General features: G+C 71.7%; 40 protein-coding genes, 6 tRNA genes, 1 pseudogene and 1 riboswitch (1 of these 48 running past the window's edge). Of the genes and pseudogenes, 25 read left to right on the top strand and 22 right to left on the bottom strand.

All coding sequences use genetic code 11. The features are described from left to right. From ACIQVL_RS48110 to purM, 4 genes are all read left to right on the top strand, one after another. Positions 1 to 220, top strand: partial view of a sterol carrier family protein gene (locus ACIQVL_RS48110; RefSeq protein ID WP_403478799.1) — the end only. The gene continues 578 nt to the left of window position 1, outside the view; 220 of the gene's 798 nt are visible here — the last part of the coding sequence; the start codon falls outside the window, past its left edge; its stop codon occupies positions 218 to 220. Between the two features lie 150 nt (positions 221 to 370). Then, entirely contained in the window at positions 371 to 718 is a 348-nt protein-coding gene (locus tag ACIQVL_RS48105; protein ID WP_403478798.1) for an META domain-containing protein, read from the top strand. Between the two features lie 243 nt (positions 719 to 961). Further along, positions 962 to 2,491, top strand: coding sequence for an amidophosphoribosyltransferase (purF, locus tag ACIQVL_RS48100; protein WP_403444011.1), 1,530 nt, complete (start codon positions 962 to 964; stop codon positions 2,489 to 2,491). A gap of 34 nt (positions 2,492 to 2,525) precedes the next feature. Continuing rightward, on the top strand, positions 2,526 to 3,596 hold the full coding sequence (gene purM, locus ACIQVL_RS48095; protein ID WP_403444008.1) for a phosphoribosylformylglycinamidine cyclo-ligase: 1,071 nt from the start codon (positions 2,526 to 2,528) through the stop codon (positions 3,594 to 3,596). An 81-nt stretch (positions 3,597 to 3,677) separates the two neighbouring features. Here purM and ACIQVL_RS48090 read toward each other — a convergent pair whose 3' ends face one another. After that, a complete protein-coding gene (locus tag ACIQVL_RS48090) occupies positions 3,678 to 3,941 on the bottom strand; it encodes a DUF3073 domain-containing protein (protein WP_403478797.1) in 264 nt (87 codons plus the stop codon). Between the two features lie 300 nt (positions 3,942 to 4,241). Further along, a complete protein-coding gene (locus tag ACIQVL_RS48085; RefSeq protein WP_403478796.1) occupies positions 4,242 to 5,333 on the bottom strand; it encodes a Leu/Phe/Val dehydrogenase in 1,092 nt (363 codons plus the stop codon). Between the two features lie 253 nt (positions 5,334 to 5,586). Between ACIQVL_RS48085 and ACIQVL_RS48080 the strand changes: the two genes are divergently transcribed. Together ACIQVL_RS48080 and bldC are read left to right on the top strand one after the other, a co-directional pair. Continuing rightward, on the top strand, positions 5,587 to 6,429 hold the full coding sequence (locus tag ACIQVL_RS48080; RefSeq protein ID WP_403444001.1) for a hypothetical protein: 843 nt from the start codon (positions 5,587 to 5,589) through the stop codon (positions 6,427 to 6,429). A 655-nt stretch (positions 6,430 to 7,084) separates the two neighbouring features. Further along, positions 7,085 to 7,291: a developmental transcriptional regulator BldC gene (gene bldC, locus ACIQVL_RS48075; RefSeq protein ID WP_003949541.1), complete on the top strand. Its 207-nt coding sequence runs from the start codon at positions 7,085 to 7,087 to the stop codon at positions 7,289 to 7,291. A gap of 490 nt (positions 7,292 to 7,781) precedes the next feature. On the opposite strand, the gene ACIQVL_RS48070 is transcribed toward bldC, so the two are convergent. From ACIQVL_RS48070 to ACIQVL_RS48050, 5 genes are all read right to left on the bottom strand, one after another. After that, positions 7,782 to 7,973, bottom strand: coding sequence for a DUF6274 family protein (locus ACIQVL_RS48070; protein ID WP_403443998.1), 192 nt, complete (start codon positions 7,971 to 7,973; stop codon positions 7,782 to 7,784). Between the two features lie 310 nt (positions 7,974 to 8,283). After that, a tRNA-Asp gene (locus tag ACIQVL_RS48065) sits at positions 8,284 to 8,358 on the bottom strand. A 94-nt stretch (positions 8,359 to 8,452) separates the two neighbouring features. Then, a complete protein-coding gene (gene hrpA, locus ACIQVL_RS48060) occupies positions 8,453 to 12,397 on the bottom strand; it encodes an ATP-dependent RNA helicase HrpA (protein WP_403443996.1) in 3,945 nt (1,314 codons plus the stop codon). Positions 12,398 to 12,567: 170 nt separating this feature from the next. Next, positions 12,568 to 12,876 (bottom strand): hypothetical protein, encoded by a 309-nt coding sequence (locus ACIQVL_RS48055; protein WP_403478795.1) that lies wholly within the window; start codon positions 12,874 to 12,876, stop codon positions 12,568 to 12,570. A gap of 68 nt (positions 12,877 to 12,944) precedes the next feature. Further along, positions 12,945 to 15,833 (bottom strand): PKD domain-containing protein, encoded by a 2,889-nt coding sequence (locus tag ACIQVL_RS48050; protein WP_403478794.1) that lies wholly within the window; start codon positions 15,831 to 15,833, stop codon positions 12,945 to 12,947. A gap of 212 nt (positions 15,834 to 16,045) precedes the next feature. On the opposite strand from ACIQVL_RS48050, the gene ACIQVL_RS48045 reads away from it, so the two are divergent. Continuing rightward, entirely contained in the window at positions 16,046 to 16,543 is a 498-nt protein-coding gene (locus ACIQVL_RS48045; protein WP_403443987.1) for a PH domain-containing protein, read from the top strand. 72 nt (positions 16,544 to 16,615) lie between these two features. Here the strand turns inward: ACIQVL_RS48045 and ACIQVL_RS48040 are convergent. From ACIQVL_RS48040 to ACIQVL_RS48025, 4 genes are all read right to left on the bottom strand, one after another. After that, a tRNA-Phe gene (locus tag ACIQVL_RS48040) sits at positions 16,616 to 16,689 on the bottom strand. Between the two features lie 24 nt (positions 16,690 to 16,713). Next, a tRNA-Asp gene (locus ACIQVL_RS48035) sits at positions 16,714 to 16,788 on the bottom strand. Positions 16,789 to 16,825: 37 nt separating this feature from the next. Next, a tRNA-Glu gene (locus ACIQVL_RS48030) sits at positions 16,826 to 16,898 on the bottom strand. Positions 16,899 to 16,979: 81 nt separating this feature from the next. Further along, the gene (locus ACIQVL_RS48025; RefSeq protein WP_403478793.1) at positions 16,980 to 18,662 is read right to left on the bottom strand and encodes a metallophosphoesterase; all 1,683 of its coding nucleotides are present in this window, start codon (positions 18,660 to 18,662) and stop codon (positions 16,980 to 16,982) included. Positions 18,663 to 18,768: 106 nt separating this feature from the next. On the opposite strand from ACIQVL_RS48025, the gene ACIQVL_RS48020 reads away from it, so the two are divergent. From ACIQVL_RS48020 to ACIQVL_RS47995, 6 genes are all read left to right on the top strand, one after another. Then, entirely contained in the window at positions 18,769 to 19,122 is a 354-nt protein-coding gene (locus tag ACIQVL_RS48020) for a metallopeptidase family protein (RefSeq protein WP_218162377.1), read from the top strand. Positions 19,123 to 19,253: 131 nt separating this feature from the next. Further along, entirely contained in the window at positions 19,254 to 19,781 is a 528-nt protein-coding gene (locus ACIQVL_RS48015) for a hypothetical protein (RefSeq protein ID WP_403478792.1), read from the top strand. A gap of 444 nt (positions 19,782 to 20,225) precedes the next feature. Continuing rightward, positions 20,226 to 22,412 carry a DEAD/DEAH box helicase gene (locus ACIQVL_RS48010; RefSeq protein ID WP_403478791.1) on the top strand — a complete coding sequence of 729 codons (2,187 nt, stop codon included), beginning with the start codon at positions 20,226 to 20,228 and terminating at the stop codon, positions 22,410 to 22,412. A gap of 206 nt (positions 22,413 to 22,618) precedes the next feature. After that, on the top strand, positions 22,619 to 25,726 hold the full coding sequence (locus tag ACIQVL_RS48005; protein WP_403478790.1) for an FG-GAP repeat domain-containing protein: 3,108 nt from the start codon (positions 22,619 to 22,621) through the stop codon (positions 25,724 to 25,726). A gap of 48 nt (positions 25,727 to 25,774) precedes the next feature. Further along, complete coding sequence (locus ACIQVL_RS48000) at positions 25,775 to 27,313, top strand: amino acid permease (RefSeq protein ID WP_403443978.1); 1,539 nt, start codon at positions 25,775 to 25,777, stop codon at positions 27,311 to 27,313. A 109-nt stretch (positions 27,314 to 27,422) separates the two neighbouring features. Next, a tRNA-Lys gene (locus ACIQVL_RS47995) sits at positions 27,423 to 27,495 on the top strand. Between the two features lie 177 nt (positions 27,496 to 27,672). Here ACIQVL_RS47995 and ACIQVL_RS47990 read toward each other — a convergent pair. After that, on the bottom strand, positions 27,673 to 28,617 hold the full coding sequence (locus tag ACIQVL_RS47990) for a cupin domain-containing protein (protein ID WP_403443975.1): 945 nt from the start codon (positions 28,615 to 28,617) through the stop codon (positions 27,673 to 27,675). A 118-nt stretch (positions 28,618 to 28,735) separates the two neighbouring features. On the opposite strand from ACIQVL_RS47990, the gene ACIQVL_RS47985 reads away from it, so the two are divergent. After that, entirely contained in the window at positions 28,736 to 29,584 is an 849-nt protein-coding gene (locus ACIQVL_RS47985) for an NAD(P)H-binding protein (RefSeq protein ID WP_403443972.1), read from the top strand. 46 nt (positions 29,585 to 29,630) lie between these two features. Further along, positions 29,631 to 30,053, top strand: coding sequence for a VOC family protein (locus ACIQVL_RS47980; RefSeq protein WP_403443970.1), 423 nt, complete (start codon positions 29,631 to 29,633; stop codon positions 30,051 to 30,053). 106 nt (positions 30,054 to 30,159) lie between these two features. Here the strand turns inward: ACIQVL_RS47980 and ACIQVL_RS47975 are convergent, their stop codons facing one another. The 3 genes from ACIQVL_RS47975 to ACIQVL_RS47965 all read right to left on the bottom strand — a co-directional run bounded on the left by ACIQVL_RS47975 (position 30,160) and on the right by ACIQVL_RS47965 (position 32,136). Then, entirely contained in the window at positions 30,160 to 30,747 is a 588-nt protein-coding gene (locus ACIQVL_RS47975; RefSeq protein WP_403443967.1) for an O-methyltransferase, read from the bottom strand. 54 nt (positions 30,748 to 30,801) lie between these two features. Then, positions 30,802 to 31,443 carry a GTP cyclohydrolase II gene (gene ribA / locus ACIQVL_RS47970; RefSeq protein ID WP_403443964.1) on the bottom strand — a complete coding sequence of 214 codons (642 nt, stop codon included), beginning with the start codon at positions 31,441 to 31,443 and terminating at the stop codon, positions 30,802 to 30,804. A gap of 165 nt (positions 31,444 to 31,608) precedes the next feature. Continuing rightward, positions 31,609 to 32,136 carry a MarR family winged helix-turn-helix transcriptional regulator gene (locus ACIQVL_RS47965; protein WP_403443962.1) on the bottom strand — a complete coding sequence of 176 codons (528 nt, stop codon included), beginning with the start codon at positions 32,134 to 32,136 and terminating at the stop codon, positions 31,609 to 31,611. A gap of 127 nt (positions 32,137 to 32,263) precedes the next feature. Between ACIQVL_RS47965 and ACIQVL_RS47960 the strand changes: the two genes are divergently transcribed. The 5 genes and pseudogenes from ACIQVL_RS47960 to ACIQVL_RS47940 all read left to right on the top strand — a co-directional run bounded on the left by ACIQVL_RS47960 (position 32,264) and on the right by ACIQVL_RS47940 (position 36,898). Further along, positions 32,264 to 33,394, top strand: coding sequence for a dihydrofolate reductase family protein (locus ACIQVL_RS47960; RefSeq protein WP_403443959.1), 1,131 nt, complete (start codon positions 32,264 to 32,266; stop codon positions 33,392 to 33,394). A 109-nt stretch (positions 33,395 to 33,503) separates the two neighbouring features. After that, positions 33,504 to 33,577, top strand: a tRNA-Met gene (locus ACIQVL_RS47955). Between the two features lie 395 nt (positions 33,578 to 33,972). Next, positions 33,973 to 34,314 (top strand): annotated as a pseudogene (locus ACIQVL_RS47950) (PP2C family protein-serine/threonine phosphatase); the annotation flags it as partial. 250 nt (positions 34,315 to 34,564) lie between these two features. Further along, a riboswitch (cyclic di-AMP (ydaO/yuaA leader) is annotated at positions 34,565 to 34,725 on the top strand. 7 nt (positions 34,726 to 34,732) lie between these two features. Beyond that, a complete protein-coding gene (locus ACIQVL_RS47945; protein ID WP_403478789.1) occupies positions 34,733 to 35,770 on the top strand; it encodes a M23 family metallopeptidase in 1,038 nt (345 codons plus the stop codon). 183 nt (positions 35,771 to 35,953) lie between these two features. Next, complete coding sequence (locus tag ACIQVL_RS47940; protein ID WP_403478788.1) at positions 35,954 to 36,898, top strand: aldo/keto reductase; 945 nt, start codon at positions 35,954 to 35,956, stop codon at positions 36,896 to 36,898. A gap of 104 nt (positions 36,899 to 37,002) precedes the next feature. Here the strand turns inward: ACIQVL_RS47940 and ACIQVL_RS47935 are convergent, their stop codons facing one another. The 4 genes from ACIQVL_RS47935 to ACIQVL_RS47920 all read right to left on the bottom strand — a co-directional run bounded on the left by ACIQVL_RS47935 (position 37,003) and on the right by ACIQVL_RS47920 (position 42,105). Continuing rightward, positions 37,003 to 38,355 carry a PrsW family intramembrane metalloprotease gene (locus tag ACIQVL_RS47935; protein WP_403443953.1) on the bottom strand — a complete coding sequence of 451 codons (1,353 nt, stop codon included), beginning with the start codon at positions 38,353 to 38,355 and terminating at the stop codon, positions 37,003 to 37,005. A 10-nt stretch (positions 38,356 to 38,365) separates the two neighbouring features. After that, positions 38,366 to 39,262, bottom strand: a complete 897-nt coding sequence (gene trmB / locus ACIQVL_RS47930; RefSeq protein ID WP_403443952.1) for a tRNA (guanosine(46)-N7)-methyltransferase TrmB — start codon at positions 39,260 to 39,262, stop codon at positions 38,366 to 38,368. Positions 39,263 to 39,306: 44 nt separating this feature from the next. Continuing rightward, complete coding sequence (lhgO, locus tag ACIQVL_RS47925) at positions 39,307 to 40,527, bottom strand: L-2-hydroxyglutarate oxidase (protein ID WP_403444081.1); 1,221 nt, start codon at positions 40,525 to 40,527, stop codon at positions 39,307 to 39,309. A 153-nt stretch (positions 40,528 to 40,680) separates the two neighbouring features. After that, complete coding sequence (locus tag ACIQVL_RS47920) at positions 40,681 to 42,105, bottom strand: MFS transporter (protein ID WP_403443949.1); 1,425 nt, start codon at positions 42,103 to 42,105, stop codon at positions 40,681 to 40,683. Between the two features lie 748 nt (positions 42,106 to 42,853). On the opposite strand from ACIQVL_RS47920, the gene ACIQVL_RS47915 reads away from it, so the two are divergent. Then, positions 42,854 to 44,932 carry an asparagine synthase-related protein gene (locus tag ACIQVL_RS47915; protein WP_403443948.1) on the top strand — a complete coding sequence of 693 codons (2,079 nt, stop codon included), beginning with the start codon at positions 42,854 to 42,856 and terminating at the stop codon, positions 44,930 to 44,932. A 365-nt stretch (positions 44,933 to 45,297) separates the two neighbouring features. Further along, the gene (locus ACIQVL_RS47910) at positions 45,298 to 48,618 is read left to right on the top strand and encodes a BTAD domain-containing putative transcriptional regulator (RefSeq protein ID WP_403478787.1); all 3,321 of its coding nucleotides are present in this window, start codon (positions 45,298 to 45,300) and stop codon (positions 48,616 to 48,618) included. On the opposite strand, the gene ACIQVL_RS47905 is transcribed toward ACIQVL_RS47910, so the two are convergent. After that, entirely contained in the window at positions 48,605 to 50,470 is a 1,866-nt protein-coding gene (locus tag ACIQVL_RS47905; protein WP_403478786.1) for a sigma-70 family RNA polymerase sigma factor, read from the bottom strand. The two genes, ACIQVL_RS47910 and ACIQVL_RS47905, sit on opposite strands and share 14 nt — an antisense overlap. A gap of 265 nt (positions 50,471 to 50,735) precedes the next feature. After that, entirely contained in the window at positions 50,736 to 51,521 is a 786-nt protein-coding gene (locus ACIQVL_RS47900) for a TetR/AcrR family transcriptional regulator (RefSeq protein WP_403443939.1), read from the bottom strand. Between the two features lie 403 nt (positions 51,522 to 51,924). Here ACIQVL_RS47900 and ACIQVL_RS47895 point away from each other — a divergent pair, with 403 nt between their 5' ends. After that, entirely contained in the window at positions 51,925 to 53,304 is a 1,380-nt protein-coding gene (locus tag ACIQVL_RS47895; RefSeq protein WP_403443936.1) for an NAD(P)/FAD-dependent oxidoreductase, read from the top strand. Between the two features lie 192 nt (positions 53,305 to 53,496). Further along, on the top strand, positions 53,497 to 55,140 hold the full coding sequence (locus ACIQVL_RS47890) for a SpoIIE family protein phosphatase (protein WP_403443933.1): 1,644 nt from the start codon (positions 53,497 to 53,499) through the stop codon (positions 55,138 to 55,140). A 202-nt stretch (positions 55,141 to 55,342) separates the two neighbouring features. Here the strand turns inward: ACIQVL_RS47890 and ACIQVL_RS47885 are convergent, their stop codons facing one another. After that, positions 55,343 to 56,617, bottom strand: a complete 1,275-nt coding sequence (locus ACIQVL_RS47885) for an MFS transporter (RefSeq protein ID WP_403444079.1) — start codon at positions 56,615 to 56,617, stop codon at positions 55,343 to 55,345. A gap of 141 nt (positions 56,618 to 56,758) precedes the next feature. Between ACIQVL_RS47885 and ACIQVL_RS47880 the strand changes: the two genes are divergently transcribed. After that, complete coding sequence (locus ACIQVL_RS47880) at positions 56,759 to 57,304, top strand: MarR family winged helix-turn-helix transcriptional regulator (protein ID WP_403443931.1); 546 nt, start codon at positions 56,759 to 56,761, stop codon at positions 57,302 to 57,304. The last annotated feature ends 367 nt before the right edge of the window (positions 57,305 to 57,671 follow it).

Genomic DNA, 57,671 nt, shown 5'->3' with positions numbered 1-57,671 from the left:
GTCGACCGAGGTGCGGGTGCCGCCGTACGCCGTGGTGCAGTGCGTCGAGGGGCCCCGGCACACCCGGGGGACCCCGCCGAACGTCGTCGAGACGGACCCGCTGACCTGGATCCGGCTGGCCACCGGACGGCTGGGGTGGCAGCAGGCCGTGGCGGACGCCAGGGTCAGCGCCAGCGGGGAGCGGGCCGACCTCGGGGCGTACCTGCCCGTCATGGGGTGAGGGAACCGGTCACCCGGGGCGCCCCGTCCAAACGGTATGCACGGGTACGGGTTGAAACAGCGCATGCGCCGTATGACCCTGGCGAGGGCAGTGGCCGCCGCCCTGATCGCTCTGCTCGCGGTGGCCTGTGGCAGTGGGAGAGGCGGAACCGTGGGGACTGGGCAGGACGTGACCGGGATCGACTGGACCGTGGACAGCGTGACCGTCGACGGCACCACCCACCGCGCCCCGGCGCGCGCCCATGTGAAGATCGAGGACGACCGGGCGGCCGGCAGCTTCGGGTGCAACCAGTTCAGCGGCACGGCACAGATCACCGGCGACCAGTTCCGGCTGAGTCACGTCCGCACCACGCGGATGGCCTGCGACAACGCGCGGATGACCTTCGAGCGCGCCCTCTCCCGCACGCTCACCTCCGGACCGCTGACCATGACCGGGGAGGGCGGGAAACTCACCCTCGCCGCGAGCGGCGGCGACCGCGTCCAGCTGTCCAGGACGTGACTGCGACCCGGGCCGCGGCCCCCTCGTGACCCCCCGAATGATGTGCGACACCTCACTCAGGGATACGGTGTGAGGGGGTTGCGCGGGCACCGCTCCGCCCGAACCGGCGCCGCCTGGAGAAAGCTCCCACCGCGCTGACCTGCAGAAATGTAGAAAGCCACAACCGCGTCCGTGGTCGTAGATCCATTACGGCCGGGTATCCCCAATTCGGACCAGTGGTCGATCTCGCCTACACTCGGTGCCGTGCCACGTGGTGACGGTCTCCTCAATCACGATCTGCTCCCCGGTGAGAAGGGCCCCCAGGACGCTTGCGGCGTCTTCGGAGTCTGGGCCCCCGGTGAAGAGGTCGCCAAGCTCACGTACTTCGGGCTGTACGCCCTCCAGCATCGGGGCCAGGAATCCGCGGGTATCGCGGTCAGCAACGGCTCCCAGATCCTCGTCTTCAAGGACATGGGCCTCGTCTCCCAGGTCTTCGACGAGACCTCCCTCGGCTCCCTCCAGGGCCACATCGCGGTCGGTCACGCCCGCTACTCGACCACCGGTGCCTCCGTGTGGGAGAACGCCCAGCCGACGTTCCGCGCCACCGCGCACGGCTCGATCGCGCTCGGCCACAACGGCAACCTCGTCAACACGGCGCAGCTCGCCGAGATGGTCGCCGAACTCCCCAAGGACCACAACGGCCGGTCCACCCGGGTCGCGGCCACCAACGACACCGACCTGCTCACCGCCCTCCTCGCGGCCCAGACCGACGACGACGGCAAGCCGCTGACCATCGAGGAGGCCGCGCACGCGGTCCTGCCGAAGGTCCGGGGCGCCTTCTCCCTCGTCTTCATGGACGAGCACACCCTCTACGCCGCCCGCGACCCGCAGGGCATCCGCCCGCTGGTCCTCGGCCGCCTGGAGCGCGGCTGGGTGATCGCATCGGAGTCCGCCGCGCTCGACATCTGCGGCGCCAGCTTCGTCCGCGAGATCGAGCCGGGCGAGTTCGTCGCCATCGACGAGAACGGCCTGCGCACCTCCCGATTCGCGGAAGCGAAGCCCAAGGGCTGTGTCTTCGAGTACGTGTACCTGGCCCGCCCCGACACCGACATCGCCGGGCGGAACGTCTACCTCTCCCGCGTGGAGATGGGCCGGAAGCTCGCCAAGGAAGCCCCGGTCGACGCCGACCTGGTGATAGCGACCCCGGAGTCCGGCACCCCGGCGGCCGTCGGCTACGCGGAGGCCTCCGGCATCCCCTTCGGCAACGGTCTGGTCAAGAACGCCTACGTCGGCCGGACCTTCATCCAGCCCTCGCAGACCATCCGGCAGCTCGGCATCCGCCTCAAGCTGAACCCGCTGAAGGAAGTCATCAAGGGCAAGCGGCTGGTCGTCGTCGACGACTCGATCGTCCGTGGCAACACCCAGCGGGCCCTGGTGCGGATGCTGCGGGAGGCCGGCGCGGCCGAGGTCCACATCCGGATCTCCTCGCCGCCGGTCAAGTGGCCGTGCTTCTTCGGCATCGACTTCGCCACCCGCGCCGAGCTCATCGCCAACGGCATGACCATCGAGGAGATCGGCACCTCGCTCGGCGCCGACTCCCTGGCGTACATCTCCATCGACGGCATGATCGAGGCGACCACCATCGCCAAGCCGAACCTGTGCCGCGCCTGCTTCGACGGCGAGTACCCGATGGAGCTCCCGGACCCCGAGCTGCTCGGCAAGCAGCTCCTGGAGACCGAGCTGGCCGCCGGTCCGGCTGCCACGGCCGCGGCCGACGCGATCCGTCGCCCGTAAGCCTCGTAGAAATCAACCCGAAAGATCCCAGGCAATGTCTGAGAACTCTGTTCCCGGTGCTTCCTACGCGGCTGCCGGCGTCGACATCGAGGCGGGCGACCGCGCCGTCGAGCTGATGAAGGCGTGGGTGAAGAAGACGCAGCGCCCCGAGGTCCTCGGCGGCCTCGGCGGCTTCGCCGGCCTCTTCGACGCCTCCGCCCTGAAGCACTACGAGCGCCCGCTGCTGGCCTCCGCGACGGACGGTGTGGGCACCAAGGTGGACATCGCGCGCCGGCTCGGCGTGTACGACACCATCGGCCACGACCTGGTCGCCATGGTCATGGACGACATCGTGGTGTGCGGCGCGGAGCCGCTGTTCATGACCGACTACATCTGCGTCGGCAAGGTCCACCCGGAGCGGGTCGCCGCCATCGTCAAGGGCATCGCGGAGGGCTGTGTGCTGGCCGGGTGCGCCCTCGTGGGCGGCGAGACGGCCGAGCACCCGGGTCTCCTCGGCCCGGACGACTTCGACGTCGCCGGCGCCGGTACGGGCGTGGTGGAGGCCGACCGGCTGCTCGGCGCGGATCGTATCCGTACGGGTGACGCGGTGATCGCCATGGCGTCCTCCGGGCTTCACTCGAACGGGTACTCCCTGGTCCGGCACGTGCTGCTGAACCAGGCGGGCCTCGCGCTCGACGCGCACATCGAGGATTTCGGCCGGACCCTCGGCGAGGAGCTCCTGGAGCCGACCAAGATCTACTCGCTGGACTGCCTGGCCCTGATGCGGACGGCGGAGGTGCATGCCTTCAGCCACATCACCGGCGGCGGACTCGCCGCGAACCTGGCCCGGGTCATTCCGGACCACCTGCACGCGGTCGTCGACCGCGCCACCTGGACCCCCGGTGCGGTCTTCGACCTGGTCGGCCGCACCGGCAGCGTGGAGCGGCTCGAACTGGAGAAGACGCTCAACATGGGCGTCGGCATGATGGCGATCGTCCCGCAGGAATCGGCGGAGGTGGCGCTGACCGCACTGGCCGACCGCGGGGTCGACGCCTGGGTCGCAGGCGAGATCACCGAGCGCGGCGAGCACACCACGGGTGCCGAACTGGTGGGGGACTACGCCTAAGGCTCCGTGAGGCCAGCACAAAACCCGGTCCGGCATGGAACCCCGGACCGGGCAAGTGAAGCGGCTCAGCAGCCGCTGGAGTCAAGCACCGCGACGATGCTGCGAGTGCGGACCGGACTGGCCGTCCTCGTCCTCGTCCTCATCGTCGTCGTTGTAGAGATCCGCGTACTGGGAGTACGGGTCGTCATCCTCGTCCTCGTCCTCGAACGGCTCGCCATTCGGCGGCTGGCTCGAAGTCGAAGCGCCCAGCTCGCTGGCCAGACGTGACAGGTCAGTCCCACCGCTGTTGTACTTCAGCTGGCGGGCGACCTTCGTCTGCTTGGCCTTGGCCCGGCCGCGCCCCATGGCTCGACCCCCTCGGTGACGGGGCTCGACGGCCCCAGAGTCTGACACGCGTTCATGATCCGGAACGGGCTCTCCTCGGAGAGACCGGTCCGTAGGGCTTCCACGGTACCTGAGCCCGCGCCCATACGGTACGTCGCCCGCACCACGCGCCTGGCTGCACGACCCGCGAGGCGCCCTGTCCCCGCTGGTCAACCACGATTTTAACCACTTCCTGGCGGCCGACCCGCCGACGAACGTGAGAGTTCTCTCCAAGTGCCCGCCGGCGGGTACCGGAAATCCGTCCGGAAACCCGGTGTTCGGTCAGTGGCCGCCCGCCGTTGCCGCTTCGTGCATCCGCTGTTCGGCGATCCGGTCGGCCGCAGCGGCCGGCGGAATCCCGTCGTCCTTCGCACGTGCGAAGATTGCCAGCGTGGTGTCGAAGATCTTCGCCGCCTTCGCCCTGCACCGGTCGAAGTCGAACCCGTGCAGCTCGTCGGCGACCTGGATGACCCCGCCGGCGTTCACCACGTAGTCCGGCGCGTAGAGGATCCCACGGTCGGCGAGGTCCTTCTCGACGCCCGGGTGGGCGAGCTGGTTGTTGGCCGCGCCGCACACCACCGACGCGGTCAGCACCGGCACGGACTCGTCGTTCAGGGCGCCGCCGAGCGCGCAGGGAGCGTAGATGTCGAGGCCCTCGATCTCGATCAGGGCGGCGGTGTCGGCGGCGACCCCCACGGCAGGGTGCTTGTCGGCGATACGCCACACGGCTTCCTGCCGTACGTCCGTGATCACGACCTCGGCGCCCTCCTCCAGCAGGTGCTCCACCAGGTGGTGGCCGACCTTGCCGACGCCCGCGATGCCGACGGTGCGGCCGCGCAGCGAGGGGTCGCCCCACAGGTGCTGGGCGCTGGCCCGCATGCCCTGGTAGACGCCGTAGGCGGTGAGCACGGAGGAGTCGCCCGCGCCGCCGTTCTCGGGGGAACGCCCGGTGGTCCAGCGGCACTCGCGGGCCACCACGTCCATGTCGGCGACGTACGTGCCGACGTCGCAGGCGGTGACGTACCGGCCGCCGAGCGAGGCCACGAACCGCCCGTAGGCGAGCAGCAGCTCCTCGGTCTTGTCGCGGTCCGGGTCCCCGATGATCACGGCCTTGCCGCCGCCGTGGTCGAGCCCGGCCATGGCGTTCTTGTACGACATCCCGCGCGCGAGGTTGAGGGCGTCGGCGACGGCCTCCTCCTCGCCCGCGTACGGGTAGAAGCGGGTGCCGCCGAGGGCGGGGCCCAGCGCGGTGGAGTGGATGGCGATGACGGCCTTGAGGCCGCTCTTGCGGTCCTGGCAGAGCACGACCTGCTCGTGACCGCCCTGGTCCGAATGGAACAGGGTGTGCAGGACGCCGGTGGAAACGTCGGTCACTGTGGTGACTCCCGGTTGTGTCGCGTGTGTCGCGCGGGTGGAAGCGGGGGCTCCCGTAAGGGTGGCGGGGGCCTGGCATGAGCGTAGAGCCATTGCCCGTACACCATCCGCGCAGTGTTCAGGATCACTCTCCCGTGCCGTGTGTGCACGTATGAGCGTGGGACGATTTGCTGTGGTTTCCGCGACCGGCCCGGTCCGGCTCCTTCGTGGGTTCCGCTGGTTTCGAGCCCGGTCCGATGGGGAGGGAGCAGGCGTGCCCAAGGTGTCCTCGGTGGTCGTCCCGTATGCGACGTACCTGCGTGTGTACGAGCCGCTGGCAGCCTTCCCGGACCGGGAGCGCGACCACTGGACGCGCTACGCCCGCCGTCCGGAGCGCCCCTCCTACCAGGATGAACTGCGGCGCTCCCTGGCCGACTTGCTGCCCACCCCGCCGATCGCGGTGCCGGTGCAGGAGAGCGCCGAGGCGTTCGTCCTGGAGGTGGACGGCGTCGTCTGCGTCTGCCCGTGGCGGACCCGGCTGCGCGGCTGGCGGGCTCTGGAGGAGCTCTCCGACGAGCTGCCGAAGCCGGTCCTGGACGCGATGCTGCCGCCGGTCGTGCGCCGGCAGGCCGCGATGGACTACGAGCGCTGGCTGGCCCGCAACCCCGACTCCCGGCCCTGGATCCGCACCGCGACCTGGCAGGTGCCGCTGAACTGGTTCGTGCTGGTCTCCGACGAGGAGCGCCGGTACGAGAAGGGCACCGCCGAGATCCCGCCGATGCTGCGCTACCGCACGCCCATGGTGCAGGCCCGGCGCCGGGTGGCCCGGGCGCTGCGCACGCTCAAGGACACCGTGGAGGAAGGGCCGCTGATCGACGGCCTGGTGGACGTCGGCCGCTGGCTGGAGGAGTTCCATCCGCGCTCGGTGGTCGAGCTGGACTACGGCGGCCTCGTGCATGCCCTGCCGGCCGGGGACCTGGAGGACGACCACTCGGCGGCCGACGTGGCGGCCGGCATCGAGGCGCTGCGCCAGGGTGACGGGGCGGCGGCCGGGGAGGCGTACGGGCGCCTGGTGGAGCGGTGGCGCGCGGTACGGGACCGCCGTTCGGCGAACTGAGTACCGGTCTGCGTGGCGGCCCGGGTGCCGGTCTGAGAGCCGGTCTGAGCGCGGACGCCCGGTGATCCGTACTGAGTGACGGGGCGTCCGATGCGGTTTACCACCGGATGACACCTGCGTGACGTGTGTGTGTTGAGTGACGTACGTCACGGCCCAGAAGCCATGAAACAACGTACCTTGACGGCACTTCAGTGAACGCACTGGACGTTGGATCCCGATCCGGGCTTTTGCGTCAAGGGTGACGGATAGCACTTACACGGCTCTTGCGCCTCTTGCCACTCCTCGTGCCAAAATAGGACAAGGAGTCCGGGGAGGGCTCCATCCGTCCAAGTGTGGTGCACTGTGGGCGGATTCTCAGCATTACGTGCTTTGGGGGGTCTGGTGACTCCTGATCGTCCTGTGACTGATCGTCACAGTGGCGTGACTGTCCGCTATGGCATGGTCCATCGGCTTCCGCGGCTGATGCCTACCTGGGAGGGCAATTCCATCGGTTTGGCCGACGCGGCTGGACAGATGGTGTAGTTGTAGTGCCGAGGACAAGCCGTTCGTCCTATAACCGACTCGACTCGCGTCCGCCATTTCGGGCAACGCGGGTCAAGGTGCAGAATTTAGAGGAAAGAACCGAGAAGGTTCGGTTCTCCCGAGGAGGCCGCTCATGACCGCTCGCACCCCTGATGCCGAGCCGCTGCTGACCCCGGCTGAGGTCGCCACGATGTTCCGCGTCGACCCCAAGACGGTCACGCGGTGGGCGAAGGCCGGCAAGCTCACGTCGATCCGCACGCTCGGCGGACACCGCCGCTACCGCGAGGCTGAGGTGCGCGCCCTGCTGGCGGGCATCCCGCAGCAGCGCAGTGAAGCCTGATCCAACTGAATAGCGGGCAAACCGACCGGTCCCCCAACTGGCCGAGGTGCCCCGAACCCTAGCTTCAAGCGACGCGGGACCTGCCCCAACGGGACCCACGCCCAGGCCGACAAGAACTTTTCAGGCAAGCGACACAGGGTGCGTCGTAGATCGCGCTGGACTCCGCCGGGTCCAGCGCGATCTTTTTTGTGCGTCCATGGGGTCTTCGGCGACCCTAACCGGCGCCTCTGTGAGCAGCCTTGTCGGAGTCTGGGGATCACTGTCGGATCCGCTGTGCGGGCACCGGAGGGGGTCCGGGGCGGGGTCCGCAGGATGGTGCAATTGCACATATTAAATTGACCAGTTGTAGGAAGGGGGTAAGTACCGCCGTTTCGGAAACTCATGCGGTGACACCCGTCACATACCGCACGGGTTGTTTGTACTGCCCCGGGTGCGCTAGAGGAGCCTCGCGCTCCACCGGCCCTTGGGGGAACGGCGGTTGGGCCCACCGTTACGGGCCGACGGGGGCCCGGTCCTCCGTGGCGTCCTCGGGGGGCTCCGCGGCGTGCGGGGCGGAGTCCATGGCCAGCCGCAGCAGCTGATGGCAGACCGCGCAGCGGCGGGTCAGATGCCGGTACGACGAGGCGGCCGCCAGGTGGGCCCTCAGCAACGCCCGCGTCTCGTGCCGCACCGAAGCCGCCATACGCCACCTCCAGAAGGGCGCCGACAACAACCAAGCCCTCCCTCCTGGGTAACCACCGAATGTGACGCCGTCAAGGGCGCCGACCGCGACATGCCCCGCGCCCCAGGCCGGACCGCATACGACCGATCCAGCCCGCTTTCAGGCCGATCAGCTCCGATACGGCCCTCTTCCTGTCCGCTTGCTTCACGGCAGGCCCTGCTGCCCGGCACTGCAAGCTCGCGCGGCCGGGGGGCTGGGGGGCTGGGGGGCTGTGGTCGTAGACATGCGAAAGGCCCGCTTCCCTTGCGGGGTGCGGGCCTTGGCGGTTGTGCGGTCCTGACGGGATTTGAACCCGCGGCCTCCACCTTGACAGGGTGGCGAGCACTCCAAGCTGCTCCACAGGACCAGGTTTCGCGGCACTTTGTCTTGCGTTGTGCTGCGAGAAGGACTGTACAGGAGGGGGCGGGCCCTGGTCGAACTCACTCAGCGTGCCCGGTCGGTTACGGAGCCGCCGTGTCGATCGCCTTCACGATCCGCTTGTCCGAGACCGGGTACGCCGTGCCCAGCGCGTGCGCGAAGTAGCTGACCCGCAGCTCCTCGAGCATCCAGCGGATGTCCAGGACCTGCTGCGGCACCGGCCGGCCCTTCGGGAGCTGCTCCAGGAGCCAGGCGTACTCGTCCTGCATCTCGTGGACCTTCTCCATGCGGGTGGTGTCCCGCTGGACGTTCGTCGGCATCTGCTGGAGGCGGCGGTCGGCGGCGACAAGGTAGCGCATCAGGTCGGGGAGGCGTCGTATACCGGCCCACGTCACGAAGCCGGGCTTCACGAGGGCGTCCAGCTGCTTGCGGACGTCCGTCAGGTTCGCGAGCAGCGCGGGGCTCCGGACGGCCTTCAGGCGGCGTTCACAGGCCTGCCAGGCGGCAAGCACCTGCTGCACCTGCCCGACCGTACGGACCGTTGTGTCGACGATCTCGGCACGCACCTTGTCGTACAGCTTCCGGTACGACTCCTCGTCCCACACCGGCCCCCCGAAGTCGGCGATCAGCTTGTCCGCCGCCGCCATCGCGCAGTCGTCGAACAGGGCCTGGATCGTGCCGTGCGGGTTCGCCGACAGCGCGAGCTTCTGGGCGTTCGTCAGCTTCTCCGAGGCGAACTTCGCGGGGTTCACCGGGATGTTGCGCAGGATGAGCCGCCGCGTGCCCTTCCACATCGCCTCGGCCTGCTCCTCCTCGGTGTCGAAGAGGCGGACGGAGACCGTGTCGCCGTCGTCGACGAGGGCGGGGTACGCCTTGACCGGCTGGCCGGCCCGGCGGGTCTCGAAGACCCGCGTCAGGGCGCCGATCGTCCAGTCCGTGAGGCCCTTGCGCTCCAGCGACTCGCCGCCCTGGCGCTCCGCGGTGGCCGCGGCGGCCTGCGAGATGGCCTGGCGTGCCTTCGGCTTCAGCCGGAGCTTCAGCGCCTCCAGGTCCTTGTCCTCGGCCAGCTTCCGGCGCCGTTCGTCGACGATCCGGAAGGTGATCTTCAGATGGTCCGGGACCCTCGCCCAGTCGAAGTCCTCGGCCTCGAAGGGCACGCCGACCATCCGCTTCAGCTCGCGGGCCATGGTCGTGGTCAGGGGCTCCTGCAGGGGGACCGCGGTGTCCAGGAAACGCTTCGCGAAGTTCGGCGCGGGCACGTAGTTGCGGCGGATCGGCTTCGGGAGGGTGCGGATCAGCTCCGTGACCACCTCTTCCCTGAGGCCCGGGATCTGCCAGTCGAAGCCCTCGTCCGTCACCTGGTTGAGGACCTGGAGCGGGATGTGGACGGTCACGCCGTCGGCGTCCGCGCCCGGTTCGAACTGGTACGTCACCCGGAACTTCAGCTGGCCCTGCCGCCAGGAATCCGGGTAGTCGGTCTTGGTGACCGCCCCCGCCGACTCCCGGATCAGCATCTCCCGCTCGAAGTCCAGGAACTCCGGCTGCTCGTGCCGCTTCCGCTTCCACCAGGAGTCGAAGTGGGCGCCGGAGACGACGTGCTCGGGCACCCGCTGGTCGTAGAAGTCGAAGAGCGTGTCGTCGTCGACGACGATGTCCCGGCGCCGGGCGCGGTGTTCGAGCTCCTCGACCTCGCTCAGCAGCTTGCGGTTGTCGGCGAAGAACTTGTGGTGGGTCCGCCAGTCGCCCTCGACCAGTGCGTTGCGGATGAAAAGCTCGCGGCTGGTCTCCGGGTCGATCCGGCCGTAGTTCACCTTCCGGTCGGCGACGATCGGCACGCCGTACAGCGTGACCTTCTCGAACGCCATCACGGCCGCCTGGTCCTTCTCCCAGTGCGGCTCGCTGTACGTCCGCTTGAGGAGGTGCTCGGCCAGCGGCTCGACCCACTCCGGCTCGATCTTCGCGTTGACCCGGGCCCAGAGGCGGCTGGTCTCCACCAGCTCGGCCGACATCACGAACCGCGGGGTCTTCTTGAACAGCGCGGAGCCCGGGAAGAGCGCGAACTTCGCGCTGCGCGCCCCCAGGTACTCGTTCTTCGCGCCGTCCTTCACGTCCTTCATGCCGATGTGCGACAGCAGGCCGGCGAGCAGGGAGACGTGCACGCGGTCGCCGGGGGCGTCCTCCTCGTTGAGGTGGATGCCCATCTGCTTGGCGACCGTGCGCAGCTGCGTGTAGATGTCCTGCCACTCGCGGATCCGCAGGAAGTTCAGGTACTCCTGCTTGCACATCCGCCGGAAGGAGCTGGAGCCGCGTTCCTTCTGCTGCTCCCTGACGTACGTCCACAGGTTGAGGAAGGCGAGGAAGTCGCTGGTCTCGTCGCGGAAGCGGGCGTGCTGCTGGTCGGCCTGGGTCTGCTTGTCGGCCGGGCGTTCGCGCGGGTCCTGGATGGAGAGCGCGGCGGCGATGACCATGACCTCGCGGACACAGCCGTTCTTGTCGGCCTCCAGGACCATCCGGGCGAGCCGCGGGTCGACGGGCAGCTGGGCGAGCTTGCGGCCGGTGTCGGTGAGCCGTCTGCGCGGGTCCTTCTCGGCCGGGTCGATCGCGCCCAGCTCCTGGAGGAGCTGCACGCCGTCGCGGATGTTGCGGTGGTCCGGCGGGTCGATGAAGGGGAACTTCTCGATCTCGCCGAGGCCGGCCGCGGTCATCTGCAGGATGACGCTCGCCAGGTTCGTCCGGAGGATCTCCGCGTCCGTGAACTCCGGCCGGGAGACGAAGTCGTCCTCGGTGTACAGCCGGATGCAGATGCCGTCGGAGGTACGGCCGCAGCGGCCCTTGCGCTGGTTCGCGCTGGCCTGGCTGATCGCCTCGATGGGCAGCCGCTGCACCTTGGTGCGGTGGCTGTAGCGGGAGATCCGGGCGAAGCCGGGGTCGATGACGTACTTGATGCCCGGGACGGTGAGCGAGGTCTCGGCCACGTTGGTGGCCAGAACGATCCTGCGGCCGGTGTGCGGCTGGAAGACCCGGTGCTGCTCGGCGTGCGAGAGCCGGGCGTAGAGCGGCAGGACCTCGGTGAACCGGTAGTTCTTCCTGGTGAGCGCGTCCGCGGTGTCCCGGATCTCCCGCTCCCCCGAGAGGAAGACGAGGATGTCGCCCTGCCCCTCGCCCTGGAGCTCCTCCACGGCGTCGCAGATGGCGGTGATCTGGTCCCGGTCGGCGTCCTCGGCGTCCTCTTCGAGGAGCGGCCGGTACCGGACCTCGACCGGGTACGTCCGGCCGCTCACCTCGATGATCGGGGCCTCGCCGAAGTGCCGGGAGAACCGCTCGGGGTCGATGGTCGCGGAGGTGATGACGACCTTGAGGTCGGGCCGGCGCGGCAGCAGCTGGGCGAGGTAGCCCAGCAGGAAGTCGATGTTGAGGGACCGCTCGTGGGCCTCGTCGATGATGATCGTGTCGTAGGCGCGCAGCTCGCGGTCGGTCTGGATCTCGGCGAGCAGGATGCCGTCCGTCATCAGCTTGACGAAGGTGGCGTCGGGGTTCACCTGGTCGGTGAAGCGGACCTTCCAGCCGACGGCCTCCCCGAGCGGCGTCCGCAGCTCCTCCGCCACCCGCTCGGCGACGGTACGGGCGGCGATCCGGCGGGGCTGGGTGTGCCCGATCATGCCGCGCACGCCGCGGCCGAGCTCCATACAGATCTTGGGGATCTGGGTGGTCTTCCCGGAGCCGGTCTCACCGGCGACGATCACGACCTGGTGATCGCGTATCGCCTCCGCGATCTCGTCCTTCTTCTGGCTGACGGGCAACTGCTCGGGGTACGAGACGGCGGGCACGACGGCGCGCCGGGCGGCCATCCGTTCCTCGGCCCTGGCCACCTCTGCCTCGATCTCGGCGAGGACGGCGGCCCGGGCCTCCGGTTTACGGATCTTGCGCGCACCTTCCAGCCTGCGCCCGAGCCGGTGCGCGTCGCGCAGTGAGAGCTCGGTCAGGCGAGGGGCGAGGGGGCCGAGGGCGGGGGCGGGATGCGTAGACATACGCGGTCCAGGATCTCACCTCGGGGAAATTCATGGCGAACGCTTTTGCCTCCGGCGGTTTGGCCGAGGTTGCGGGGGGCGGGCGTTTTGGTTCGGGTGCGGGTGGGTGGGGGCTGGTCGCGCGGTTCCTCGCGCCCCCTTACGGGGCGCTGCCCGGCGGCCGTGTCCTGCTATGGGGTTCGCTGGGTGGGAGGGGTGGTGGGGGTTTCGGCGGGGGGAGCGGCGGGGGGCGTGGCGTTGGCCGCCGCGATGGATTTCGCCGTGTTCGAGACGGCCTTGATGCCGAGGTACGCCGTGGTCATGCTGCTCACCGCCGTGAAGGCGGCGGTGAGGACGCCGATGATCACGGACTCGTTGCCGTTGAGCCGCCAGACGCCGAAGACCGCGACTCCGGCGATCGCGAGGTTGCTGACGACGACGGCGAGGAGGCCGTAGCGCGCACGGTCCTTCTCCAGCTGTATGTCCTGGTCCCGGCTCATCTTCCCCACCCTGGTGACGTGTTGACCCGCCAGAACCTAGCGGCGGCGGGTCACGACGCCAAGGAGATTCAGGACGTGGCGGGGAAGACGTCGTAGTCGCCCAGCAGGTCCGCGTACACGTCCACGGAGGTGGTGCCGGCGTTGTAGAGATCGATCTCGCCGTCGGTGCCGACCCTGGTCAGGGCGCGGCCGGCCGCGGTGTGTCCCTTGGTGAAGCTCAGCGAGTAGACGCCGGGGCGCGAGGTGCCGTCGGGGTAGGCGACGAGGTAGCCGCTGCCGGAGGGGGCGGGCACGGTCAGGTTCAGGTCGGCGGCGGTGACGCCGGTCGCGGGGACGCCGTGGGCGCCGGTGACCTTGAGCTTGAGGGTGGCGTGGGCGGCGAGCCTGGCGATCTTGCCGGTGCCGGTTCCGGTGCGGGTGTTGAGGACGCGGGCCGGGGTGACGGGCAGGAACTCCGAGCCGTTCGCGGTGGTGCCGTACCAGCCGGCGAGGTCCGCCACCAGGTTCGCCGACCCCTTGCTGCCGTTGTGCAGCACGACCTTGCCGTCGTGCACGGGGATCACGACCTGGGTGGTGGCCGTCTGGCCGGTGGTCCAGTAGGGGCCGCTCACGGCGGAGTCGCTGGTGCCGTGGGTGGCGACGGTCAGGCCGCCGGACGCCTTGGTGGTGGTCGCCGTGACGTCGAGGACCACTGCGGTCGCGTTCGCCGGGACGCCGTGGGTGCCGCCGACCGACAGGGTGAGCGAGTGGCCGCCCGCGACCGGGCTCCGGGTGCCGCCGGTGCCGGTGCCGGTGCGGGTGTCGAGCAGGCGGGCCGGGGTGACCGGGTGGTAGGTGTCGGCGTACTGGGCGTGGGACTGGAGGCCGACCGTGGCGACGGCGACCGTCACCGCGCCGGAGCTGCCGTTGTAGACGTCGACCGAACCGGTCGGGGTGACCTTCACGGTGGTCTCGGCGGTGGCCGTACGGCCGGGCTCGAAGGTGGCGGTGGAGGTGCCGGGGCGGGTGGTGCCGGCAGTGTAGAGGGTGAGCGAGCCGCTCGCCCTGGCGCCGGTGGCGACGATCTGGAGCTGGGCGGCGTCGACTCCCGCGGAGGCGGCGCGCAGGGTGGCCGCCGAGAGCTTCAGGACGCCGTGCGCGGCGATCGTCTTCCCGGTGTCGTACAGCGGGGTCATCGCGACGAAGGCGTCGGCGGCGTGGAAGGTCGTCCGGGCGGTGGTGGTGCGGCCGAACAGGTCGGTCTGCGTGAGGGTGGCGGTGTAGGTGCCGGGGGCGGAGTACTGGTGCTGCACCTGCTCGGTGCCGGTGGGCACGGCCAGGCTCTGGTTGCTGCCGTCACCGAAGTCCAGGGTCAGGCCGTTGATCTCCCACGGGGCGGACGACTGCGGAACGGTGAACAGCGCGAGCCCCGCTTCGACCTTCCCGGAGGAATCGGTGTCCGCGGTGCCGGAGAGCGACACGTTCGGTGCCTCCGCCGTCCCCGCCACCACCTGCGCGAACTGGTGGGCCGAGGACACACCGTCGGTGTCCGTCACGGTGATCTTCGCCTGGTACGAGCCCGGGGAGGCGTAGGTGTGGCCGACCGGGTCGCCTGCGGGGGCGGTGACGGGGGCGGTGCCGTCGCCGAAGTCGACGGAGTACGTGAGCGGCTCGCCCCAGCGGCTGATGAAGTCGTCGGTCCGCACCGACGTGCTCAGCGGTACCACTCCCGTCCTGGGTGACAGGCCGGCGCCGCCGGTCGGAATGGCGATGGTGTCCTGCCGCTCGAAGGCGCCCCGGTCGCGGTCGGCCGTCGGACCGGGGCCCGCATTGTCCACCAGCGGGTCGTCTACCCGTGGGGCGCCGGCCGCATCGGTGCCGAGTTCGCCGGGGGCGTCGGAGTCGGCCGAGTCGATGAGGGGGGACTGTTCGGGCGGCGCCTCGAGCCTCGCGCCGAGGCCGTCGATGTCGTGCGCGCCCTGTCCGGTCGCGTCCCGGAGCGCTGCCGCGGTGGCGTAGGAGGTACCCGCCCAGAGGTACTCGGTGCGCCGGGGGGTCGTGCCCCCCAGGGTGTTCGCCGCCACGTTGTAGTCCTCGGTGACCTGTCCCTCCGAGTCGTCCGACACCGTGTACAGGGGAGTGGTGGGCGACGGGCATGTGCTGCTCTGGAGCAGCTTCGGGGCGGTGACCACGTTGTTCTCCACCGTGCCGGAACTCCCGCCGTCCAGCGAGATCCCGGGGGCGCACGGCGAGGAGAGCGAGTTGCTCGTGAGGGCCACGCCGGCTGTTCCCGTTGCCGTGATCCCGCCCAGCCGCGGGTTGTCGATCACGTTGGTCGTCACCGTGACCCGGGCCGCGCCCTGCGCCGTCCGTACGCCGTACGCGTATCCACGGCCGATCGAGTTCCGCTCCACGGTCACGTCGGAGGAGGTGCCGTCCACGGTGATCGCGGTTCCCGTGCCGCCGTCATCCGGCCCGGGCGAGCGTACGAAGGCCAGCCGGTCGAGGGTGAGGTGGTTGGATCCCGTCGCCACCAACGCGTCCTTGCCGGTGTACCGGAGGATCAGCGACCGGAGCCTGACGTCGTGGACGCCCTTGAGGGTCAGGGTCGGCGCGGAGCCGGGCGCGGCCAGCCCCGCCCACGCCCCGTTGTCGCCGGGCATCGCGATGAAGGTGATGGGCGCCTCGCTGGTGCCCGACCGGGTCAGTGTCACCGCTTCCGAGTACGTGTGGCCGTCCGGCGACAGGATCGCAACGGTGTCCCCCGGCTCCACCACGTCCGCCGCGGCCTGCACGGTGCAGAAGGGCAGGTTCTGCGTTCCTGTCCCGCTGTCGCTGCACGCCACGTCCTGGTTCACGTACAGCGTCCCGCCGTCCCCCGGATCCGCCATCGCCGACCCGGTCCCCCAGCCGCTCATCACCCCCGCCGCGACGATCACGGCCAGAGACAGCCCGACGGCGGCTTGGGGTCTGTGCATGAGGTCTCCACGGTGCGTTTGCGGGCGCGGTCTCGAGATCGCCGGAGAGGATGAACAGTCCTGGGGAGCCCACCTGTTGGGACCCGGTGCGGTTCCGCTCGGCGTTGACATGCAGCCGTCATGCTCTCAAAGCGATCTCAAAGGAATGCCATGATCCGCTCCCGTCTTGCTCAAAACGGAGTCGGCCGGTGGAGTGCTGTCAGGCTGCACGCATGAGTGAGACGGTCTTTCGGTACACGCGCAGGCAGCGCTTGGTGATGTGGGCGTTCGCGGTGGGGATGGCGGTCTGGGCCGGGGCGGTGAGCGTGCGTGCCGCCAGGTACCTGGCCGACGGCCAGACCGGTTCTGCCATGGGCCTGTGGTTCATGTTCGGGTTGATACCGACCGTGCTGTTCGTACCGCTGGCGGGGATGCCGACGGGCTGGACGCGCATCGACGCGGAGGGCCTGCGTACCCGCGGGATGACCGGGCGCCGGCGGGTGGCCTGGTCGGAGATCGAGAGCATCCACCAGCTTGCGGGACGTGGGCGCAACGGGAGCATCACCCAGATCGGAGTCACCCGGACCGACGGCACGTCGTTCCTGCTGCCGATTCCCTTCACCTCGGGAACGATCGCCGAGGATCCCGATTTCTACGAAAAGCTGGAGCTGATGCGCCGGGAGTGGAGGAAGCGCAGCGGGGCGGGCGAGGCATCAGGGGCCGGGGTGTGAGAGCCGGGGGATGAGACGCGGGGAATGGGAATGACAACAGCCCCTCCGGAATCCCGGAGGGGCTGTCTGTTGTGGCTGGGGCCGGGGTCGAACCGGCGACCTATCGCTTTTCAGGCGATCGCTCGTACCAACTGAGCTACCCAGCCACGAGGTTTCACGTGAAACCCCAGCGGTCCTGACGGGATTTGAACCCGCGGCCTCCACCTTGACAGGGTGGCGAGCACTCCAAACTGCTCCACAGGACCAAGCTCTGCGTGCAACAGTGTTGCACACGATCTTGCGTGCCCCCAACGGGATTCGAACCCGTGCTACCGCCTTGAAAGGGCGGCGTCCTAGGCCGCTAGACGATGAGGGCTATCGGCCCGCCTGGGCGCTTCGTCAGCGCGTCGGGGACGTGAGAAGCATATGGGATGGCGGGGAGTATCGCCAAAACGGTTTACGGCGCCGAGGGCGAGGGTGTGCCGGTCGTGCTCCGTGAGGGTGACGGGCTCTGCGAGGGGGACGGGTTCGCACCCGGTTGGTTGTCTTCCGGGAGGTGACGGCTGACCTCGGCCGTCGTCTCGCCCAGACCGCCCAGTTTGATCTCGTCCCAGGCCTGGAGCCGGTGGCTGTCCCGGTCGAAGTAGAGGATCGAGGCCTCGATCGGGTCCGGGTACCTGCCCTCGACGGCCCGTAGCCCGCTGCCGCCCGTGGAGCCCTCCACGCGGAGCCGGGTGCCGTGCGGGAGGAGCTCCGTCTGCTCGTGATGGAGGTGACCGGCCAGCACCAGGGGCACCTCGCCGTCCGTCATCCGGGCCGCCGACGGCTCGTGGACGATCGCGACGTCCACCGGGGTGTCCGCCGCCCGCTGCTCCCGCAGGGCCGTGGCGAGGCGGTCCCCGGCCAGCTCCTCGGCCGCGTCGCCGCCGGGGACGGACGAGCGGTCGGGGGTGAACTGGGGGTCGCCGATCCCGGCGAAGCGCAGCCCGGCGACCGTCTCGGCGCGGCCGTCGTCCAGGACGTGCACGTTCTTCATCCGGGCGAGGTAGCGCTGGGTGGTGCGGGAGTCGTGGTTGCCCCGGACCCAGACGTACGGCACGCCCAGGTCGGCGATGGGGTCCAGGAAGCCGTTCTCGGCCGCGGTGCCGTGGTCCATGGTGTCGCCGGAGTCGACGATCACGTTCACCTTGTACTGCTCCACCAGCGAGGCGATGATCTTCCAGCTCGCCGGGTTCAGGTGGATGTCGGAGACGTGCAGGACGCGGAGGGTGGCCGGGTCCGGGGAGTAGGCGGGGAGCGTGGACGTGACGTCGTACAGCTTCGTCACGTTCGTGACCAGGCGGGCCAGTTCCTTCTGGTAGACGTCGAATTCGGTGACGATGCTGCGCGCGTTGCCGACCAGGGCCGGGGCGGAGGAGAGCAGGCCGGAGAACCTCGGTTCCAGGACCGACTCGGGCTTGAAGGTGGCGAACGCGGTCGCGCCGGACGAGGCCAGCAGGGCGAGGGCGAGACCGCCGGCGGCCAGGGCGCGGCGCGGGCGGCGGTAGACCGCGAGGCCGAGCGCGGTGGCGCCGGCGACGACGGCCACGCCGGAGCGTACGGCCAGGTCGAGGGTGCCGTGCTCGACGTCGTGGGCGACCTCGTCCTGGAGACCGGAGAGCCGCTCGGGGTGGTCGACCAGGGCCTGGGCGCGGACCGGGTCGAGCTGGTCGACGTTGACGTCGAGGCGGACGGGGCCGGAGTGGGTGTCCAGGTAGAGGGCGCCCAGCGGGGACACGTTGATCTTCGTGCCGCCGGTCAGGGACGGGCGCAGCGTCATCGTCGTGTCCATCGGACCGACCTGGGTGCGGACGTTCCCGACGACCAGCAGGCCGAGCCAGGCGCCGACGAGGACCACGGCAGCCAGACCGAGGACCCGGCTCCAGGCGGGCGGGCGGTGTGCCTCGGGGGCCAGTTCCAGCCCTGGCAGGCGGCCCCGGTCTCCGGTTCGGCCACGGACTCGGCCGCGGATCCGGCCGCGGACGCGGTCTCTGATTCGGGTTCGGTCTCCGGTTCGGGTCTGGGCCTGGGCCTGTGCCTGGGTTCGGGACTGGGCTCGGGTTCGGGACTGGGCTCGGGTTCGGATGCGGACGCGGGCCATTGGTGCCGTATGCCCAGGCTTGGGGGCTGATATGCGGGGGCTCGTGGCTTGTATGTCCGGGGGTTCACGACTCTCGTACGGGCGTTCCGTACCGGACAATGGGCCTGTGCTGGAGATGACGCGCGAGGAGTTCGAGGAACTGGTCGCCGAGGCGCTCGACCGGATCCCGCCGGAGCTGACCCGGCTGATGGACAACGTGGCGGTGTTCGTCGAGGACGAGCCCGACGATCCGTCGGACCCCGAGCTGCTCGGGCTCTACGAGGGGACTCCGCTCACCGACCGCGGGGAGTGGTACGCGGGTGTGCTGCCGGACCGGATCACCGTCTACCGCGGGCCGACGCTGCGGATGTGCGCGTCGCGCGAGGAGGTCGTCGCGGAGACCGAGGTGACGGTGGTGCACGAGATCGCCCACCACTTCGGCATCGACGACGCACGGCTGCATGCGCTGGGGTACGGCTGACGGCTGACGGCTGACGGCTGACGGGTGCGGTGCTCGGTGCGGTGCCGGGTGCTGCGCCGGTTGCGTGTCCTCTTGTGGGCGGCGGGAGTTGGGCAGGTTGACTCCTTTCTCCGCCCCCGGAGGTGGCCGCCGTGCGCCCCTTGTACGTACCCGTCCGTCTGGCCGTCACGGTGATGGCGGTCGTCGCGGCCGCCGCCGGCTGCGTGAGCGTGGGCGACGACGCGGGCAGGGCCAAGCCGTCGCACTCCGCGGGGCACCGGGACGGTGACGTGGCCGACGGCGGGTCCGCGGTGTCCGGCGAGGGCGGTGCGGGGTACGGCGGTGCCGGGGCCGACGGGAAGCGCGGGCACGGGGAGAAGGCGAAGCCGGGGGAGTCGGCGTCGGCGTCCGCGAAGCCGACGAAGGGGGCGAGCGCGGCGCCGGCGGTACCGGCGAAGCCGGGCGGCAGCGCGGCGCCGGGGGTGCCGGCCGGGCCGACGGGGGCCCAGACGACGCCCGCGCCGCCGGCGGCCTCGCCCACCCCACCGCCGGACTCCCCCACCCCGCCGCCCCCGGCGACGGACCCGCCGTCCGCCGAGCCGTCCTCGTCGGCGCACGAGGACACCGGGACGCAACTGGTCCAGCGGGAGCCGGCACCGGCGGCGGGGACCCCGGCGTAGGCCCGGAGGGCCGACGTAGGGGTGCGGGGGCTGAGCGGCGTTGCGGCGGGAGAGGAGTCCGGCGATCCCGGGTCGGGAAGAAGACGGGCGGGGTCCGCTGTTGAGGGGTCTGTAGGGCTGCGCGTCCGGTCTGTCTGATCCGGGTGGTCGGGTTGATCCGGTGTACGTGATCTCTGTGATCCGTGCGTCAAATGGATTGGCGTGAGCGTCGAAGGGTTCCGGTGAACCTGCTGTGAGCTGCGAGGTTGCGGCTCGGTTTGCCTTCGTGGGTGTTGGGTGCGTATGGTGGTAGATCGTTTGATCCCATTTGCCCGGCGCCACCGCAGAGCGCGCCGTGTGGCGCGTACTCTCCCTTGCCGTGGCGGACCGCATTGAGGCGGTCGTGAGCGAATCACGGAGTTGACGGGCGCGTGCCGAAGAGACTCCGGAAGGTTTCGCATTCGCATGTCCGTGTCCAGTAATGATCAGATCGTCGTGCCCGAGAACACCCAGGACGACGAACTGGTGACCCAGGTCTCCGAGGAGACCGCTGACACCACCGACACCACCACCCAGATCACCTTCGCCGACCTCGGTCTCCCCGAGGGCGTCGTGCGCAAGCTCGCGCAGAACGGCGTGACGACCCCCTTCCCGATCCAGGCCGCGACCATCCCGGACGCCCTGGTCGGCAAGGACATCCTCGGCCGTGGCCGCACCGGCTCCGGCAAGACCCTCTCCTTCGGTCTGCCCACCCTGGCCACGCTGGCCGGCGGCCGTACCGAGAAGAAGCGGCCGCGTGCCGTCATCCTCACCCCGACGCGCGAGCTGGCGATGCAGGTCGCCGACGCGCTCCAGCCCTACGGCGACGTCCTCGGCCTGAAGATGAAGGTCGTCTGCGGCGGTACGTCCATGGGCAACCAGATCTACGCCCTGGAGCGCGGTGTCGACGTCCTCGTCGCCACCCCGGGCCGCCTGCGCGACATCATCAACCGCGGCGCCTGCTCCCTGGAGGACGTGCAGATCGCCGTCCTCGACGAGGCCGACCAGATGTCCGACCTGGGCTTCCTGCCCGAGGTCACCGAGCTGCTCGACCAGGTCCCGGCCGGCGGCCAGCGCATGCTCTTCTCCGCGACCATGGAGAACGAGATCTCCACGCTGGTCAAGCGCTACCTGGTCGACCCGGTCTCGCACGAGGTCGACGCCGCCCAGGGCGCGGTCACGACCATGTCCCACCACATCCTCATCGTGAAGCCCAAGGACAAGGCGCCGGTCACCGCGGCCATCGCCTCCCGCAAGGGCCGCACGATCATCTTCGTCCGCACCCAGCTGGGCGCCGACCGCGTCGCCGAGCAGCTGCGCGACTCCGGGGTGAAGGCCGACGCGCTGCACGGGGGCATGACGCAGGGGGCCCGGACCCGGACCCTCGCCGACTTCAAGGACGGTTACGTCAACGTCCTCGTCGCCACCGACGTCGCCGCCCGCGGCATCCACGTCGACGGCATCGACCTGGTCCTCAACGTGGACCCGGCCGGCGACCACAAGGACTACCTGCACCGGGCCGGCCGTACCGCCCGCGCGGGCCGCACCGGCACGGTCGTCTCCCTCTCCCTGCCGCACCAGCGCCGCCAGATCTTCCGCCTCATGGAGGACGCGGGCGTCGACGCCGGGCGTCACATCATCAACTCCGGTACCGCCTTCGAGCCGGAGGTCGCCGAGATCACCGGCGCCCGTTCGATGACCGAGGTCCAGTCCGAGTCCGCGGCCAACGCGGCGCAGCAGGCCGAGCGCGAGGTCGCCCAGCTCACCAAGGAGCTGGAGCGGGCGCAGCGCCGGGCCGCCGAACTGCGCGACGAGGCCGACCGGCTGGTCGCCCGGGTCGCCCGCGAGCGCGGCGAGGACCCGGAGACCGCGGTGGCCGAGGCGCAGGCCCAGGCGGAGGCCGTGGTGGTCGAGGAGGCCGCCGTGGCGGCCGAGCCGACGGTTCCGGCGGCGCGGGAGACCGAGCGCCGGGACAACCGGGAGCGCGGCTTCGAGAAGCGTTCCTTCGACCGGGACCGGGACCGCGGCGACCGCCCGTTCAACCGTGACCGTGGCTTCGAGCGTCGCGACGACCGTCGTGACGACCGTGGCGGCCGTCCCTTCGAGCGCCGCGAAAACCGCGAGCGCGGTTTCGAACGCCGTGACGACCGTCGTCCCTTCGACCGCGACGACCGCGGCGACCGCGGTGGCCGTTCCTTCGACCGGGACCGCGACCGCACCGACCGTCCGTTCAACCGCGACCGCCGTGACGACCGTGGCGGCTTCCGCCGCGACGAGCGTCGTGACGACCGCGGCGACCGTGGCGGGTTCCGCCGCGACGACCGTGACGACCGCGGTGGCCGTTCCTTCGACCGTGACCGTGACGACCGTGGCGGCCGCTCCTTCGAGCGCCGCGACGACCGCGGCGGCTTCCGCCGGGACGACCGCCCGTCCGGCCACCGTGGCAGCGACCGCCCGTTCAACCGCGACCGCCGCGACGACCGTCCGGGCTTCCGCAGCGGCGGCCACAGCGGCCACGACCGCCCGTTCGGCCGCCGTGACGACCACCGCGGTTCGTCCTCCGGCTCCGTCGGCCGCCGCGACGACAAGCCGCGCTGGAAGCGCAACGGCTGACGCACCTTCATGAACGGCTGAGCGCCGCGTCCCGCACCGGGACGCGGCGCTCAGCCGTTTCCGGATCGCACGGCGGATCGGAAAGGGATTCCCATGAACCCGTGAGGTGACTGTAAAATCAGCGCACTTCAGAGGGGGACATGACAGCCGGGGGCGGGGCAGCCGAGCGGCGCGCGTCCTTCCGTTTCCCACGAGGAGGACTCACCTTGGCGCGTCACGCCTTCGTGTCCGTGCTGGCCGTAGCCGCCTCCGCCGCGCTGATCAGCGCCTTCGGCCCGCTGGGCAGCGCGGTCGCCGGGCCGGCGCAGGAGACGGTGGTCCCGGCCACGTACCGCACCACGTACACCTCGGCGCCGCTGTTCTCGTACGACGAGCGGACCGGTGGCGACGGGGCGGGCACACAGGGCGTGTTCCACCTCCTGGAGGGGCATCCGACCCCGGTGTGGACGCGGTACTCGGACGGCCGGTCCTTCGACGCGCCGCTGATCAACCTCACCCAGCAGACCGCCACCGGCAGCGACGTCCTCGCCTACCGGTACTCCGACGGGCGCATCGACCTGTGGGACGCGGTGGACGGCACGATCACCACCGTCCGGGTGCCCGGGGACCAGACCTACCTCGGCGTCTACGGCGGCACGGTCGTCACCTACCACCAGGTCACCGCCGAGGACGGCACCGTCACCAAGGTCAAGCACCTGCTGACCGCCGGCCCGGACGGCACCACCCGGGACGTGACCGTCGGCGGGGCCCCGGCGGGGATGATCGTCGGCGGGGTGCTCCGGGGCGACGCGGACGGACTGATCTTCCTGGCCAAGCTGGACGACGGCCTGCACCTGGCCGAGGTCGACCCGGCGACCGGGCAGGTGGAGAGCTGGACGCGCGCACTGCCGGCCGACGCCTACTACGTGAAGCTCTCGCCGCGGTACCTGGTCGCCTACACCGGTGCCCAGGCCACCACGGCGTACGTCTATGCGCGGGCCGATCCGGCGGCGGCTCCGGTCGCGGTCGCCCTGGACCGCGCGGCGAGCGGTTTCGCCACGGCCGACGACCTCGCGGTCGTCGGGGACTGGCTGGTGCACCGGCCGGGCAGCGGCGGGCAGGTGACGGCTGTCCCGATCGCGGGCGGTGACCCGGTCACCCTGACCGCCGCGTCCAGCCCCGGTGTCTCGGCCACGCCGGACGGCGGTGCCGTCGTCGTCGGCCGCACGGGTGCCGACGACTGGGGTGTGCAGCGCGTCCGGGCGGGGGCCGACGGCCGCCCCGTCGTGGAGATGGTCAAGGCGCTGCCGAAGCCGCCGTACCCGATCCAGGGCCTGTCGCTGGACCAGGGGCGGCTGGTCGAGGTGGACGAGAGCAAGTACGGCAACCGCGCCACCTATGGCCGTACCGTCGCCGCGACCGGCACACCGGCGTTCGGGGCGCGCGCGAACTACGGCGGCGGGAACGTCCTGCTGGGCGACTGCGCGCTGACGGACGCCGGCTGTTCGCAGCTGTTCGGTACGGCCTCGGGCCTGACCGTGTGGCTGATGCGCGGGGCGGGCGCCCCCGGCGACTCCGACCGGCTGCGGGCGAACGGCCCTGGGGTGGACCGCTTCTGGGACCGCGAAGTCCCGGCCGGCGGCCGGATCACCGAAGTCTCCGGCGAGTACGTCCTCTACACCACCGACACCCAGCAGTACGTCTACAAGACCGGTGACAGCGCGGGCCCCGAGGTCACCCGCAGCCCCGGCGCCGCCGCCCTCTCCGGCAACCTGCTCTGGACCGCGAGCGCCACCACCCCCGGGCAGGTCGGCGCCTACGACCTGGCGGCGAGGAAGACCGTCGAGACGCTCACCCTCGGCGACGGCGGCTGCGCGCCCACCGAACTCCAGGCGAACGGCCGCTACCTGTACTGGAACTGCGGCGGCACGACGGCCGGGGTGTACGACCGTACGGCGAAGAAGTCGGTGCCCGTGCCCGCCGACGAGGCGAGGCTCGGTGACGGGTACGTCGTCACGCACGACAAGAACGCCGGGCAACTGGTGCTGACGGCCGTCGCCGACGGGACTCCCGTCGGCCGGGTCGTCGGTGAACTGCCCGACACCGGTGTCCCGCAGCGGGACGTGCGCTGGACGGTCGACGAGTCCGGGGCGAACGCGGCCTACGTCGACGACGAGGAACAGGTCCACCTCGTACCGTCCGGGGTGCCGCAGCAGCCGCTGCGGCTGCTCGCCCCGGCACAGAACGCGGCCTCGGTCGACCCGGCGCCGGTCGACACGACCGCGGACACCCTGACCACCCTGCTGCTGTCGAAGCCGGCCGCGGGATGGCAGCTGACCGTGCGTTCGAAGGCGACCGGGAAGGTCGTGGACACCGCGAACAGCGGCGCCGAGGTGCGCGGTGAGCTGAAGGTCGGCTGGTTCGGCATGGACCGGACGGCCTCCGGGGACGTGCCGCTGCCGAACGGTACGTACGAGTGGACGCTGTCCGTCAGACCGGCCGACGGCACCGGGGCGGACCTCCGGGTGACCGGTTCGGCGCGGATCAAGACCGGCAGCCCGGTACGCCACGACCACGTCGGCGCCGACGGCATCGGCGACCTGCTCACCCTCGACTCCTCCGGATCGACACTGACCTTCCAGCAGGGCACCGGCAAGGGCGGCTTCGCCGGGACGGTCTCCGGGAAGGGCTGGTCGACGAAGACGCTCGCCGTGCCGTACGGCGACCTGGACAACGACCGCTGCAACGACGTGCTGGTCCGCACGCCCGGCGGCGCGCTGCGCGCCTACAAGCCCGCCTGCGGCGCCGCGCTCACCTCGTCGACGTCGTACACGACCCTCGGTGCGAGCGGCTGGAACCAGTACGACGTCCTCACCTCGCCCGGTGACCTGAACAGGGACGGCCGCCCCGACCTGCTCGCCCGCAACGCCTCCACCGGCGCGGTCTACCTCTACCGGACGACCGGCGCGGGCAGGCTCTCCGCGCGCGTGCAGCTGTACGGCAACTGGAAGACGTACAAGAAGGTCGTCGGCGCCGGGGACCTGAACGGCGACGGCATCGGGGATCTGCTCGCGCAGGACAGGGCGGACAACCTGTACCGGTACTACGGCACCGGCAAGGGCACCTTCGGGGGCCGGGTGCGGATCGCCGCCGGGTGGGGAGCGTCGTACAACGCGGTCGTCGGTGCCGGGGACATCACCGGGGACGGGAAGAGCGACCTGGTCGCGCGCGACACGGCAGGGAACCTGTACCGGCTGAGCGGCACCGGCAAGGGGACGTTCGCGGCCCGGGTGAAGATCGCGACGGGCTGGCAGGGCTACAAGGGCCTTTTCTAGCCAACTTGTGACGCATGTCACGCCCCCAGGGAGGGAATCGCTGGGGGCATGACAGATGACGCGACAGCCAAGTCGCCCTCCGGCCCGGCTCCCGGCGCGCTCTCCGACGAGGAACGGCTCGCCCAGCTCGGCTACACCCAGGTCCTGGCCCGCCGTATGTCGGCCTTCTCGAACTACGCGGTGTCCTTCACGATCATCTCGGTCCTCTCCGGCTGTCTCACCCTCTACCTCTTCGGCATGATCACCGGCGGCCCGGCCGTGATCACCTGGGGCTGGGTGGCGGTAGGCCTGATGACCCTCTTCGTCGGCCTCTCGATGGCCGAAATCTGCTCGGCGTACCCGACCTCGGCAGGCCTCTACTTCTGGGCCCACCGCCTGGCCCCGCCCCGCAGTGCCGCCGCCTGGGCGTGGTTCACGGGCTGGTTCAACGTGCTCGGCCAGGTGGCGGTGACGGCCGGCATCGACTTCGGCGCCGCGTCCTTCCTGGGCGCCTACCTGAACCTCCAGTTCGGCTTCACCGTCACTCCCGGCCGCACGATCCTCCTCTTCGCGGCGATCCTCGTCCTGCACGGCCTCCTCAACACCTTCGGCGTCCGCATGGTCGCCTTCCTGAACGGCGTCAGCGTGTGGTGGCACGTGCTGGGTGTCGCCGTCATCGTCGGCGCGCTGACCTTCGTCCCCGACCACCACCAGTCGGCGTCCTTCGTCTTCACGAAGTTCGTGAACGAGACGGGCTGGAGCAGCGGCCCGTACGTCGTCCTCCTCGGCCTTCTGATGGCCCAGTACACCTTCACGGGCTACGACGCCTCGGCGCACATGACCGAGGAGACCCACGACGCGGCGACGGCGGGCCCCAAGGGCATCGTCCGCTCGATCTGGACCTCCTGGATAGCCGGCTTCGTCCTCCTCCTCGGCTTCACGTTCGCGATCCAGTCCTACGACAAGGAACTGGCGTCCCCGACCGGCGCGCCCCCGGCCCAGATCCTCCTGGACGCACTCGGCGCGACCTCCGGCAAACTCCTGCTCCTCGTCGTCATCGGCGCCCAGCTCTTCTGCGGAATGGCCTCGGTGACGGCCAACAGCCGTATGATCTACGCCTTCTCGCGCGACGGCGCGCTCCCCTTCTCCCGCGTCTGGCACACGGTCAGCCCGCGCACCCGCACCCCCGTGGCGGCGGTCTGGCTGGCGGCCCTCTCCGCGCTCGCCCTGGGCCTCCCCTACCTGATCAACTACACGGCCTACGCCGCCGTGACGTCGATCGCGGTGATCGGGCTGTACGTGGCGTACGTGATCCCGACGCTGCTGCGGGTGCGCAAGGGCGACGCGTTCGAGCGCGGCCCCTGGCACCTGGGCCGCTGGTCGCAGGTCGTCGGCGTGATCTCGGTGACCTGGGTCGTGATCATCACCGTCCTCTTCATGCTCCCGCAGGTCTCCCCGGTCACCTGGAAGTCCTTCAACTACGCCCCGGTCGCCGTCCTGGCCGTCCTCGGCTTCGCCGCGATCTGGTGGCAGGCCTCGGCCCGCCACTGGTTCCTCAACCCGGACAGGGCACGCTCCCAGGACACCGCCAAACTGGTCGATCTCTGACCCACCGGACCCCGTCCGTCCCACGTCTGCCACGCGACGCGGCCACGACCCCGATACCCGATCGGCGAGACGCCTCCGTCCGGCTATGCTCGGGGAGGCAACATCGCCTGGGCCGTTAGCTCAATTGGCAGAGCAGTGGACTTTTAATCCATTGGTTGTGGGTTCGAGTCCCACACGGCCTACGGGTTGCAGGCGGGGGTTACCCCCTCTGTCCTGCTGTGCAGCGCCTGAGTCGACTTCGGTCGGGTCGGGCGCTGCTTCGTTCTCGGGCTCGTGCGTGAGCGATCCGTGAGCGGATGTGCCCGCGGCCGGCGGATCGGTTGGGGCGCGAGGTTCTCGCCGACGAGGCCGACCGGGGTTCAGGAGGTGCTGGTGCGGTGTGTGGTGAGCAGTCGGGTGGCCCGGGTTGCTCGTTCCTGCTGCCGCCAGGTACCGGGGGGTTGACCGTGGTGGCGGCTGAAGGCTGCCGCGAAGGCGTAGGGCGAGCTGTAGCCGATGGCGTCGGCGATCTGGTTGAGGGTGAGGTCGTCGGCGCGCAGATGGTCGCGGGCGAGGGTCATCCGCCATTCCGTCAGGTACTGCATGGGAGCCTGACCGAGTGCTTCCCGGAACACCCGGGCGAAGGCGGGCCGGGACAGGCCGCTGATCGTGGCGAGTTCCGGAACCGTCCAGGAACGGGCCGGATTCTCGTGCACGGCTTGGAGTGCGGCGCCCAGTCGCGGGTCGGCGGAAGCCCGGTACCAGCGTGGCGCGGTGTCGCTGCGGCGCAGGTCGCTGCGGATGGCCATCACGAGCAGCAGGTCGAGGAGGCGGTCCAGCACGATCTGCTGGGCGGGTTCGGTACGGAGCAGCTCGCGGGAGATCAGCGTGATGACCTCCCGAATGGGGTCGTCGATCGCCGCCGAGAGGGTCATGACCTGGGGCAGTGCCTCAAGCAGTCCGCTGCCGACATCGCCGGAGAACTGGTAGGCGCCGCACAGGAACACCGTGGCGCGCGGGTTGTCACCGGGGCCCACCTGGGCGTACCGCGCCCGGAACTCCTCCGGCTCCAGGCATTCGGCGCCCGGCTCGTGCCCGATGTAGTGGTTCGGTCCGCCGCGCACCAGCGTGACGTCGCCCGGAACGAGTTCGACAGCACTGCCGGGGGTGTCCAGCCAGAGGTAGCCGCGGCCGCGCACGACCGTATGCACCGAGAGCTGGATCGAGCCGCCCAGCCGCAACCCCCACGGTGGTTCGGCGACCGTCCGCGCGAACACCGCGCCGGTGGCGCGCGCCCGCAGCAGGTGGTCGGTGAGTAGGTCCATGTGCTCATGGTCAAGTGGGACGAGTGACAGCGTCAAGGTGCATCGCATGAGAGTCTCGCGCAAAAGATCGAGCGCTTCACGCATGGAGTCTCTCATTCGGTGCGCCGACGATAGAGCCATGAACAACGCAACGCCTTCCGTGCTCATCCTGGGTGGAACCGGCAGGACCGGCTCGCTGCTGGCCGGGGAGCTCAATCGGCGCGGAGTCACCTCCCGCACCGCATCGCGCAGCCGAGCCGATGTCCGCTTCGACTGGGACGATCCGGCAAGCCATGCGGACGCCCTGGCCGGCGTCGACCGCCTCTACCTGGTGACACCGACCATGCGCGTCAGCTACGCGGAGCAGGTCGCCGCCTTTCTGGACCTCGCGCAGGGTGCCGGCGTGCGCCATGTCACCTACCTGAGCGCCTATAACGCCGACCAGGCACCGCCCGGGATCGACATCGCGGCCATCGAGGCCGACCTCGCTTCCCGGCGCGCCCTGACGCACTCGATCCTGCGTCCCGCGTGGCTGATGCAGAACTTCGCCGACGACCACATGCCGGTCGTCGACGGAGAGATCACGGCTCCGAGCAACGGCGGCAGGGAAGCCTTCGTCGACGCGGCCGACATCGCTGCGGTCGCGGCCGAGACGCTGCTCGATCCCGAAGCCCACGCCCACGCCACCTACTCGCTCACCGGCCCCCGGGCCCTGACCTTCCAGGAGGTCGCGGACACCATCGCCTCGGTCAGCAGCCGCCCCGTCGTCCACAACGACATCGACCAGGAGGCGTTCCTCAAGGGTGCTGTCGCCGCGGGCGTCCCCGCCGACTTCGCCGTGCTGCTGCGCTGGCTCACCGACGCCCTCATCACCGGCAACGGCGCCCCACCCACCGGCGATGTCGAGAAGGTCACCGGCCGCGCGGCCACGACCTTCCGCGCATTCGCCGAGCGCAACGCCGGTGCCTGGAACCCGGAAGCGAAGTGACCATGGCCGACGACCTCGCAGCCACCACCTCGAAGGAGACCCCGCGATGATCGACCACGTCTACATCTCGGTGACCGACGTCGACCGCGCGGCCGCCTTCTACACCGAGGCGCTCGAACCGCTCGGCTGGCGGCAGATCGGTGCCTTCGAGTCGACCACCGACCACGTCCCCGACCTCTTCGGACTCTGCGACCGCGTGTACGGCTCGGGCAGGGCCATCGGCTGCAGCATCTGGCTGCGCAGGCGCACGAAGGGCGAAACCGGCCTCTACCTCGGCCTCGCCGCCGACAGCAGGGCCGAGGTGGATGCCGCCTACGCCGCGGCCCTGGCCGCCGGCGGCCAGGACGACGGAGAGCCGGGGGTGCGCGAGTACTTCTACAGCGGGTACTACGCCGCCAACGTCACCGATCTCGACGGGAACCGTCTCGAAATCGTCCACAAGGACATGAATCCGAAGCGCCCGGCCTGAGCGGTCCATGACCGGGAGCCGCCGGGTCCGGGCCACCCCCGCCCACCCTCACCGCGACAGAAGGCGACGGTGGTGCGCAGCTCGACGCTGAAGGCGACGGTGGTGCTCAGCGCACCCGGACCCCGGTCAGTACCCCGTCGCCCACCTCGTGCAGGTCGACCGCGAACTCCGCTGCCGAGGCGAGCAGTTCACGGAAGGCGGCCACCTGGTCGCGGTGGCTGACCGCGTTGTCGACGGTGAGGATGCCGTACGGCTTGAGGACTCGTCGCAGGTGCGGCCAGTAGCCGGCGTACGCCGGTCGTTCGGCGTCGAGCACGACCAGGTCGACGGACGCGTCCGGGGCGGCGGCCAGGGTCTCGGCGCCGTCGGCATGGCGGACGTCCGCATACTCACGTACTCCCGCCCGCTCCAGATTGGCCAGGGCCGCGGTGACCCGGGCGGCGTCGGTGTCCACGGTCGTCAGGCGGCCGCCGGTGTCGCGGAGGGCGTCGGCGAACCAGATCGCCGAGTAGCCGTTGGAGGTGCCGATCTCCAGGACGGACGTGGCGCGCCGGGCCCTGATCAGGGTCGAGATCAGCCGGGCCGCGTCCGGGGTCATGTTGCGCAGCCTCAGCAGCCGGTCGGCCAGCGGGCCGTCGTGCGCCCGGCCCTCCTGGTGGAGGTCGTCGAGAACACGCGCCAGCCGGTCGTCCATGGAGGCTCCCCTCGTCGGTGTGCCCGTCGTTGGTAGCACACCGGCCGGCGGGGTTCAGCCCGCGTTGAGTTCCGTCAGCTCGGACAGCGGCAGCGTGTGCTGGGTGTGCAGGACCTTGGCACGCAGGTAGCGGACGTTGTGGGCGGTGCTGAAGACGCCGGTCGGGACCCGGTCCCGGACGGTGACGCCGAGGCCGCGCAACTGCTCGGCCTTGTCGGGGTTGTTGGAGAGCAGGTCCAGCTCGGTGATGCCGAGGGCGGCCAGCATCTGGGCGGCGGCGGTGTAGTCGCGGGCGTCCTCGGGCAGGCCGAGGGCGGCGTTCGCCTCGTAGGTGTCGAGGCCCTGGTCCTGGAGGGCGTAGGCGTCGAGCTTGTTGTAGAGACCGATGCCGCGGCCCTCCTGGCGCAGGTAGAGCAGGACGCCGCCGCGCTCGGCGATGCGCTCGACGGCCTCGCGCAGCTGGGGTCCGCAGTCGCAGCGGGCCGAGCCGAAGACGTCGCCGGTCAGGCACTCGGAGTGCAGGCGCACCAGCGGCAGGGCGCCGGGGGCGGGCTCGCCCAGGACCACGGCGACGTGCTCCTGGCCGTCGGTCAGGCCATGGAACGTGACGAGTTCGGCGTTGACGCTGTAGCCGTCGGCGAAGCGCAGCGGGACCCGGACGCGGGCGCGCTGGGTGGCGGCGGGGAAGTCGGTCATCGGGTTCTCCAGTGTCCGGGTGCAGGACGGCAGTCCCGGTACGGGACGTCGCGGGAGCCTGCTTCAGATTTGAAGCAGATCCACGGCTGGAACCCTACCCCATGCTTTAAATTTGAAGCAACAGATTTCCGTACGGTTTCGGGAAATCAAGTGCACGAACAGGGTTCAGGATCCGGAACAGGGCGACGACGACCGGCGCCGCCACGGCAGCTCGTCCGACGTCGGCCGCGGAGTCGCCCCCTCACCCTCCAGCGCCCGCGCGATCACCGTGCCGATCTCCTCCAGCTGCTCCACCTGCTCGGCGGAGAGATGGTCGAAGACCGCCGCCCGTACCGTCTCCACGTGGCCCGGCGCCGTGCGCTCCAGCACCGTCATGCCCTCGTCCGTCAGGATCGCGAAGCTGCTCCGCTTGTCCCACTGGCAGTCCTCGCGCCGGATCAGCCCGTCCTTCTCCAGCCGGGTCACGGCGTACGTCAGCCGGCTCCGGGTGATCTTCGACTTCTCGGCGAGATCGGTCATGCGCAGCTTGCGCTCCGGCGCCTCGGAGAGGTTGGCCAGGATGCCGTAGTACAGATGGGGCATGCCGGCGTCCTGCTGGAGCTGCCGGTCGATCGCGTCCTCCAGGAGGTGCGTCGCCGCCATGTAGGCGCGCCAGGCGCGCTGCTCCTTCGGAGTGAGCCAGCGAGTCGTCATGGCACCAGTGTAGGTTTGTTTCAAACTTTAACCAAGCGTCCGTGTCAGAGCAGTCAGGCCGCTCCCCGTCAGCCGTACGGCCGGCCGGTCAGCCTGCTCGCCCGCCCGCCGAGAGTGAGCGCGTCCGATGCCGTACCCCTACGTTCTGCTGTCCGCCGCCGTCTCCCTCGACGGCTTCCTCGACGACACCGGCCCCGACCGGCTCCTGCTCTCCTCGCCCGCCGACTTCGACCGCGTCGACGAGGTACGGGCCTGCGTCGACGCCATCCTGGTCGGCGCCGGCACCATCCGCGCGGACAACCCGCGGCTCCTGGTCAACTCCCCGGAGCGGCGCGCGGCCCGGACCGCCGCCGGCCGGGCCGAGTACCCCCTCAAGGTCACGGTCACCGCGACCGGCGACCTCGACCCGGACGCGAAGTTCTGGCACACCGGCGGCGAGAAGACCGTGTACACGACGGACGAGGGCGTGCGGCGGGCCCGCGCCCTCGGGATCGCCGCCGACGTCGTCTCCCTCGGCGCCGACCTCGACTGGCGGCTGCTCCTGGAGCACCTGCACGACGTACGGGACGTACGGCGGCTGATGGTCGAGGGCGGCGGCACCGTCCACACCCAGCTGCTCCAGCAGGGCCTGGCCGACGAGCTCCAGCTGGTCCTGGCCCCCCTCCTCGTCGGCGACCCGAAGGCACCGCGGCTGTTCGGTCCCGGCGGGTACCAGGCCGGGCGGCTGCGGCTCCTGGAGACCCGCCGGATCGAGGACGTCGTCCTCATGCGCTACGAGCCCACGGCCCCCGGTACCGGCGGGTCGGCGGCCGCCGCGGACCGGCACTGGCTGCGGCTCGCCTGCGAACTGGCGGCAGAGTGCCCGCCCTCCCGGACCGCGTTCAGCGTGGGCGCGGTGGTCGTCGCGGCCGACGGCACGGAACTGGCCCGCGGCCACTCCCGGGAGGCCGGCGACCCCGTGGTCCACGCGGAGGAGGCGGCCCTGGCCAAGATCCCCGCGGACGACCCCCGGCTGGCCGCGGCCACGGTCTACACCAGCCTCGAACCCTGCACCCACCGCGCCTCCCGGCCGCACCCCTGCGCCGAGCTGGTCCTCCGGGCCGGGGTACGACGGGTGGTGACGGCGTGGCGCGAGCCGGACACGTTCGTGGCGGCGGCCGACGGGACGGGGATGCTGCGGGAGGCCGGGGTGGAGGTGCTGGTGCTCGGCGAGTACGAGGGGGAGGCGAAGGCGCCCAACGGGCATCTGCTGACCTGAGCCGACCTGAGCTGAGCCGATCTGAGCGGGCCTGAGCCGACCTGAGGCGTCCACCGGAAGTAACCCGTGTGACTCCACCTCTTCCGATGGCGTATGCTGGTTTCACCGACGCGGGGTGGAGCAGCTCGGTAGCTCGCTGGGCTCATAACCCAGAGGTCGCAGGTTCAAATCCTGTCCCCGCTACTGAAACTCAGGGCCGGAATCCAAGATCCGAGGATTCCGGCCCTGAGTCATGTCCGGGCACGTGTTCCTCATCACACACTTCCGTACTCATCCGCCCGGCTCACACCGTTCGCCCCACCCGCTCACAGCCGCAAACCTGGGACGGACAGGCATCGAACACACCGGACGCATCGAACACGTCGAGCACACCGCGCAAGTCGGAGGCACGGAACAGCAGAGGGGTCGTGCGGTGGGCGGCGCAGACGCGGAGCGGCACGGTCCGGCAGGCCCGGCATCCGTCACATCCGCCCGCACCCTCGCCCGCCTCCTGCCCGCGCTGCTGATCTGCGCCGGCATCTGCTACGACTTCGTCACCCCCGTGGCCTTCACCGCGGTCCCGTTCTTCACGGCAGCCCCGCGGTCATCCGCCGCCCCTGCTGCTGCCCGGCGACGGCGAGGTGTGCCCGGTGCGGGCGCCGGAGGCCGCGCTGCCGCTCGGGTTGGGTGAGCTGGGGGCGTGGCCCGACCGGGCGGCCGAGCACGCGTTCCCGAGCGGCGCCACGCTGCTGCTGTACACCGACGGTCTCTCCGAGGCGCGGGACGCGCACGGCCGGTTCTACGACCCGCAGCGGCGGCTGACCGGCCGTACCGCCGCCACTCCCGGCGCCCTGGTGGCCCGGCTCGCGGCCGAGGTCCGCCGGCACACCGGCGGCGGCATGACGGACGGCATGGCGCTGCTCGCCGTACGGCGGCCCTGAGCGGCGCGCGGTCACGTTCGGTGTCCGGACGACCGCCCTGCGCATAACAACTGAGTCACCATCAAAACCTGTGTGACTCCTGAGCTGAGCAGTGCACACCATCGACTCGACCGTTTTTTACCGGTCGTGGCAGGTAAGTCCATGCTTTGAAAGCTTAATGATCAAGACGAACTGCTTGGAATCTGGTAGCCGTGTCTATTAACGTTCGATAACGCAGCGCGGTCGTCCCAGCCGTCACCCGCGACGGCTCCGTGCGCACGCGCCGAATCCCGCAAGGGAACCGGGGAACCACCACCTTGGGGTGAATCGCACGGCTACCGCCGGGTACGAAACGGCCGGTATACGCGCGTAGGAGACCTTCCCGCTCCGAACCCGTCAGCTAACCCGGTAGGCAGCGGAAGGAAAGGAGTGCGCCCGCGTGGCGTCCAACCCGCCTGCTCCTACAGCCCCGTTCGTGCCCAGCCAGCGTCAGCCCGAGACCTTCGGCTACGGCGGCTACCGCGCCGACGAGGGCCCCTTCGAGGAGTGGAACCCCACCGAGGAGTCGCTCTCCGCGGCGCGCGGCCGGCACCGGGTCGCCAAGCAGAAGGGCGGCGGGCTCGCCCGCAGCTCCACGGTTCTCGGCGTCGGCGTCATCGCCGCCGTCGGCGCGGGCGGCATGGCCAGCGCCAACACCGGCAAGCCGCCGGTCTCCATCTCGCTGCCCGACCTGCCCTCCTCCGTCGACGCCCTGCTCGGCGAGGGCGGCGGCCACCAGGCCACCCAGACCGCGCTCAGCAGCGTCACCACGACGACCGCCACCGACGCGGACTCCTCCTCGTCCGACGCCGGCGAGGCACTGCGCAGCCGGATCATCGCCCAGGCCGCGCAGCAGCAGAACCAGCTCGACACCAAGGCCAGCGCCAAGGCCGTCGCCGCCGCCGACAAGGCGATCGCGGACGCCGAGGCCAAGGCGGAGAAGGCGGCCGCCGCCAAGGCCGCCGACGCCAAGGACAAGGCCGAGGCCTCCGCGAAGCAGAAGGCCGAGCAGGCCCGCCTCGCCGAGCTGGCCAAGCAGTACACGCTGCCCGTCGTCTCGTACACGATCACCGGCACCTTCGGCCAGGCCGGCTCCATGTGGGCCTCCGGCTACCACACCGGCCTCGACTTCGCCGCGCCCACCGGCACGCTGATCAAGGCCGTGCACAGCGGCACGGTCACCGAGGCGGGCTGGGCCGGCTCCTACGGCTACCGCACGATCATCACCCTCGACGACGGCACCGAGCTGTGGTTCTGCCACCAGTCCTCGATCGGCGTCAAGGTCGGCCAGAAGGTCGCCACCGGCGACGTCATCGGCCGGGTGGGCGCCACCGGAAACGTGACCGGCCCGCACCTCCACCTGGAGGTCCACCCGAACGGCCAGGCCACCGCCATCGACCCGATGACCTGGCTGCGCGGCAAGGGCCTCAACCCCTGACCCGACCTGACCTGCTGCAACCCGACCGGACGCGGATTCGGACCGCACCGACCGGCCCCCGGCGGCCCTGACGACAACCCCCCGGCGTCAGGGCCGCCGGTGTGCCGAGCCGCGGATTCCGCTTTTACGAGACCTTCGTACTCGACGGGATGGGTCTCCGGGCGACCCGTGTTGAAGTGGAGCATGACTGCTCTCCGCAAACTCGGCTCCTCCGACCTCGAGGTCTTCCCGCTCGCCCTCGGCGGCAACGTCTTCGGCTGGACCGCCGACGAGGCCACCTCCTTCGCCGTCCTCGACGCGTACACCGCCGCGGGCGGCAACTTCGTCGACACCGCCGACTCGTACACGGCGTGGATCGAGGGCAACAAGGGCGGCGAGTCCGAGACGATCATCGGCAGGTGGGTCAAGGCGCGCGGCAACCGCGACGACGTCGTCATCGCGACGAAGGTCAGCCAGCACCCCGAGTACCTCGGCCTGTCCGCCGCCAACATCAAGGCCGCCGCCGACGCGTCCCTGCGCCGTCTCGGCACCGACCACATCGATCTGTACTACACGCACTTCGACAAGCCCGAGATCCCGGTCGAGGAGATCATCGGCGCGCTGGACGAGCTGGTGCGGGCGGGCAAGGTCCGGCACATCGCCGCGTCCAACATCACGCCGGAGCGGCTCCAGGAGTCCCTGGACCTCTCCGACCGCGAGGGCCTCGCCCGGTACGTCGCCCTCCAGCCCCACTACAACCTGGTCTCCCGTGACACCTACGAGGGCCCCCTCCAGGACCTGGCCTCCCGCACCGGCCTCGCGGCCGTCCCCTACTTCTCGCTGGCCGCCGGCTTCCTCACCGGCAAGTACCGCCCCGGTACGACGGTCGACAGCGCGCGGGCGGGCCGGGCCGCCCAGTACGCCGAGTCGGAGCGCGGCCGGAAGGTGCTGGCCGCCCTCGACGAGATCGCCGAGACCCACGCCGCGCCCGTCCCCACGGTCGCCCTGGCCTGGCTGGCAGCCCAGCCCACCATCACGGCCCCGATCGCCTCGGCCCGGACGCTGGAGCAACTCCCGCCCCTGCTGGGCGTCGCCGACCTGACCCTGACGACCGAGGAACTGACGAAGCTGACAACGGCCTCCGCCTGACGGAGCCCCCGCCCCCCGCTCCTGCGCTGCACCCTTTCCGCCGCAACGCCGCTCGGCCCGTACGGCGTGTTCCGGCGGTGCCGGGCCGGGCGCGACCCGAAGCGCTAACTCCGGTACGGGTTGTAGGCCGGAGCGGCGGGAGAGGCCGGATACGGCACCGTCGCCCCGTAGGCCGGCGGCGCGTATCCGCCGTACCCCGGCCAGCCGCTCGGTGCGGCTGTCCGGGCCGCGTACTCCAGGGCCGGCCGCACCAGCTCCCGTCGGCTCCACAGCTCGGTCAGCAGCTCCCGTTCCCGCGCCACGAAGTCGGCCCCCGCCCGCCCCCGCCGCCCCCGGCGCCGCAGCAGCGCCAGCGTCGTCGCGTACCCCTCGTACTCGGCGACCGCCCGCCCCGCCGCCTTCCCGAAGTGGTACGCGGCGTACTCCCGGGCCATCTGCCGCGCCCGCATCGACCCGAGCACGAACGGCTCCGCCGTGCCCAGCCACCCCGCGTAGACGTACGCCGGCAGCTCCTCCCGTACGGCCCGCAGCTCCCGCTGCCGCGTCCAGACGGCCAGCCAGGTCAGCAGTCCGAACGCCGGCACCATGAACATGCCGTACACGGCGAAGAACCCGTACTGCCCGAACGTGGACGACCCGTTCCAGAACGCGTGCATGCTCATCGCGAGCAGCAGCCCGGCCACCGGCACCAGCGCCCGCCGCGCCCGCTGCCGCTCCCCGGAGAGCGCGGCGATGCCGAAGCCGATGCCGGTGAGGACGGTGAAGAGCGGATGCGCGAACGGCGACAGCACGATCCGCACGAAGAACGTCGCGGCGGTGACGGAGGCGATCCCGCTGTCCCCGCTCAGCTGGTCGGTCCCGAAGGCCGTACCGAGGTAGAGGATGTTCTCGGTGAACGCGAACCCGGTGGCGGTGACCCCCGCTATCACCACCCCGTCGACGATCCCGGTGAAGTCCCGCCGGCGGAAGAGGAACACGAGCAGGACGGCCGCCGCCTTCGCGGACTCCTCGACGACCGGCGCTATCACGGTCGCCCCGAGCGTGTCCGCGCTGCTCGGGTCCGCGGTCGCCGTCGCTATCCACCTGGTCGCGAAACTGTTGGCGACGATGGCTATCAGCGCGGCCGCGCAGGCGCCCCAGGCGAAGGCGAACAGCAGGTTCCGCCAGGGTCCTGGCTGTACCCGGTCCAGCCACCGGAACGCGCCCACGAGCAGCGGCACGGGCAGCACGGCGAGCCCGAGCCCGACGAGGAAGCCCTCGGTCCCGGTCTGCTCCCGCACCAGCGCGAGGATCACCAGACCGGAGACGGCCAGCAGCGTGCTCAGCGCCGTGTACCGCACCCAGCGCCGCTGCCACCAGCGGGGATGCCGCAGACCGTGCCCGGCGGGGTCCGGCGGATACGGCGGCCGCGGCGGCTGTGGTGAGTACTGCGGGTACGGCGGCGGGGAGGTGGCCACGGCATCGACCCTAACGAGGTGACTCCTGACGGTGCCGCTCGCTCTGCGGCACCCGGTGCTGTACGCGGCGGAAGAGCAGATCGTTCACCACATGTCCCTTGTCCAGTCCCTGGCCCTCGAAACGGGTCAGCGGCCGGTGCGCCGGACGTGGCGCGAAACCGCCCTCGGCCTGCGTGTTCTCGAACTCCGGGTGAGCGTCCAGCACTTCCAGCATCTGCTCGGCGTACGGCTCCCAGTCGGTCGCGCAGTGCACGATCGCCCCGGGCCGCAGCCGGGTCGCGGCGAGGTCGAGGAACTCGGGCTGGATCAGCCGCCGCTTGTGGTGCCGCTTCTTCGGCCAGGGGTCCGGGAAGTACACGCGCAGCCCGTCCAGCGAGTCGGGCGTGAGCATCTCCCGGAGCAGGATGATCGCGTCGCCGTTGCCGACGCGGACGTTGGACAGCCCGTTCTGGTCGGCGAGGTTGAGCAGGTTCCCCTGGCCCGGCGTGTGCACGTCGACGGCCAGGATGTTGACGCCCGGCTCCTCGGCGGCCATCTGCGCGGTCGCCTCGCCCATCCCGAATCCGATCTCCAGCACCACCGGGTCGCCGTTGCCGAACAGCTCGCCGAGGTCGATGACCCGCTGCCCGTCGATGTCCAGGCCCCACTTGGGCCACAGCCGCTGCAGCGCGTCGGCCTGCCCGGCGGTGACCCGGCTGCGGCGCGGCTGGAAGCTGCGGATCCGCCGCTCGAAGTGCGACCCGGCCGGATCGGCCCTGGGCCCGTCCGGGAACCGCGGCTCCCCCTTGGCCCGGGTGTGCCGGACGGACAGCCCGGGGGCGTGGTCGGGATGCGCACCGGGGACGTGCTCGGCGGGGCCGGTCTCGGCGGGCCGGGGGGCTTCGGGGGCGTTGCGGGAGTCAGACACAGTGCGTCGATTTTACGGCCCCCGCGGGACGGCCCGCCGGGGTGTCACACCGCGCCCAGCGCCTCCAGCGCCCTGCGGGCCACCTCCCGCCCGATCGGCAGCGAGGCGGTCGCCGCGGGCGAGGGCGCGTTCAGCACGTGGACCGTCCGCGGCCCCTCCTTGATCAGGAAGTCGTCGACCAGCGTCCCGTCCCGCAGCACGGCCTGCGCCCGCACCCCCGCGGCCGCCGGCACCAGGTCCCCCTCCTCCGCGGCGGGCAGCAGCCGCCGTACGGCCTTCGTGAACGCCTTCTTCGAGACCGACCGGAGCAGCTCTCCGCCCCCGTACCGCCAGTGCTGCCGCGCCAGCGCCCAGGACCCCGGCCAGGCCAGCGTCCCGGCGACCTCCCGGGGCCGGACGACGTCCCACCCGTACCCCTCCCGGGCCAGCGCCGGCACCGCGTTGGGCCCGATGTGCACGCCCCCGTCGATCCCGCGGGTGAGATGCACCCCGAGGAACGGGAACGCCGGGTCCGGCACCGGGTACACCAGTCCGCGCACCAGTTCCGGCCGCGCCAGCTCGTAGTACTCCCCGCGGAACGGCACGATCCGCATCCCCGGCTCGTCCCCGGTCAGCCGGGCGACCTCGTCGCAGTACAGTCCCGCGCAGTTGACCAGCACGCGCGCACGTACGACGTCGCCGCGCGAGGTGAGCACGGCCACGCCCCGCTCCGGACGCCGGTCCACCCGGACCACCCGGGCGCCGTAGCGGATCTCCGCCCCCGAGGCCTCCCCGAGCTGCCGGGCGACGCCCACGAAGTCGGCCACCCCGGTCGTCCCGACGTGTATGGCGGCGAGCCCCCGCACCTCGGGCTCGTACTCCCCGATCTGGGCGGCCCCGAGCTCCCGCACCGGTATGCCGTTCTCCCGGCCGCGCTGCACGAGCGCGTGCAGCCGGGGCAGCTCCTCCCGCCCGGTGGCGACGATCAGCTTGCCGGTGACGGCGTGCGCGATGCCGTACTCCGCGCAGAACTTGACCATCTCGGCGCCGCCCTTGACGGCGTACCGCGCCTTCAGCGACCCGGGTCGGTAGTAGACCCCGCTGTGGATGACCCCGCTGTTCCGCCCCGTCTGGTGCCGCGCGGGACCGGCCTCCTTCTCCAGCACGACGACCCGGGTCCCGGGCGCGGCACGGGTGACCGCGTACGCGGTGGACAGCCCGACGATGCCACCCCCGACGACGAGCACGTCACAGTCGTAAGCAAACCCGGCCCGCACCTGCACCACCTCCCACGCTCGATAGTGCACTGCGCCACTGACATCCACTTCAAACGCACGGTTGGTGAAGCGCCTCGTCAGGGGCGCGGGGAACTGCGCGAGCAACCACGACGCACCCGCGCCCTCAGGACCGCGGTGGCCCGGCAGACGCGCGGGCGCCCCTCACGCCGGCGCCATCAGCAACGGCCTCGCCCGCTCCCGCAGCTCCACCACCCGCGGCTCGTCCCCGTACGGTTCCAGCCGGTGCAGCAGATCCTTCACGTACTCCGTGGTCCGCGCGGACGATATCCGCCCGGCCACCTCCACGGCCCGCACCCCCTGCTCGCAGGCCGCGTCGAGGTTGCCCGACTCCAGTTCGGCGACCGCGGAGACCACCAGCCGCAGCCCGTGCGACCGCACGAACTCCTCCGTCGGCTTGGACAGCGCCTGTTCCGTGAAGCGCCGCACCTGCCGCGGGGCCTTCAGGTCCCGGTAGCACTCGGCCGCGTCCGCCGCGAACCGGTCGTAGCCGTAGAAGCCGAGCCAGGACGGATCGTTGTCCCCCTCCCGCGCCCGCTCCAGCCACCCCTCCGCCGCCTTCAGCGCGGCCCCGGCGGCCTGTGCGTCCCCCGCACGCGCGTGTGCCCGCGCCTCGACCAGCCGGAAGAAGCTCATGGTCCGTGCGGTCGCCAGCCCCCGGTTGCGCTCCACGGCGGCCTGCGCGAGGTCGACGCCCTCGTCGCCGAAGCCCCGGTACGTCGCCTGCAGGGACATCGATGCCAGGACGTACCCGCCGAGCGGCACGTCGGCCGCCGCGCGGGCGAGCCGCAGCGCCTGGATGTAGTACCGCTGCGCCGCCTCCTGCTGCCCGGTGTCGAAGGCCATCCACCCGGCGAGCCGGGTCAGTTCGGCACTCGCCCCGAACAGCGCCCGCCCGACTTCGTCGGAGTACGCGCCGAGCAGCAGCGGTGCCGCCTCGACCCGTAAACACTCCGGCACCATCGACGACCGCCAGTCGCCGCCGCCGTACTTGGAGTCCCAGCGTCTGGCGTCCTCGGCGGCCTCCCGCAGCTTCTGCACGTCGCTGTGGCCGACTTTGAGCGGTGCGCCCGCACTGTCCGCGGCGTTCGCCTCGCGCGCGACCGAACTGTCGGCGGGGGTTATCAGCCACCGCGAGGCGGGCGTTGCGTATGCGCTCACTGCGAACGAACCGGCCAGCGACTGCCAGATGCCGCCGGAACCGGCCCGGCGGCCGGCGAGGTCGAGGCGGTACAGCTCCGTCGCCGACCGCACCGCCTGGCCGACGTCCCTGGGGAAGGCGAGGCCCACTTCGGGGGCGGGATCCGCGTCCGCCAGGCCGATCTCGTGGAGCGGCACCGGGCGGCCGAGCTTCTGGCCTATCGCGGCGGCGATGAGGTGTGGCGCGGCGCCCTGCGGCACCATGCCCTTCGACACCCAGCGCGCCACCGACGTCTTGTCGTAGCGAAGAGTCAACCCGCGTTGAGCGCCAAGATCGTTGACGCGTCGCGCGAGTCCTGCGTTGCTGATTCCCGCGAGGGCGAGAACGGTGCCGAGTTTTTCGTTCGGCCCGCGTTGCTCCCTGGACATGCGCCACCCCTCGACACAGACGGCTGTCGCGCTGGCATAACCACGCGGCATTCGTAAACCCAGCGTAGTTCGCCGCATCCCAAGCGTTAAGGGGCATTGTTCCGGATGGCGGGATTGTGGTCCGTACGCGAGTGCGGCCCATATACGCACCGTGCTCGGCCTGTCGCGGCGTGCCCCCGCCGTGTGGCCGTGCGCCCGGCCGTGCGCTCTTCTCCGGCCAACGGGGGAGCGGTTCCATGGCTAGTGCGTGGGTCGGCCCGCTGTACTGGATCCAGTGGGCTGGGGGACACCGCCACCTTCATCCCCGCGGGTGGCGGACCGGTCCGGGAGGCGATGCCCGCCTCCCGGACTGTGCACGTCCGGGCACGCGCGCGTGTGATGCGCAAAGCATGTACGGAGCGTGCGCAAGTCCGCGCGGCCGTCGCCGATTTGGCCGAAAATCGCCCCCACCTTTTTCGGCGACTCAACGCTCCTACCATGGCAATTGAGGGCGCGTAGGGCGTTTTTGGGGAGCGTACAGGGGGCGCATTCACGTCGCGGTCGCCCGGTACCGTACGGCGCCCGGCTCCCGCCACGGCTCTCCCGCGCCACGCGCGCGTGGCCGGTCCGGCCGCGACTCCACGGCAACTCCGTGAAATCTTCCGGGGATCAAAGGCGGCCCCACCGTCCCTCCTGACCGCGTCCTTCATGGCAGCATGGGGACCCGGTTCGTACCGTGCATGGTTGTCCACAGCCTGTGGAGGCGTCGATGCGGTGGTTGGTGGGGTGGAGCAGCACCATCTCCGGTGCCGCCACGATCGGCTCCGCCGGCGCCATGGGCTACGACGGCGAGACCGTCCACCCCGTCGGCTCCCAGCTCCTGTGGGGCGACCCCGACCCGCTCTGGGCGGTCGGTGACTGGCGCCCCGACGAGGTCCGCGTCATCAAGGCCGACGCGCAGAACCGCATCGCCGTCCTCGGCACCTGCGGCGCCACCGACGAGGAACTGCGCCTCGGCCTCTTCACGGCGCGCGGGGGCGCACTCCGGCATCTGACCGCCTGGCCCGGCAGCTACACCGCCGTCGTCCAGGTCGGCCGCCGGGTCACCGTCTGCGGCGACCTCGCGGGCGCCCGCCCGGTCTTCTACAGCCCCTGGGCAGGCGGTACGGCCTACGCCACGGCCGCGCTCCCGCTCGCCGACCTCATCGAGGCCAACCTCGACTACGGCCACCTCGCGGCCCTCCTCGCCGCCCCCGACGTACCGGCCGCGCTGCACGACTCGACCCCGTACGAGGGCGTGCGGCGCATTCCGCCGGGGCATGCGCTGATCCTGCGCACCGGGGCGCGCGAGGTCGCCGGGTACGAGCAGGTCGCCTCGCTCGCGGTCGCCGCACCCTCCGCCGACCCCGACCGCGCGGTGGACGCGGTACGGGACGCGCTCGTAGAAGCGGTACGCGCGCGGCTGTCGGCGCCCCGGCACGTCCCGGACATCGACCCTGGTCCGGTGCCCGGCATGGGCCCCGCGGAGCGTCGCGCGGCGCGCGGGATGCCGGTCCCGGGCATCGGCGCCGACCTGTCCGGCGGACCGGCGTCGGGGACGCTGGCCCTGCTGGCCGCGGGCCTGCCCGGCATGCCCGGCACGGTCCTCGGCCACGGCACGGGGGCCGGCGAGCGCCTTCTCGCCGTCACCTTCAACGATCTGGCGGTGGGCGGCCGCGAGGCCGAACTGGAACGTGCGGGTGTCCTCGCCGCCAACCCGCGGCTGCACCACGTGGTGGTCACCGGGGGCGAGGAGATGCTGCCGTACGCCGACCTCGACGGCCCTCTCACCGACGAACCGGGCCCGTCCCTGATCTCCGCGGCCCGGCACCGCGCCCGGCTCGCCGCAGGCAGCGCCGACCACTTCACCGGCTACGGCGCCCGCCAGGTCCTCGACGCCCACCCCGCGCGCCTCGCCGACCTGCTGATGGACCGCAAGCGCCGCCACCTCGTCCGCCCGGTCGCCGCGCTCGCCAAGGCCGACGGCTCGGTGATGGTCCCCGCGCGCGTGTACAGCGCGGCCCGCCGCCTGGCGCGCACGCCGTACCGTGAGGGCGTCGAGTCCCTCGCCGAGCGCCTGATGCGACGCCGGTTCGACGACCCCGGAGGCGCGGTGGGCGCCTCCCTCGCGGCGCTCACCTGGGCGAGACCGGGCCCGGCGGCGCGCTGGCTGACCGGTGAGGCGCTGGCTGAAGTATCGGTTCTGCTCCAGGGTTCGGCGAACCGCTCCGGCGTCGGCCCCGGGCAGCGCCCCGGAGACTACCGCGCGCGTGCCGTGCTGGCCCGCCACGCGGCCGACATCCGCGTCCTGGAACAGGCGGCCGAGATCCGTTCCCAGCGCCTGCACACGCCCTTCCTCGACAACCAGGTGGTCCGCGCCTGCCGCGACCTCCCCGAGGCCCTGCGGGTCCAGCCCGGCGCCCGCGCCGCGATCCTCCGCACGGTCCTGGAGGGCGCAGGCGTCACCGACCTCCCGCCGGGCTGGGGCGCCCCCTCCCACGCGTCCTCGGCGGCCGCCACCCGCACGGGGCTGCGCGTGGCGGCCGACGACCTGATCTCCCTCTTCTCGACGCCGCTGCTGGCGCAGGCGGGCCTGGTGGAGGCGCGGGTGGTCCGCAAGGCGCTCCGCGCGGCGGCCGCGGGCGAGCCGCTGCCGCTGGACGGGCTGGCCGACCTGGTCTCCCTGGAGCTGTGGCTGCGTCGGCTCCTCTCCCGCCGCGGCACGTGCTGGACGGGGACGCCGGCACGCGCGCGTGCGGTCCCTGCCGGGGTACGGCCGATGCGGGGGGCGTTGGCATCAGGGGCGTGACCCTTTGGGGGTGGGGCCGCCGTATCCGGGGGCTGCCGCATCGGGGGCCCCTGCGTTTCGGCCGCGGGCCGGTGGGGGCTGGTCGCGCAGTTCCCCGCGCCCCTGACGGGGCGCTGCAGTTGGCGTAGCCACCCAGCGCGGGCAGTCGTGCCGCTGGGGCGGCACGGGTGGGCGCGGGTGGGCGCGGCGGCACCCGGCCAGCGCCGGTGAGCGTCCCCACCCCCCCGGCACCCGGCCAGCGCCGGTGAGCGTCCCCACCCCCCCGGCACCCGGCCAGCGCCGGTGAGCGGCCCGCCCCCCGGCACCCACGCCGGGTGCCATGGAAACCCTCGGCGCTGAAACCCGCCCCCGGCGACAATGACCCCGTGCGGTACCGAATCCTGGGCGTGGCCCAAGCCAGCGACGACCAGGGCAGCCCCATACCCGTCGGCGGCCCCCGCCTCCGCGCCCTGCTCACGGTCCTCGCCCTCCACCCCGCCCGCACCCTCACCCCCGAGACCCTCATCGAGGAGATCTGGGCGGCGGACGACGACCCGCCCCAGGACGCCCCGGCCGCCCTCCAGGCCCTCGTCGGCCGGCTCCGCAGGGCCCTCGGCCGGGACAGCATCGCCTCGACCCCCGGCGGCTACCGGCTGGCGGCTGCCGAGGACGACATCGACCTGCACGTCTTCGAGCGGCAGGTCCGCGAGGGCACCGACGCGCTGGCCGTCGGCGACCCGGCGACGGCCCACCGCGTGCTCACCGACGCCCTCGCCCTCTGGCGCGGCCCCGCCCTCGCCGACCTCCCCGAGCGCGCCCCGGCCGCCGTCCGTCCGGACGCGCTCCGGCTGGAAGCCGCCCGCGCCCGCGCCGACGCCGCCCTCCGCCTCGGCCGGGCCGCCGGTGCCGTACCGGAGCTGACCGAGCTCACCACGGCCCACCCGTACGACGAGCCGCTGCACGCCCTGCTCATGCGCGCCCTGCGCGACACCGGCCGCCCGGCGGACGCCCTCGCCGCGTACGAGACCGCCCGCCGCACCCTCGCCGAGGGCCTCGGCACCGACCCCGGCCCGGAACTCCAGGCCCTGCACGCGTCGTTGCTCACGCAGGAGACAACCCCGCTGCAGGGGCCCCCGCCCCGCACCGGCAACCTCCGTCCGCGGCTTACCTCTTTCGTGGGGCGGGAACCCGAGCTCGAAGCCGTTCGTTCCGAATTGCACAGGGCCCGTCTCGTCACCCTCACCGGACCGGGCGGCTCCGGAAAGACCCGTCTCGCCGAGGAGGCCGCCGCCGGACTCCCGCAGGCATGGCTCGTCGAGCTCGCCGCGCTCGACCGGCCCGAGGCGGTGCCGGGCGCGGTGGTCAGCGCGCTCGGTCTGCGCGAGACCGTGCTCATGACCAACGAGCTGGCGACGGTGCAGACCGACCCCACGGCTCTGCTCGTCGAGTACTGCGCCCCGCGCAGTCAACTCCTGATCCTTGACAACTGCGAACATGTCATCGAAGCGGCGGCCGCCCTCGCCGAAACCCTGCTCACCCACTGCCCCGGGCTCACGGTCCTCGCCACCAGCCGTGAACCCCTGGGCATCCCCGGCGAGTTGGTGCGCCCGGTCGAACCCCTCGCCCCCGAACAGGCACACCGCCTCTTCGAGGAGCGCGCCGCCACCGTCCGCCCCGGGACCGGGACCGGGACCGGGACCGGTGCCGGGGCCGCGCCGGGCGACCCGGTGGCCGTCGACGAGATCTGCCGACGCCTGGACGGACTGCCCCTCGCGATCGAGCTCGCGGCGGCCCGGCTCCGGCTGCTGACGCCCCGGCAGATCGCCGACCGGCTCGACGACCGCTTCCGCCTGCTCACCGCAGGCAGCCGCACGGTCCTGCCCCGCCAGCAGACCCTGCGCGCCGTCGTCGACTGGTCCTGGGACCTGCTCGACGAGCGGGAGCGGACGATGCTGTGCGAGGTGTCCGTCTTCGCCGGCGGCTGGGACCTCACGGCAGCGGAAGCCGTCTGCACCGGACCGGCCGCCGAAGTCGTCGGCGCGCTCGTGGACAAGTCCCTGATCATCGCCACCCCGGACGGCGAGGGCGGCACCGGCGGCACCGGCGGTATGCGCTACCGCATGCTGGAGACCATCCACGAGTACGCCGTCGAGCGCGCCGCCGAGGTCCCAGGGCTGCGGGCCGCGGCCGAGCGACGGCACGGCGCGTGGGTGTGCGCGCTGGTGGAGGAGGCGGAGCCGAGACTGCGCTCCGGGGAGCAGCTTCCCTGGATCCGCCGCCTGGAGGCCGACCTCGACAACATCCGCGCCGCCCTCGACCGGGCGGTCCACGCGGGCGACGAGGTGCGTGCGGGCCGGATCGCCCTCGCCGTCGGCTGGTTCTGGTGGCTGCGCAACTACCGCCTGGAGGCGACGGCCTCGGTACGGGCGGTGCTGCGCCTCGGGGTCGCCCTGGACGCCCTGCCCGAGGACGCCGACCCGGACGAACGGTGCGCGCTCGCCGCCACGGCGGACCCCGTCGGCGCCCTCCTGGCCGCGCCCGACGCCCAGGCCGGGCACCCGTTGTACGAGCTGCGCATGGACCTCAGGCTGCTCGACCTGTTCCTGGCGTCCGAGTCCGGCCGGCCCGACCTGGCGGCTGACGAGCGGGCCCCGCGGTACGTCGCGGCCGTCCGGGCCGCCTTCGAGGACGGCGGCCCGCGGGCCGCGCGGCTGCCCGGTCTCATCTGGCCGCTCACCACGTACGTCCTGGGCGGTGCCGCGGAGGTCGCTCCCGACATGTCCGCCGTGGTCGACAACTGCCGGGTGCACGGCGGTGACTGGGAGGTCGGCGTCAGCCTGATGTACCGCACCCACATCATGGTCGACTCGCCCGGCAACCTGCGGGGTGTCGACGAGGACCTGGCCGAGCTGCGCGTCCTCAGCCGGCGGGTCGGGGACCGCTGGATGGGGGCCCAGGTGTGCAGCGCGGCCGGGGAGGCGGACATGGCGCGCGGGCGGTTCGCGGCGGCGGAGGGCGAGTACCGGGAGGCGCTGCGGCTCGCCCGGGAGGTCGGAGCACACGCGGAGACGCCGTTCCTGCTCGCGCGGCTCGCCGAGATCGCCTTCCGCTCCGGAGACCGGGTGGCCGCCCGAGCCTGCCTGGACCGGGCGGGCGAGGCCGCCGACCGGTACGGCGTGGCGGAGTCGCAAGCGTACGTGGCGCTGCTCCGGGCGCACCTGGCCCTGTACGACGGGGAACCTGCGCGGGCGCGCGAGTGCTTCGAGTTCGCCCGTGCCGCGGCGGTGGTCGGTTCCGTGCCGCCGCAGTTCCTGGCCGCGGTCCGCGCGGTCGAGGCCCTGCTCACGACGGTGGAGCACGGCCCGGAGCAGGGGCTGCCGATCGTGGCCGAAGGGCTGCGCGAGGCGGTGGAGTACCGGAGCGCCGAGGTGATCACCGCGGCGCTGGTGGACATCGGCGCCGACCTGCTGGCCCGGCTTGGCGATCTGGCAGGCGCGGTACGGCTGTACGCCGCCGCCGAGCACTGGCGCGCCGGAAGCGTCCGTCCCGAGCCGGAGCGCACCCGCGCCGAGGAGGTCGACGCGGCCGCCCGCGCCTCGCTGACCCCGCGGCGCTACGCGGCCGAGCGTGCGCGCGGTGCCTCCCTCACCGAGGAAGCCGCCCTGCGCGAACTGGGCAGAACCCCGACGGCCGCTAGCGGCACGTGAACTTCGACTCGGCCCAGTCGGCGAGTGCCACCGTGTCGAAGGCGGTCCGCGGTTCGACCACCAGCTGCACGGTCCGGTGCCCGGTCAGGTCCACGTGGACGGGCACGGCGGCCTGTCCGCCCTCGACCACCCCGGACCGCCACAGCCCGACCCCGTCCGCGTAGACGGCGAAGGTGACCTCGCCGAGGCCCAGGGTCATGTCGTCGACGCCGGCCATCGCGTCGTAGGCGGTGCACTGCCGGTTGAGGTCGATGGTGACGGAGGAGCGGCCGTGCACGGTGACGCCGTGCGCGTACTCCTTGTCGGCGACCGTCACGCCGTAGCGCTGCCACACCCAGCTGCTGTCGCCGAGCCGCATCTCGGGCCGGGTGCCGTCGCCGGTGACGTCGAAGCGCAGTTCGCTCCACTGGTAGACGGCCGGGGCGGGCGGCGGCGTGGGCGTCGGCGTGGGGGTGGGGGTCGGTTCCGGCGGGGTGGGCGTGGGTGTCGGGGTGGAGGTCGGCGTCGGTGTGGGCCGCGGGCTCGGGGTCGGCGTCGGCGTGGGGGTCGGGGTCGGTTCGGGGGCGAGGACGACCGGCTCCGGCTCCGGTTTCCTCTTCGCCGGGGTGGGGGCCGGGGTCGGGGCCTCGGGCTGCACGGCCGGTGCGGACGGGGTGGGCCTGGCGGCCTCCTTGACCGGGTGGCCGTCGTTCGTCAGGGCGAGGGCCACCACGGCGATGGCCGCCGCGACCACGCCGGCGGCGATACCGGCCTTCACCGGCCCCGCGAGCCCCTCCGAGGCCGCGGCGCTCCCGGCACCGCCGCCCGCCCCGCCGGACGAACCGCCCGCCGCGGCGGCCGCGCCCGCGGCCCCCACACCGGCGCTCCCGGCGATGATCCCGAGCGCCTTGGCGTACCCGGCGGCCCCGAACCAGCCGATGACCGCGACCGGCACGACGGCCGGGATACCGCTCGCGACCTCTTCGATCTGGGCGGCGGCCAGCCGGCACCTGGCGCACTCCTCCAGGTGCTTGCGCAGCCCGCGTTCGGCGCGGACCCGCAGCTTGCGGCGGGCGTAGCCGCCGAGCTGGTCGGCGTAGCGGGCGCACTCCTCGTCGCCGATGAGGGCGGCGCTCACGTGGGCCTGGAGGTAGGCCTGCTTGAGGCCCTCCCGGGCCCGGCTGGCAAGGACCCGGGTGCCGTTGGCGTCCAGCCCGAAGAGGACGGCCACCTCGCTCGGCGACTCGTCCTCGACCTCGGTGTGCCACAGCACGGCCTGCCAGCGCTCCGGCAGCGAACGGAAGGCCTGCATCGCCATCGACTGCTCGGCCTCGTGCATCGCTCGCACCTCGGCGCCGAGGTCCAGAGTGTCGTCGTCCGCCACCTCGGAACCGCGCCCGGCCTGTGCCGCGAACAGCGCGAAGTCGTCGACGAGTTGCTCACGCCGGGCCGACCTGGTCCACTGCGCGGCGACCCGCCGTACGGAGGTGAGCAGGTAGGCCCGCACGGCGTACTCGGGCCCCGACCCGCCGCGCACCGCCTGCAGCATGCGGGCGAACACCTCGGCGGTCAGGTCGTCGGCGGTGTGCCCGTCCCGGCAGCAGGTGCGCGCATAGCGCCGTACCGCGTCCGCGTGCCGCCGGTACAGCTCCTCGTACGCCGAGTCGTCGCCGGCCCGCATCCGCTCGATCAACTGGCTGTCGGGATGCGGCAGTTCCCGGGGCGGCGGCAGGACGCTCCCGTCACGCTGTGCCGGAACGTTCCCTTCCGGCGGTGCACCCGCCGGCGGAACCGCGGCCCGGCCGCCCTGGCTGGGCACCTGCGGCGAGGCCGTCTCCTCACCGACGGACTCGTCCCACCCGTCAACGCCCATCGCGGAACGCCCCCGATGCCTGCCCACCCGACCGAATCACCGGCTCAGACTGCCACACCGGCTTTCGCCCCGGCCCCCGAGCGGCGAAACGGTCACCCGGAAGAGGAAACGGTGGGACGGCAGCGCCCCGCAGAGGAAAGCGCCCCGCAAGGGGCGCGGGGAACTGCGCGACCAGCCACAGTCAACCCGCACCCGCCCACGGTCCTGGCACGGCACGACCCGGCACGCGACCCTGCGAAGGCCACCCGACCGGGCAAGGCCACCGTCAGGTCCGGGACCGCAACCCCTCCAGCAAGATGTCCAGCAACCGAGCCGAAGCCGCCGCCTGCTGCGCAGCATCCGGCAGGGACGGCGCCGCCGTCGCGATCACCAGCAGCACGTCGGAGACGGAGACGTCCGGCCGCAACTCACCAGCCGTCCGCGCCCGTTCCACCAGCCGCCCCACGACGTCGAGCAGCGCGGCCGCCCCCGCGTCGTCGGCGGCATCGCCCACCGGTTCCCGTTCGTCCGGCACCAGCCGCAACTCCCCGGCACCGGCGCCCGGCTGCGTCCGCTGTTGCGGCACCCGGGCCTCCTCGGCGCCGGAACCGGCCCCGGCGCCGCCGACTTCCTCCGGCACGCCGACCCGCAGCACCTGAGGCGGCAGCAACCGCCCCGCCCCCGATGCCACCGACGTCCGCAGGAAGCGCGACAGCGCCGACCACGGCTCGTCCTCCTGCCCGAGCGCGGCCCGCGCCTGGTCGGTCAGCCGGGAGGTCTCCTCCTCGGCTATCCGCCGTACCAGCACGTCCTTGCTCGGGAAACGCCGGTACACGGTGCCGACCCCGACCCGTGCCCGCCGCGCCACGTCCTCCATCGGCGCGCCGTACCCCAGCTCGCCGAAGACCTCGCGTGCCGCACGCAGCACGTGCTCCAGATTGCGCTGTGCGTCCACCCGCAGCGGCGTCGTACGCGGCCCGTCACCGCGTCCGTTGCCCGCCGCCGCGGTCACCGTTCCGCCACCGGCCGCCAGAGCGGAAGCCGGTGCCCAATGTGTGTCCTGAATGTGCATTTGTATTCCCCCGGTTAACGACGTCTCCCCCCGGAGACTCTCCCCGTCACTGATGGCCGGAGTGAGCGGAACTGCGACCGGCCCATGACCGATCCATGGACCCCGGGCCGGGCGGACCGCCCGTCGCGACCCGTTCGACCACATCCCCTACACCCCGTCGCCACACGAACATAGTTGAGAGGCTGTCAATTCAGAAGGGGGACGTTCCGCACGGTGCGCCCCCCGATCGGAGTACGGGTCGTATACCTCCCGGTTCGGTGCCTTCGCGCCACCCTGCCCGCCCCCGCTGACCTGGTCCCTTTCGTCCGGCCCGGGGCGCGCGCCCGGAGCCCCGGAAAGCCGTCCGCCGGTCACACAAATTGCCGGGGCTGTGGACAAACAACAGTCACGGGTGCGTCATGGGATGGTGAAGGAACGTGCGCGCATTCTCGTTGTCGGCGGCGGCTACGTCGGGATGTACACGGCCCTGCGGCTGCAGCGGAGGCTGAAGCGGGAGCTCAGCCGGGGGGAGGTCGACATCACTGTCGTCACCCCCGATCCCTACATGACGTACCAGCCGTTCCTTCCCGAAGCGGCCGCGGGTTCGATTTCCCCTCGTCATGTCGTCGTACCCCTGCGGCGCGTTCTGGACCGGTGTCATGTCGTCATCGGCGAGGTGACGGCCGTCGAACACGCCAAGCGCACCGCCGAAGTGGCCACCCTCGCCACCGCCGAGGAGCGAAAGGGCGCCACCTTCCTGGAGTACGACGAACTGGTCCTCGCCCCCGGCTCGATCGCGCGCACCCTGCCCATCCCCGGCCTCGCCGAGCACGGCATCGGCTTCAAGACCGTCGAGGAGGCCATCGGCCTGCGCAACCACGTCATCGAGCAGATGGACATCGCCTCCTCCACCCGCGACCCCGCGATCCGTGACGCGGCCCTCACCTTCGTCTTCGTCGGCGGCGGCTACGCGGGCGTGGAAGCCCTCGGCGAACTGGAGGACATGGCCCGCTACGCCGCGCGGTACTACCACAACATCCAGCCCGAGGACATGAAATGGGTCCTCGTCGAGGCCACCGACCGGATCCTCCCCGAGGTCGGCCCCGAGCTGGGCCGCTACACCGTCACCGAACTGCGCCGCCGCAACATCCAGGTGCTGCTGGAAACCCGCCTGGAGTCCTGCGCCGACCGCGTCGCCGTCCTCAGCGACGGCCAGCGCTTCCCGACCCGCACCGTCGTCTGGACGGCCGGCGTCAAACCGCACCCGCTGGTCGCCGCCACCGACCTGCCACGCACCCCGCGGGGACGGCTGAAATGCACGGCCGAGCTGACCATCGACGGCGTCGACCACGCATGGGCCGCGGGCGACGCCGCCGCCGTCCCCGACGTCACCGCCGCCGAACCCGGCACCGAGACCGCCCCCAACGCCCAGCACGCGGTCCGCCAGGCCAGGGTCCTCGGCGACAACATCGTCCACGCACTGCGCGGCGAACCCCTCGACACCTACGCCCACACCTACGCCGGCTCGGTCGCCTCGCTCGGATTCCACCAGGGCGTCGCCCAGGTCTACGGGCGACGGCTGAAGGGCTACCCTGCCTGGTTCATGCACCGCGTCTACCACCTGAGCAGGGTGCCCACCGTCAACCGCAAGGCCCGCGTCCTCGCCGAATGGACCCTCTCCGGGCTCTTCAAACGGGAGATCGTCTCGCTCGGATCACTCGAACATCCCCGAGCGGAGTTCGAACTCGCGGCCGGTGGAAAGCCTCCACACAGTCCCTCCGACGACTCGAACGGGTCGTCCTGACGGAACTCAGGAACTCCACGGACCGCCCCGGCGTCTGACGGATGTCGTCGCCGACGGCCACCCTGCCAGACTGCCCTCCGACCGAGCACCAGGCTCATCCCCAGCTTCTCCCCAGAACTGCACCGGGGGACCTCCCCCGGCCCCCGGCCGCTCCCCGAGCCGGCCGGAGACGACGACACGAGGCAAGGTTTCGTGAACTTCACGCGCTGGAGCGCCCGGCTCCCCGGAACGCAGCGCCGCGCCGCAGCGCGGACCGAGCACGCGGTCTCCCCGGACCGGCGGGGGGACTCCGTACCCGCGGCCCGCGCCGAACAACTGACCGACGACTCGCCCTGCGTGCCCGCGGTCGACGAACTGCCCGCCCGCGGCGTCCTCGACCACGTCCCGGCCCTGGTCGCCCTCGTCCACGGCCCCGACCACCACATCGCGTACGTCAACGACGCCTATACGACGGCCTTCGGCGCACGCCCCCCGGGCGCCCCCGCCCGCGAGGCCCTGCCCGAGCTCGCCGAACTCGGCCTCCTCCCCCTCCTCGACCAGGTCCTGCGCAGCGGCAAGCCCCGCACCCTCAAGTCCCGCAAGGCGCTCGACGGCCGCACTTACACGTTCACCTGCACCCCGGTCGCCGAGAACGGCGACCGCGACGGCGGCGTCCTCCTCTTCGCCACCGACGTCACCGACCACGCCGAGGCGGCGGAGCGGCTGCGCGCCAGCGAACGCCGGCAGCGCGAGACGGCCGTGACTCTCCAGCGCTCGCTGCTCCCGCAGGAACTGGAACAGCCGGACGACCTCCGGATCGCCGCGACCTACCAGCCCGGCGGCACCGAGGCCGCGGTCGGCGGCGACTGGTACGACGTCATCACCCTCGGCGGCGGCCGCACCGCCCTCGTCATCGGCGACGTCATGGGCCGCGGCGTCCGTGCGGCGGCCGTCATGGGCCAGCTCCGTACCGCGGTCCGCGCCTACGCCCGCCTGGACCTCCCCCCGCACGAGGTCCTCCAGCTCCTCGACGGCCTCGCCACCGAGATCGACCCCAACCAGATCGCCACCTGCGTCTACGCCGTCCACGACCCCAACGAGGGCCGCCTGGTGTACGCCTCCGCCGGCCACCTCCCGATCCTCGTCCGCGACGAGCACGGCGGCGTGCTGCGCACCGAGGAACCGACCGGACCGCCGCTCGGCACCGGCGGCTGGGTCCACGCGTCCGCCTCGGTGCCGCTGAGCCCCGGCTCGACGGCCGTCCTCTACACGGACGGCCTGGTCGAACGCCGTGACGCGGACCTTGACGAGGGCATCGAGGCGCTGGAGCGGGCACTGGCGGGCGCCACCGGCACCCCCCAGGTCATCTGCGACCGCCTGGTCCGCTCGGCCGGCGTCACGGCCGACCACGACGACGACGTCGCCGTCCTCGTCCTCCAGCATCCGGCCCGTACGGGCCCGGACGGCGAGCTGTTCCGCAACGCCGCGCTGGAACTGCTCGGCGGCATCGAGGCGGCGCCACGCGCCCGTGCGTTCGCCTCCGGCGTGCTGACCAGTTGGCGCTTTCCGGCCGACCTCCACGATCTGGGCGTCCTCGCCACGAGTGAGCTCGTTGCCAACTCGCTCCAGCACGGCACCCCGCCCATGCGGCTGCGGCTCCGCCGCACCGATCGCCGACTGATCATCGAGGTCACGGACGGCGACGACCACCTGCCGCGCCGGAGGCGCGCGGAACCGGGCGACGAGTCGGGCCGGGGCATCGCCATCGTGGCCACGATCGCGTCGGGATGGGGGTCCCGACGGACCCCCGGGGGCGGCAAGGCGGTGTGGTGCGAGTTCGTACTGCCGAAGGGGTAGGGGACGCGCGGCCGTCGGGCGGGTGCGAGTGAGTGGGGGTTGCTCGCGCAGATCATCCCCCAGCATTCGGCCGGGGGTACCCCCAGTGCCCCTGAAAGACAAAGACACAGCTGCGGGCAGGCGTGCCGCAGGGCGGCGGCACGGGTGGGCGCGGCGGCACCCGGCCAGCGCCGGCAAGTGACACCCCGCCCCCGGCCTCCCACTACGCGGACACGGACTCCGCAGCTGCGCCACCCCGGGCGACGACCCTGCTCCTTGCGGCGAGCCAGGGCCGGTCCTGCACCTCAGTGAGCCGCTTTCCGAGGCGTACCGCCAGCACGCTGATCCCCAGCGAGAACAGCAGGAACGTCACGACGTACGGTGCGGGCAGCGAGGCCCCCAGCGGTCCGCCCACGGCCGGCCCCACCGCCAGCGCCAGCTGCTTGACCAGCGCGAACGCAGAGTTGTACTGCCCGGCCATCCCCTCCGGCGCCAGGTCGGCCACCAGCGGAGCCACCGTCGGCGACAGCATCGCCTCACCCAGCCCGAACAGCGCGTACGTCGACACGAACGCGGCCGTCGCCATCTCCTGGCTGCCGTGTCCCAGCCCCGCGTACCCGGCGGCGACCCAGGCGACGGCCCAGATCAGCCCGACCCCGGCGATCACCCGCGACCGCCGCCGACGCTCGACGAACCTGAGCACGGCGAACTGGGCGACGACGATCATCAACGTGTTCGCGGCCAGCGCGGTCCCCAGCGCGGACGTGGATATCCCCGCCGCCTCCACGCCGTACGCGCTCAGCCCGGACTCGAACTGCCCGTAGCAGGCGAAGAACAGCACGAAGCCGAGCACAGACAGCTGCACCATCGCCCGGTTGCCGAGCAGCTGCTTCCAGCTGCCCCTTGCCGACCCCGCGGCCGGCGCGTCCGCGATGCGCGGCGAGTGCGGCAGCCGCACCGTCGCCATCACGACGGCCAGCAGCAGGAACATCGCCGCCTCGATCGCGAAGAGCAGGGTGAAGGAGGACACCCGGGTCGTGTCGACGAGGTGGCCGCCTATGAGTCCGCCGACGCCCAGCCCCAGGTTCTGCAGGAAGAACTGCGTCGCGAAGGCCCGGGACCGGGTCTCCGCCGTCGAGCAGTCCACGATCATCGTCGCCAGCGCGGGCTGCATCACGGCCTGTCCGGCCCCCAGCAGCGCCGCCGCGGCCAGCACCGCCGGACCGCTCCCCGCCAGCCCCAGGCTCAGCGCACCGGCAGCGGCTGTCACCAGGGCGGTGAGAAGGACCGGCAGTGGGCCGCGCCGCACGATCGCCCGGCCGGCGAACGGCAGCACTATCAACGCGGCCACGGCAAAGACGGCGAGCACGACACCCGCCGTCATGGCACCGAGTCCCCGCACCTGCGCCACATAGACGTACAGGTAGGGGACGGTGAAACCGAGCCCGAACGCGCTGAGTGCGTTGCCCACGTGGATCCGGCGCATCGCTGCGCCCATCGCCCTGGTCACGTTCACCTCTCTCAGGTCGTCAAGTCGACGGACTGCTGAAGCCTGAAGACTTTGAAGCTAAAGTTCGAAGCTAAAGACTACATCGCGAAGGACTTCAACGCCAAGCGTGTCCGTGCGATACTTCGGACCATGGCCGACACCACCGGCGGCGAGCCGACGCTCGACGAGCAGATCGCCGCCTACCAGCGCGAGTTCCAGGACCTCGACCCCCAGGTCGAGAAGATCGTCTCGGCGCTGTCCCGGCTCAACCGCCGCATGAACGTCGCCTACGGCCGCCAGACCGGCGCCCTCGGGATCAGCAACGCGGAGTGGGAGGTCCTCAAGGCACTCGTCCTCTCCGGGGTCCCCTACCGCATGGGTCCCAGCGAACTGGCCAAGCGCCTCGGCCTCACCCCGGCCGCGATGACCCACCGCATCGACCGGATGGTCGCCGAGGGGCTCGTCACCCGGGAGAGGGACGAATGCAACCGCGTCCGGGTGATCGTCGAGCTGACCACCGAAGGGCGCGAGAAGTGGCTGGAGGCCATGCGCCTCGCCTCCGTCTTCGAGGAGGATCTGCTCCAGGACCTCTCCCCGGCGGAGCGTGCGGTGCTCGGCGAGGTCCTCACCCGGCTGCTCCGCCGCGTGGAGCACGCGCAGCCCGACGCCAGCGGCCGGCTCACCGACCTGGACTGATGCCGCGGCGCGCGGGCGGCGGAAAAAATCTTGACAGGGGAGGGTTGACAGCCCCCTGCCCGCCCCGTAATGTTCTTCGGGTTGCCGCGGAGCCGTAACGGTTCTGCGACAGCACCTCCGCCGCATGAGCGGCACCCAAACCACCAGCACGATCTCCCGACCGGGTTGATTTCGGCGTGCCCGAATTCAATTCGATTTCGGGTCTCAGCGGTGCCCGGTCGGACCACAAGGCCCGATTGGGAATCGCGGAGCGGATCCGCTAAGGTTTGGAACGTCGGAACGGCCCAACGGCCGGGAAGGCAACTCCCGCTGACTGGGAATCAGACGCCGAAAGGATCTGATAGAGTCGGAAACGCCGGAAAGGGAA

Source organism: Streptomyces sp. NPDC090499 (genome assembly GCF_044769305.1).
Taxonomy (GTDB): Bacteria; Actinomycetota; Actinomycetes; order Streptomycetales; family Streptomycetaceae; genus Streptomyces.
The sequence above is the reverse complement of the archived record's forward strand: the minus strand, read 5'-3'. Positions and strand labels throughout refer to the sequence as shown.

Coding starts and splice junctions, on each gene's coding strand:
- purM (WP_403444008.1), top strand. CDS start 2,526: ATGTCTGAGAACTCTGTTCCCGGTGCTTCCTACGCGGCTGCCGGCGTC.
- ACIQVL_RS48090 (WP_403478797.1), bottom strand. CDS start 3,941: ATGGGGCGCGGCCGGGCCAAGGCCAAGCAGACGAAGGTCGCCCGCCAG.
- bldC (WP_003949541.1), top strand. CDS start 7,085: ATGACCGCTCGCACCCCTGATGCCGAGCCGCTGCTGACCCCGGCTGAG.
- ACIQVL_RS48070 (WP_403443998.1), bottom strand. CDS start 7,973: ATGGCGGCTTCGGTGCGGCACGAGACGCGGGCGTTGCTGAGGGCCCAC.
- hrpA (WP_403443996.1), bottom strand. CDS start 12,397: ATGTCTACGCATCCCGCCCCCGCCCTCGGCCCCCTCGCCCCTCGCCTG.
- ACIQVL_RS48055 (WP_403478795.1), bottom strand. CDS start 12,876: ATGAGCCGGGACCAGGACATACAGCTGGAGAAGGACCGTGCGCGCTAC.
- ACIQVL_RS48050 (WP_403478794.1), bottom strand. CDS start 15,833: ATGCACAGACCCCAAGCCGCCGTCGGGCTGTCTCTGGCCGTGATCGTC.
- ACIQVL_RS48045 (WP_403443987.1), top strand. CDS start 16,046: ATGAGTGAGACGGTCTTTCGGTACACGCGCAGGCAGCGCTTGGTGATG.
- ACIQVL_RS48025 (WP_403478793.1), bottom strand. CDS start 18,662: ATGGCCCGCGTCCGCATCCGAACCCGAGCCCAGTCCCGAACCCGAGCC.
- ACIQVL_RS48010 (WP_403478791.1), top strand. CDS start 20,226: ATGTCCGTGTCCAGTAATGATCAGATCGTCGTGCCCGAGAACACCCAG.
- ACIQVL_RS48000 (WP_403443978.1), top strand. CDS start 25,775: ATGACAGATGACGCGACAGCCAAGTCGCCCTCCGGCCCGGCTCCCGGC.
- ACIQVL_RS47990 (WP_403443975.1), bottom strand. CDS start 28,617: ATGGACCTACTCACCGACCACCTGCTGCGGGCGCGCGCCACCGGCGCG.
- ACIQVL_RS47985 (WP_403443972.1), top strand. CDS start 28,736: ATGAACAACGCAACGCCTTCCGTGCTCATCCTGGGTGGAACCGGCAGG.
- ACIQVL_RS47980 (WP_403443970.1), top strand. CDS start 29,631: ATGATCGACCACGTCTACATCTCGGTGACCGACGTCGACCGCGCGGCC.
- ACIQVL_RS47975 (WP_403443967.1), bottom strand. CDS start 30,747: ATGGACGACCGGCTGGCGCGTGTTCTCGACGACCTCCACCAGGAGGGC.
- ribA (WP_403443964.1), bottom strand. CDS start 31,443: ATGACCGACTTCCCCGCCGCCACCCAGCGCGCCCGCGTCCGGGTCCCG.
- ACIQVL_RS47965 (WP_403443962.1), bottom strand. CDS start 32,136: ATGACGACTCGCTGGCTCACTCCGAAGGAGCAGCGCGCCTGGCGCGCC.
- ACIQVL_RS47960 (WP_403443959.1), top strand. CDS start 32,264: ATGCCGTACCCCTACGTTCTGCTGTCCGCCGCCGTCTCCCTCGACGGC.
- ACIQVL_RS47940 (WP_403478788.1), top strand. CDS start 35,954: ATGACTGCTCTCCGCAAACTCGGCTCCTCCGACCTCGAGGTCTTCCCG.
- ACIQVL_RS47920 (WP_403443949.1), bottom strand. CDS start 42,105: ATGTCCAGGGAGCAACGCGGGCCGAACGAAAAACTCGGCACCGTTCTC.
- ACIQVL_RS47915 (WP_403443948.1), top strand. CDS start 42,854: ATGCGGTGGTTGGTGGGGTGGAGCAGCACCATCTCCGGTGCCGCCACG.
- ACIQVL_RS47905 (WP_403478786.1), bottom strand. CDS start 50,470: ATGGGCGTTGACGGGTGGGACGAGTCCGTCGGTGAGGAGACGGCCTCG.
- ACIQVL_RS47900 (WP_403443939.1), bottom strand. CDS start 51,521: ATGCACATTCAGGACACACATTGGGCACCGGCTTCCGCTCTGGCGGCC.
- ACIQVL_RS47895 (WP_403443936.1), top strand. CDS start 51,925: ATGGTGAAGGAACGTGCGCGCATTCTCGTTGTCGGCGGCGGCTACGTC.
- ACIQVL_RS47885 (WP_403444079.1), bottom strand. CDS start 56,617: ATGGGCGCAGCGATGCGCCGGATCCACGTGGGCAACGCACTCAGCGCG.
- ACIQVL_RS47880 (WP_403443931.1), top strand. CDS start 56,759: ATGGCCGACACCACCGGCGGCGAGCCGACGCTCGACGAGCAGATCGCC.